50 protein-coding genes and 1 pseudogene (2 of these 51 cut by a window edge) are annotated in these 56,710 nt (G+C 72.7%); 27 read left to right on the forward strand and 24 right to left on the reverse strand.

Going from position 1 to position 56,710, the window contains the following annotated elements:
• The 6 genes from ACF08N_RS15425 to ACF08N_RS15450 all read left to right on the forward strand — a co-directional run.
• A protein-coding gene (locus tag ACF08N_RS15425) for a crotonase/enoyl-CoA hydratase family protein (protein WP_392325109.1) crosses the window boundary here: on the forward strand, nt 1-643 show its 3' portion. 167 nt of this gene lie to the left of the window's left edge; only the last 643 of its 810 coding nucleotides appear in the window; its start codon lies off the left edge, out of view; its stop codon occupies nt 641-643.
• Nucleotides 644-891: 248 nt separating this feature from the next.
• Nucleotides 892-1,869 carry a Zn-ribbon domain-containing OB-fold protein gene (locus tag ACF08N_RS15430; protein WP_392325110.1) on the forward strand — a complete coding sequence of 326 codons (978 nt, stop codon included), beginning with the start codon at nt 892-894 and terminating at the stop codon, nt 1,867-1,869.
• The gene (locus ACF08N_RS15435; protein WP_392325111.1) at nt 1,866-2,975 is read left to right on the forward strand and encodes a thiolase domain-containing protein; all 1,110 of its coding nucleotides are present in this window, start codon (nt 1,866-1,868) and stop codon (nt 2,973-2,975) included. The genes ACF08N_RS15430 and ACF08N_RS15435 overlap by 4 nt, the downstream gene beginning before the upstream one ends.
• A 1-nt stretch (nt 2,976) precedes the next feature.
• On the forward strand, nt 2,977-4,143 hold the full coding sequence (locus tag ACF08N_RS15440) for a thiolase domain-containing protein (RefSeq protein ID WP_392325112.1): 1,167 nt from the start codon (nt 2,977-2,979) through the stop codon (nt 4,141-4,143).
• A 90-nt stretch (nt 4,144-4,233) separates the two neighbouring features.
• Nucleotides 4,234-4,482, forward strand: coding sequence for a DUF397 domain-containing protein (locus ACF08N_RS15445; protein ID WP_392325113.1), 249 nt, complete (start codon nt 4,234-4,236; stop codon nt 4,480-4,482).
• Nucleotides 4,483-4,531: 49 nt separating this feature from the next.
• Nucleotides 4,532-5,173 carry a CGNR zinc finger domain-containing protein gene (locus tag ACF08N_RS15450; RefSeq protein WP_392325114.1) on the forward strand — a complete coding sequence of 214 codons (642 nt, stop codon included), beginning with the start codon at nt 4,532-4,534 and terminating at the stop codon, nt 5,171-5,173.
• Nucleotides 5,174-5,956: 783 nt separating this feature from the next.
• Here ACF08N_RS15450 and ACF08N_RS15455 read toward each other — a convergent pair.
• The gene (locus ACF08N_RS15455) at nt 5,957-6,310 is read right to left on the reverse strand and encodes a hypothetical protein (protein ID WP_392325115.1); all 354 of its coding nucleotides are present in this window, start codon (nt 6,308-6,310) and stop codon (nt 5,957-5,959) included.
• Nucleotides 6,311-6,543: 233 nt separating this feature from the next.
• On the opposite strand from ACF08N_RS15455, the gene ACF08N_RS15460 reads away from it, so the two are divergent.
• On the forward strand, nt 6,544-7,044 hold the full coding sequence (locus ACF08N_RS15460; RefSeq protein ID WP_177147993.1) for a hypothetical protein: 501 nt from the start codon (nt 6,544-6,546) through the stop codon (nt 7,042-7,044).
• 70 nt (nt 7,045-7,114) lie between these two features.
• Here the strand turns inward: ACF08N_RS15460 and ACF08N_RS15465 are convergent, their stop codons facing one another.
• The 4 genes from ACF08N_RS15465 to ACF08N_RS15480 form a co-directional block, all read right to left on the reverse strand.
• Nucleotides 7,115-9,313, reverse strand: a complete 2,199-nt coding sequence (locus tag ACF08N_RS15465; protein WP_392325116.1) for a germacradienol/geosmin synthase — start codon at nt 9,311-9,313, stop codon at nt 7,115-7,117.
• A 185-nt stretch (nt 9,314-9,498) separates the two neighbouring features.
• Nucleotides 9,499-11,478, reverse strand: a complete 1,980-nt coding sequence (locus ACF08N_RS15470) for an N-acetylmuramoyl-L-alanine amidase (RefSeq protein WP_392325117.1) — start codon at nt 11,476-11,478, stop codon at nt 9,499-9,501.
• A 177-nt stretch (nt 11,479-11,655) separates the two neighbouring features.
• Nucleotides 11,656-13,386: a PP2C family protein-serine/threonine phosphatase gene (locus ACF08N_RS15475; RefSeq protein ID WP_392325118.1), complete on the reverse strand. Its 1,731-nt coding sequence runs from the start codon at nt 13,384-13,386 to the stop codon at nt 11,656-11,658.
• 295 nt (nt 13,387-13,681) lie between these two features.
• Nucleotides 13,682-14,803: an aminoglycoside phosphotransferase family protein gene (locus ACF08N_RS15480; protein ID WP_392325119.1), complete on the reverse strand. Its 1,122-nt coding sequence runs from the start codon at nt 14,801-14,803 to the stop codon at nt 13,682-13,684.
• Between the two features lie 239 nt (nt 14,804-15,042).
• Between ACF08N_RS15480 and ACF08N_RS15485 the strand changes: the two genes are divergently transcribed.
• A complete protein-coding gene (locus ACF08N_RS15485; protein WP_392325120.1) occupies nt 15,043-16,536 on the forward strand; it encodes a hypothetical protein in 1,494 nt (497 codons plus the stop codon).
• A gap of 123 nt (nt 16,537-16,659) precedes the next feature.
• On the opposite strand, the gene ACF08N_RS15490 is transcribed toward ACF08N_RS15485, so the two are convergent.
• Nucleotides 16,660-18,090: a PP2C family protein-serine/threonine phosphatase gene (locus tag ACF08N_RS15490; RefSeq protein ID WP_392325386.1), complete on the reverse strand. Its 1,431-nt coding sequence runs from the start codon at nt 18,088-18,090 to the stop codon at nt 16,660-16,662.
• 341 nt (nt 18,091-18,431) lie between these two features.
• Between ACF08N_RS15490 and ACF08N_RS15495 the strand changes: the two genes are divergently transcribed.
• From ACF08N_RS15495 to ACF08N_RS15510, 4 genes are all read left to right on the forward strand, one after another.
• On the forward strand, nt 18,432-19,031 hold the full coding sequence (locus ACF08N_RS15495; protein WP_392325121.1) for a GNAT family N-acetyltransferase: 600 nt from the start codon (nt 18,432-18,434) through the stop codon (nt 19,029-19,031).
• A gap of 3 nt (nt 19,032-19,034) precedes the next feature.
• On the forward strand, nt 19,035-21,182 hold the full coding sequence (ligA, locus tag ACF08N_RS15500) for an NAD-dependent DNA ligase LigA (protein ID WP_392325122.1): 2,148 nt from the start codon (nt 19,035-19,037) through the stop codon (nt 21,180-21,182).
• Nucleotides 21,183-21,463: 281 nt separating this feature from the next.
• Nucleotides 21,464-22,189 carry a siderophore-interacting protein gene (locus ACF08N_RS15505; protein WP_392325123.1) on the forward strand — a complete coding sequence of 242 codons (726 nt, stop codon included), beginning with the start codon at nt 21,464-21,466 and terminating at the stop codon, nt 22,187-22,189.
• 576 nt (nt 22,190-22,765) lie between these two features.
• Nucleotides 22,766-23,266 (forward strand): GNAT family N-acetyltransferase, encoded by a 501-nt coding sequence (locus tag ACF08N_RS15510; RefSeq protein WP_392325124.1) that lies wholly within the window; start codon nt 22,766-22,768, stop codon nt 23,264-23,266.
• 16 nt (nt 23,267-23,282) lie between these two features.
• Here ACF08N_RS15510 and ACF08N_RS15515 read toward each other — a convergent pair whose 3' ends face one another.
• A complete protein-coding gene (locus ACF08N_RS15515; RefSeq protein WP_392325125.1) occupies nt 23,283-24,008 on the reverse strand; it encodes a tyrosine-protein phosphatase in 726 nt (241 codons plus the stop codon).
• Between the two features lie 197 nt (nt 24,009-24,205).
• On the opposite strand from ACF08N_RS15515, the gene ACF08N_RS15520 reads away from it, so the two are divergent.
• Nucleotides 24,206-25,285 (forward strand): methyltransferase domain-containing protein, encoded by a 1,080-nt coding sequence (locus tag ACF08N_RS15520; RefSeq protein ID WP_392325126.1) that lies wholly within the window; start codon nt 24,206-24,208, stop codon nt 25,283-25,285.
• Between the two features lie 68 nt (nt 25,286-25,353).
• On the opposite strand, the gene ACF08N_RS15525 is transcribed toward ACF08N_RS15520, so the two are convergent.
• Both ACF08N_RS15525 and ACF08N_RS15530 read right to left on the reverse strand, forming a co-directional pair.
• Entirely contained in the window at nt 25,354-28,068 is a 2,715-nt protein-coding gene (locus ACF08N_RS15525) for a SpoIIE family protein phosphatase (RefSeq protein ID WP_392325127.1), read from the reverse strand.
• Between the two features lie 213 nt (nt 28,069-28,281).
• Complete coding sequence (locus tag ACF08N_RS15530; RefSeq protein ID WP_392325128.1) at nt 28,282-28,836, reverse strand: TetR/AcrR family transcriptional regulator; 555 nt, start codon at nt 28,834-28,836, stop codon at nt 28,282-28,284.
• A 154-nt stretch (nt 28,837-28,990) separates the two neighbouring features.
• Between ACF08N_RS15530 and ACF08N_RS15535 the strand changes: the two are divergent.
• A pseudogene (locus ACF08N_RS15535) lies at nt 28,991-29,233 on the forward strand (DUF1348 family protein); the annotation flags it as partial.
• Between the two features lie 37 nt (nt 29,234-29,270).
• Here the strand turns inward: ACF08N_RS15535 and ACF08N_RS15540 are convergent.
• From ACF08N_RS15540 to ACF08N_RS15560, 5 genes are all read right to left on the reverse strand, one after another.
• On the reverse strand, nt 29,271-29,753 hold the full coding sequence (locus ACF08N_RS15540; protein ID WP_392325129.1) for a hypothetical protein: 483 nt from the start codon (nt 29,751-29,753) through the stop codon (nt 29,271-29,273).
• The gene (locus ACF08N_RS15545) at nt 29,750-32,224 is read right to left on the reverse strand and encodes a molybdopterin oxidoreductase family protein (protein ID WP_392325130.1); all 2,475 of its coding nucleotides are present in this window, start codon (nt 32,222-32,224) and stop codon (nt 29,750-29,752) included. Before ACF08N_RS15545 ends, ACF08N_RS15540 begins: the two co-directional genes overlap by 4 nt.
• Nucleotides 32,225-32,330: 106 nt before the next feature.
• Complete coding sequence (locus ACF08N_RS15550) at nt 32,331-33,002, reverse strand: phosphoribosyltransferase (protein ID WP_392325131.1); 672 nt, start codon at nt 33,000-33,002, stop codon at nt 32,331-32,333.
• A gap of 9 nt (nt 33,003-33,011) precedes the next feature.
• Nucleotides 33,012-33,557 (reverse strand): DUF5709 domain-containing protein, encoded by a 546-nt coding sequence (locus ACF08N_RS15555; RefSeq protein ID WP_392325132.1) that lies wholly within the window; start codon nt 33,555-33,557, stop codon nt 33,012-33,014.
• A gap of 96 nt (nt 33,558-33,653) precedes the next feature.
• Complete coding sequence (locus ACF08N_RS15560; protein WP_392325133.1) at nt 33,654-33,884, reverse strand: DUF6480 family protein; 231 nt, start codon at nt 33,882-33,884, stop codon at nt 33,654-33,656.
• A 162-nt stretch (nt 33,885-34,046) separates the two neighbouring features.
• Between ACF08N_RS15560 and ACF08N_RS15565 the strand changes: the two genes are divergently transcribed.
• Nucleotides 34,047-34,763, forward strand: coding sequence for a UdgX family uracil-DNA binding protein (locus ACF08N_RS15565; RefSeq protein WP_392325134.1), 717 nt, complete (start codon nt 34,047-34,049; stop codon nt 34,761-34,763).
• Between the two features lie 222 nt (nt 34,764-34,985).
• Entirely contained in the window at nt 34,986-35,498 is a 513-nt protein-coding gene (locus tag ACF08N_RS15570; protein ID WP_392325387.1) for a hypothetical protein, read from the forward strand.
• A gap of 45 nt (nt 35,499-35,543) precedes the next feature.
• Here ACF08N_RS15570 and ACF08N_RS15575 read toward each other — a convergent pair whose 3' ends face one another.
• Complete coding sequence (locus ACF08N_RS15575; RefSeq protein ID WP_392325135.1) at nt 35,544-37,304, reverse strand: methyltransferase domain-containing protein; 1,761 nt, start codon at nt 37,302-37,304, stop codon at nt 35,544-35,546.
• Between the two features lie 122 nt (nt 37,305-37,426).
• Nucleotides 37,427-38,890, reverse strand: coding sequence for a helix-turn-helix domain-containing protein (locus ACF08N_RS15580; RefSeq protein WP_392325136.1), 1,464 nt, complete (start codon nt 38,888-38,890; stop codon nt 37,427-37,429).
• Nucleotides 38,891-39,158: 268 nt separating this feature from the next.
• On the opposite strand from ACF08N_RS15580, the gene ACF08N_RS15585 reads away from it, so the two are divergent.
• Complete coding sequence (locus tag ACF08N_RS15585; protein ID WP_392325137.1) at nt 39,159-41,168, forward strand: GTP-binding protein; 2,010 nt, start codon at nt 39,159-39,161, stop codon at nt 41,166-41,168.
• A gap of 67 nt (nt 41,169-41,235) precedes the next feature.
• Here ACF08N_RS15585 and ACF08N_RS15590 read toward each other — a convergent pair whose 3' ends face one another.
• From ACF08N_RS15590 to ACF08N_RS15600, 3 genes are read right to left on the reverse strand one after another with little or no spacing between them, the layout of a single operon-like run.
• Nucleotides 41,236-41,538 (reverse strand): hypothetical protein, encoded by a 303-nt coding sequence (locus ACF08N_RS15590; RefSeq protein ID WP_215179887.1) that lies wholly within the window; start codon nt 41,536-41,538, stop codon nt 41,236-41,238.
• A gap of 54 nt (nt 41,539-41,592) precedes the next feature.
• Complete coding sequence (locus tag ACF08N_RS15595) at nt 41,593-42,474, reverse strand: diacylglycerol/lipid kinase family protein (protein WP_392325138.1); 882 nt, start codon at nt 42,472-42,474, stop codon at nt 41,593-41,595.
• A 29-nt stretch (nt 42,475-42,503) separates the two neighbouring features.
• Nucleotides 42,504-44,099, reverse strand: coding sequence for an FAD-binding oxidoreductase (locus ACF08N_RS15600; RefSeq protein WP_392325139.1), 1,596 nt, complete (start codon nt 44,097-44,099; stop codon nt 42,504-42,506).
• Between the two features lie 73 nt (nt 44,100-44,172).
• Between ACF08N_RS15600 and ACF08N_RS15605 the strand changes: the two genes are divergently transcribed.
• Both ACF08N_RS15605 and ACF08N_RS15610 read left to right on the forward strand, forming a co-directional pair.
• Nucleotides 44,173-44,772: a TetR/AcrR family transcriptional regulator gene (locus tag ACF08N_RS15605; protein WP_392325140.1), complete on the forward strand. Its 600-nt coding sequence runs from the start codon at nt 44,173-44,175 to the stop codon at nt 44,770-44,772.
• Nucleotides 44,769-46,337, forward strand: a complete 1,569-nt coding sequence (locus ACF08N_RS15610) for a glycerol-3-phosphate dehydrogenase/oxidase (protein WP_392325141.1) — start codon at nt 44,769-44,771, stop codon at nt 46,335-46,337. Before ACF08N_RS15605 ends, ACF08N_RS15610 begins: the two co-directional genes overlap by 4 nt.
• A gap of 232 nt (nt 46,338-46,569) precedes the next feature.
• On the opposite strand, the gene ACF08N_RS15615 is transcribed toward ACF08N_RS15610, so the two are convergent.
• Nucleotides 46,570-47,424 carry a trypsin-like serine protease gene (locus ACF08N_RS15615; protein WP_392325142.1) on the reverse strand — a complete coding sequence of 285 codons (855 nt, stop codon included), beginning with the start codon at nt 47,422-47,424 and terminating at the stop codon, nt 46,570-46,572.
• 213 nt (nt 47,425-47,637) lie between these two features.
• Between ACF08N_RS15615 and ACF08N_RS15620 the strand changes: the two genes are divergently transcribed.
• Complete coding sequence (locus tag ACF08N_RS15620) at nt 47,638-47,829, forward strand: DUF6381 family protein (protein ID WP_365993737.1); 192 nt, start codon at nt 47,638-47,640, stop codon at nt 47,827-47,829.
• A gap of 207 nt (nt 47,830-48,036) precedes the next feature.
• Nucleotides 48,037-48,411, forward strand: coding sequence for an SH3 domain-containing protein (locus ACF08N_RS15625; RefSeq protein ID WP_392325143.1), 375 nt, complete (start codon nt 48,037-48,039; stop codon nt 48,409-48,411).
• A gap of 13 nt (nt 48,412-48,424) precedes the next feature.
• On the opposite strand, the gene ACF08N_RS15630 is transcribed toward ACF08N_RS15625, so the two are convergent.
• The 3 genes from ACF08N_RS15630 to ACF08N_RS15640 all read right to left on the reverse strand — a co-directional run bounded on the left by ACF08N_RS15630 (nt 48,425) and on the right by ACF08N_RS15640 (nt 51,449).
• Complete coding sequence (locus ACF08N_RS15630) at nt 48,425-49,903, reverse strand: glutamate--cysteine ligase (RefSeq protein WP_392325144.1); 1,479 nt, start codon at nt 49,901-49,903, stop codon at nt 48,425-48,427.
• A gap of 136 nt (nt 49,904-50,039) precedes the next feature.
• On the reverse strand, nt 50,040-50,867 hold the full coding sequence (locus ACF08N_RS15635; RefSeq protein ID WP_392325145.1) for an alpha/beta fold hydrolase: 828 nt from the start codon (nt 50,865-50,867) through the stop codon (nt 50,040-50,042).
• Nucleotides 50,868-50,933: 66 nt separating this feature from the next.
• Entirely contained in the window at nt 50,934-51,449 is a 516-nt protein-coding gene (locus tag ACF08N_RS15640) for a DUF664 domain-containing protein (protein ID WP_392325146.1), read from the reverse strand.
• 124 nt (nt 51,450-51,573) lie between these two features.
• On the opposite strand from ACF08N_RS15640, the gene ACF08N_RS15645 reads away from it, so the two are divergent.
• The 4 genes from ACF08N_RS15645 to tgmB all read left to right on the forward strand — a co-directional run bounded on the left by ACF08N_RS15645 (nt 51,574) and on the right by tgmB (nt 53,810).
• Nucleotides 51,574-51,783, forward strand: a complete 210-nt coding sequence (locus ACF08N_RS15645) for a helix-turn-helix domain-containing protein (RefSeq protein ID WP_187739028.1) — start codon at nt 51,574-51,576, stop codon at nt 51,781-51,783.
• Nucleotides 51,783-52,355, forward strand: coding sequence for a Clp protease N-terminal domain-containing protein (locus ACF08N_RS15650; RefSeq protein WP_392325147.1), 573 nt, complete (start codon nt 51,783-51,785; stop codon nt 52,353-52,355). Before ACF08N_RS15645 ends, ACF08N_RS15650 begins: the two co-directional genes overlap by 1 nt.
• A gap of 318 nt (nt 52,356-52,673) precedes the next feature.
• A complete protein-coding gene (gene tgmA, locus ACF08N_RS15655) occupies nt 52,674-52,865 on the forward strand; it encodes a putative ATP-grasp-modified RiPP (protein WP_177148025.1) in 192 nt (63 codons plus the stop codon).
• Nucleotides 52,866-52,880: 15 nt separating this feature from the next.
• Nucleotides 52,881-53,810 (forward strand): ATP-grasp ribosomal peptide maturase, encoded by a 930-nt coding sequence (tgmB, locus tag ACF08N_RS15660; protein WP_392325148.1) that lies wholly within the window; start codon nt 52,881-52,883, stop codon nt 53,808-53,810.
• 47 nt (nt 53,811-53,857) lie between these two features.
• Here tgmB and ACF08N_RS15665 read toward each other — a convergent pair whose 3' ends face one another.
• Nucleotides 53,858-54,256: a DUF1992 domain-containing protein gene (locus ACF08N_RS15665; protein WP_392325149.1), complete on the reverse strand. Its 399-nt coding sequence runs from the start codon at nt 54,254-54,256 to the stop codon at nt 53,858-53,860.
• Between the two features lie 259 nt (nt 54,257-54,515).
• Between ACF08N_RS15665 and ACF08N_RS15670 the strand changes: the two genes are divergently transcribed.
• Nucleotides 54,516-56,498 carry an HSP90 family protein gene (locus tag ACF08N_RS15670; protein ID WP_392325150.1) on the forward strand — a complete coding sequence of 661 codons (1,983 nt, stop codon included), beginning with the start codon at nt 54,516-54,518 and terminating at the stop codon, nt 56,496-56,498.
• Nucleotides 56,495-56,710 carry the start of a tetratricopeptide repeat protein gene (locus tag ACF08N_RS15675; RefSeq protein ID WP_392325151.1) on the forward strand. Its footprint extends 2,793 nt past the window's final position, so the window shows 216 of its 3,009 coding nt (coding positions 1-216); the start codon lies at nt 56,495-56,497; its stop codon lies beyond the right edge, outside the window. The genes ACF08N_RS15670 and ACF08N_RS15675 overlap by 4 nt, the downstream gene beginning before the upstream one ends.

Genomic DNA, 56,710 nt, shown 5'->3' on the forward strand with positions numbered 1-56,710 from the left:
CGTCCTCACCGGAGCGGGCGGCAGTTTCTGCGCCGGCATGGACCTCAAGGCGCTCGCCGGGCAGGGCATGGAAGGGCAGCGCCACCGGGACCGGATGAAGGCCGACCCCGATCTGCACTGGAAGGCGATGCTCCGGCACCACCGGCCCCGCAAGCCCGTGATCGCCGCCGTGGAGGGCCACTGCGTGGCCGGCGGCACCGAGATCCTCCAGGGCACCGACATCCGCGTCGCGGGCGAAGGCGCGACCTTCGGGCTCTTCGAAGTACGCCGGGGACTGTTCCCGATCGGCGGCTCGACCGTACGGCTGCCGCGCCAGATCCCGCACACCCACGCCCTGGAGATGCTGCTCACCGGCCGTGCGTACAGCGCCGACGAGGCCCTGCGGATCGGGCTCGTCGGCCGCGTCGTGCCGGACGGCACCGCACTGGAGACGGCACTCGGCATCGCGGAACAGATCAACGCGTGCGGCCCGCTCGCCGTGGAGGCCGTCAAGGCGTCCGTCTACGAGACGGCCCGGATGACCGAGGCGGAGGGCCTGGCCGCCGAACTCAAGCGGGGCTGGCCGGTCTTCGACACGGCGGACGCGAAGGAGGGAGCGCGGGCCTTCGCGGAGAAGCGTGCCCCGGTGTACCGCCGGGCCTGATGTTCCCCGCCCCGCCCCTTTCCGAACCGGGTCGCGCAGCGAAATCCAGCCCGTTCAGGGGGAGATTGACGTGCGCAGCACGGTACGGAGTCCGGGGGCGGAGCCCCCGGTTACGGGATGGGGGTACCGCCCACGGCCGCCAGGCCGTAGGGGGAGGGCGGGGTGGGGGAGACGCCCCGCGCAGCGGCACGCACCCGCACCCGCATCCCCAGTCCCGCCGGCCTACGCCCCCTGCAGAAGGAGCCCCCATGACACCCGGTCCCGCCCCCCAGGCGCTCACCGCGCCGATGGTCGTCGAGTTCCCGTTCACCCGTTCCCTCGGGCCCGTCCAGAGCGCCTTCCTCACCGGCCTGCGCGAGACGACCGTCCTCGGCGTACGCACCGGCGACGGCAAGGTGCTCGTCCCGCCCGTCGAGTACGACCCCGTCACCTCCGACGAGCTGCGCGACCTCGTCGAGGTCGGGGCCACCGGCACCGTCACCACCTGGGCCTGGAACCCCGACCCCCGCCGCGGCCAGCCGCTCGCCACGCCCTTCGCCTGGGTGCTCGTCCGCCTCGACGGCGCCGACACCGCCCTGCTGCACGTCCTCGACGCGCCCGGCCCCGACGCCGTGCGCACCGGCATGCGGGTGCGCATCCGCTGGGCCGCGCAGCGCACCGGCGCCATCACGGACATCGCCTGTTTCGAGCCGTACGACGCGGATCCCCACGGCGGCCCACCGATCGCCCGCCCGCACAGCGGCGTCTTCCCCGACCCCGTCACCGGTATCGTCACGCCCGCCCGGCTCGACTACACGTACGCGCCCGGCCGGGCGCAGAGCGCCCACCTCGCTGCGCTCGCCGAGCGCAGGATCGTCGGCGAACGCTGTCCCCGGTGCCGCAAGGTCTACGTCCCTCCCCGCGGCGCCTGCCCCACCTGCGGAGTGGCGACCTCCGAACAGGTCGAGGCGGGTCCCCGCGGGACCGTGACCACCTTCTGCATCGTCAACATCAAGGCCGCTCATACCCCGAACCTCGACATCGAGGTGCCCTACGTCTACGCGCACATCGCCCTCGACGGCGCCGACCTCGCGCTGCACGGGCGCATCGGCGGCATCCCGTACGACCAGGTGCGCATGGGGCTGCGCGTCGAACCGGTGTGGCGGGACGGCGCCCGGCACCCCGACCACTACCGGCCCACCGGCGAGCCCGACGCCGACTACGACACGTACAAGGAGCTGCTGTGACGCGGTACGCCAGGGACGTGGCCATCGTCGCCTTCGCGCAGACCGACCACCGGTGCCGCACGGACGACGTCTCCGAGGTCGAGATGCTGATGCCGGTCCTCCACGACGTCCTCACCCGCACGGGCCTGACGACGGGCGACATCGGCTTCACCTGTTCCGGTTCCAGCGACTACCTCGCCGGACGTGCGTTCTCCTTCACCATGGCCCTCGACGGAGTGGGTGCCTGGCCGCCGATCAGCGAGTCGCACGTCGAGACCGACGGCGCCTGGGCCCTGTACGAGGCGTGGGTGAAGCTCCTGACGGGCCAGGCGGACACCGCGCTCGTCTACGCGTACGGCAAGTCCTCGCCCGGTGACGTACGCGCGGTGCTGAGCCGTCAGCTCGATCCGTACTACCTGGCCCCGCTCTGGCCCGACTCCGTCGCCCTCGCCGCCCTCCAGGCCCAGGCGCTCCTCGACGCGGGCATCGCCGACGAGTCCGCCTTCGCCGCGGTCGCCGCCCGCAGCCGGGCCGACGCGACCGCCAACCCCCACGCTCAGCTGAAGGCCGCCGACCCTCACCCTCAGCCGAGGGCCGCCAACCCTCACGCTCAGCTCCAGGGCGAGCGTCCGGCCGATGACCACCTCGTCCGGCCGCTGAGGGTCGCCGACTGCCCGCCAGTCGGCGACGGCGCGGCCGCGGTGATCCTCGCCGCCGGCGACACCGCCCGCCGGCTGTGCTCCCGGCCTGCGTGGATACGCGGCATCGACCACCGCGTCGAGGCCCACGCGCTCGGCGTACGGGACCTCACCGACTCGCCCTCCACGCGCCTGGCCGCCCGGCACGCCGGAGCGTTCGAGCGGCCCGTCGACACCGCCGAACTGCACGCCCCGTTCAGCTCGCAGGAGATCGTCCTGCGGCGAAGTCTCGACCTCGACGACAGCGTGAGGGTCAACCCGTCCGGCGGAGCGCTCGCCGCCAACCCGGTGATGGCCGCGGGCCTGATCAGGCTGGGCGAGGCCGCCGCCCGGATCCACCGCGGCGCGTCGGACCGGGCCCTGGCCCACGCCACGTCCGGCCCGTGCCTCCAGCAGAACCTGGTCGCCGTCCTCGAAGGAGAGACCTGACATGCCCCATGAGCCCGTGGCCGTCGTCGGCATCGGCCAGACCAAGCACGTCGCCGCCCGCCGTGACGTCTCCATCGCCGGACTCGTCCGCGAAGCCGCCCTCCGGGCCCTCGACGACGCCCAGCTCACGTGGGCCGGTATCGACGCCGTCGTCATCGGCAAGGCGCCGGACTTCTTCGAGGGCGTGATGATGCCCGAGCTCTATCTCGCCGACGCGCTCGGCGCCGTCGGCAAACCCCTGCTCCGCGTCCACACCGCCGGATCGGTCGGGGGCTCCACCGCGCTCGTCGCCGCCAACCTGGTCGCCGCGCGCGTCCACGGCACCGTCCTCACGGTCGCCTTCGAGAAGCAGTCCGAGTCCAACGCCATGTGGGGCCTCTCCCTCCCGATCCCCTTCCAGCAGCCCCTCCTGGCCGGGGCCGGCGGCTTCTTCGCCCCGCACGTACGCGCCTACATGCGGCGCACCGGCGCACCGGACACGATCGGCTCCCTCGTCGCCTACAAGGATCGCCGCAACGCGCTGAAGAACCCGTACGCCCACCTGCACGAGCACGGGATCACCCTGGAGAAGGTCCAGGCGTCGCCCATGCTCTGGGACCCGGTGCGCTACTCCGAGACCTGCCCCTCCTCCGACGGGGCCTGCGCCATGGTCCTCACCGACCGCGCGGGCGCGGCCCGTTCCCCCGCGCCGCCCGCCTGGATGCACGGGGGCGCCATGCGCAGCGAACCGACGATGTTCGCGGGCAAGGACTTCGTCTCCCCGCAGGCCGGAAAGGACTGCGCCGCCGATGTCTACCGGCAGGCCGGCATCACCGACCCGCGCCGCGAGATCGACGCGGTCGAGATGTACGTCCCGTTCTCCTGGTACGAGCCGATGTGGCTGGAGAATCTGGGCTTCGCCGCCGAGGGCGAGGGCTGGAAGCTCACCGAGTCCGGCGTGACCGAACTCGACGGCGACCTGCCCGTGAACCCCTCGGGCGGAGTGCTGTCCACCAACCCCATCGGAGCCTCCGGCATGATCCGCTTCGCCGAGGCGGCACTCCAGGTGCGCGGACAGGCCGGGGAGCACCAGGTCGACGGCGCCCGCACGGCACTCGGCCACGCCTACGGCGGCGGATCGCAGTTCTTCTCCATGTGGCTCGTGGGAGCGGAGCCGCCCACCACCTGACGCGGCAGCGCGCCGCGCGCTCCGCGCCCTGTCCGTGACCGGGCGCCCTCGCTAGTCTGGCCCCGGAATCGATGTGGGAGGAGCAGGGACGTGGCCGACAGCACCACCACCACTACCACGCAGGTGTTCTCCGGCTGGGAGAAGCCGGAGCTGGATCTCAGCGGCGCCGACTGGCAGTCGGGCAGCCAGGGAGTGGGTGACGTCCAGATCGCCTTCGTCGAGGGCTTCATCGCCATGCGCAACGCCGGCCGGCCCGGGAGCCCGTCGCTGATCTTCACCCCCGCCGAATGGCGTGCCTTCGTGCTGAACGCGCGCGACGGCGAGTTCGATCTGACCTGACCGCACGGGGCGGCGGGAGGACTCCGGCAGCAGGGTTACGGTGGTCCGCATGGCCGCGCATGCTCACTCGCTCGTACTCGACCTGGCCCTCACGATCCGCCACGACGGGCGTGGGGGCGTGGCCGACGACCTGGCGGAGACCGCGGGGCTGACCGAGTGGGTCCGCCTGCACGCGGAGGACCTCGACGGTGCGGGGACGGCCGGGACGCCGGCCCCGCAGCCGTTCGGTGCGGCGGCCTTCGTCGCCGACGAAGCGGGGCTGGCCGCCGTCCGCGACGTGCGCGCCGCCGTGCGGTCGCTCTTCGCGAGGGCCGTACGGCCCGGACCGCCCAGCCCCGCCGACGCGCGGCGGTTGCTGCCCGCAGACGAAGCCCTGGCGCGGCTCAACGGCGCCGCGGCGGCCGTGCCGGTCGTGCCGCGGCTGGAGTGGGCCGATGACGGAGCCCCCCTCGCCGTGTCCCGCGCGGCCGGGACGGTCCCCGCGTACGAGGCGCTGACCGCCACCCTCGCCCGCGCGGCGATCGCCTTTCTCGCGAGCCCCGACCGGGAGCGGCTAAGGGCCTGCCACGCGCCGCGCTGTGTGCGGTACTTCCTCAAGGAGCATCCGCGCCAGGAGTGGTGCAAGCCCTCGTGCGGCAACCGCGCGCGCGTCGCCCGCCACCAGGAACGCCACCGGACGCCCACGCCCTGACCGTCCCCGCGACGCCACCGCCGTCGACTCGCCCGCCCTGCGGACCGGCGCCGCGCCGAAGGCCGCGTTCGAGGTCGCACGTCGCCGTGCCCGACGGGGCTGGCGCTCGCCAACCCTGGCGGACCCGCGCCGCCCCGAAGGATGCGATCGACGTCCCGCGTCGCGTGCCCCACGGCATTACGTCGCCTACGTCGACGTGCCGGTCGACGACGACCGCCGGCCACTGTTGGCGGGCCCGCCCGCACCCGGTCGGTTCTGGTGCGGCCCTGGCCCGGTCTTCCGGCACGCGTGGGCGGATCAGACCCCGAACAGCCGGTCGTTCCCCTCATGCGATGCGCCCCAGCGACGTCGGGACCCCGACGGCCGTCGCCCGGCGAGGCAGGGAGCGGCCGTTCCCGATCAAGCCGACGTGATGCGGGCGGTAGGTGGTCGGCGAGCTCCCGCCGGGTCACCGGCGGCGGACGCGCCGACCGCGGAACGAACCGGGTCCGGCCCCGCCCCACGCCGCGGTTGCCTGGGAGTGCTCGTGCTGGGATCCGGCCCCGCGCCGCGTGGCGCGGCCGTGCGAAGGGCCGGCCCAGGCCCCGCTTCGGCGCCGCCCGGTCGCCGGTTCGGGGCTCCGGCCCCGGGCCGCCCAGCCGTCCGGCCGCCGGTTCCGGCTCCGGGCCGAGCGCGCCGCACGCGCTCACGCCGCCGCCGGCAGCGCGTCGGGCGCCGGGGACCTGGGCCTCCGCCACGCCACGTGCGAGGCGAGGGGCGACACCACGCCCCCGGAGCGGCGCATCACGCGGACGTCTGTGTCGCGTCGCGGGCCGGTCCCGCCGAGCCGTTGATCTTCTCGATCGCCTGGCGGGCGTGCTCGCCCGGCGTACGGGACGTCAGCGACGACACGGGCGACGCCACCGGCGGCAGGGGTGGAGCCGGATCCGGCGTGGGCTTGGCGCGGACCGCGGACCGGGTGCGCAGCCGGTGCCCCGCCGCCTCGTCGAGGCTCACGGGCCGCTGCATCCGAGCGGCGAGCCTGCCCGCCTCCTGACCGAGTGCCGCCACGTCCTCCCAGGCCAGTCGGACCACGAGACGGACCTCCGCCTCGCCGTCGGGAAGGGCTTGCAGATCGGGGCTGATGCGGTCGTTCATGGGCTGATCCTCACGTGTGGGTACGGATCCTCGTCGGCGCGCTGCTCTTCAGGACAACGGGTGCGCCCAGGGGTACGGGCGCGAGGCCGGACGCGTTCAAGGTCGTTCGAGGCCGCCGCCCCCGGGGGTGCCGCGCGCCCGAGTGCGCCCCGGGCGACAGCGTCCCCGACCACGTGCGACAGGGCCCCCGCCCCGACTCGGCCGACCCCGCGCGGACACGTACCATGGCGGTTATGTCGTTTCTCCGCCGCCGCAGCGCCGCCACACCCGCGGGTCCGGACTTCGATGTCCTGGCCATGGACCCGGGCGACTGGCCCGGAAATCTCGGCGCCGGTCTGCTGCCTGCTCCCGACGGCAGCTGTCAGGGCGTCTTCCTGCGCTACGACCTGTTCGGCGGCCGCGGCCCCGCGATGATCATCGGCAATCTCCCCGAGGGCTCGCCCGCCCGCGAGGTCGAGGAGGGCGAGATCCCCTTCGAGGTCGCCCAGCTCCTCATCGCGCTGGAGAACGACGAGCCGGTCGAGGTGGTCGACGTCGAGGACACACCGGTGATGCAGGGCGACAACCTCCTGATCGTCCGGCGCGTCAAGCTCTCCGAAAGCCGTATCTCCTGCGTGCAGTTCGACCGCAGCGACAACGTGCTCGTGACGATCGCCAGCTGGGACCGCCCGATCACCGACGACCTCTACGCGCTGCTCAAGCCGCTGCCCGCGGAGCTCTTCCAGCAGGGCTGACCACCTCGCCCCACGGCCCACTGCCCGGGGAGAACCCCGGGCAGTTCTGTTGTCCGCGCGGGCCGTCCGGCTACACGCGCACCTCCGCGTGCTGAGCGGGCAGACCCAGCCGGAACGCCGACGTGCCCAGCCCCGCGGGCGTGCCCAGCCGCCATGGTGCCGCGCCCCCGCGCAGATCCTCCTCGCGGTAACGCCGCACGTGCCGGTGCCAGTTGAGAATGCCGGCGAGCCAGTCCTCCAGCTCGCGCACATAGGCGCCGAGGGCCGCCCTCGCCTTCTCCTCCAGCGCGAAGTCCTCGCACAGCAACGGTAGTTCGTGCTCCTTCACATGCAGGAACTCGCGCAGCCGTGAGCGCATCAGCTCGTCCGTCATCGCGGCGGCCGTCGGATAGTCGCAGTCGAAGAAGGTCTGGACGACCAGGACGGCGTTGTGGATCTCGCCCTCGTACTCGATCTCCTTCTGGTATGAGAACAGGTCGTTGAGCAGGCAGGCGTAGTCCGCCGCGGAGTTCTCCAGGCTGCGCAGCGGGCCGCTCGCGTAGATCTCGGGCGGGAGCTCGCCCTCGTGGCGCAGCCGGGCCAGGCTCATGGTGAGGTCCGAGCCGAACGTCAGGCGGCGCATCTCCATGTAGTCGACCGGGTCGGGCACACGGTGCTGCGCCTGGTTGTGCAGCTCCCACAGCCAGCTGTCCAGCATGACGTCGATCGCCCGGCGCAGGGACTCCCGGGCACCGGGCGACATCGGCCCCGCCGTGCGGGCCCACAGGTCGGCGAGACTGCGCTCCATCGGGGCGACCGCGAGGGCGGCGCCCGCCTCCGGTTCGTCGACCGGCATGCACGCCTTCAGCCGCTCGTTCGACAGCCTGGCACCCGCGAGGTCGCGCGTCCGGCCGTAGACCACCGGGTAGTAGTCGTCGCCGTACGTCCCCCACGTCAGCCATTCGGCACTGAGCTCCAGCTCCTCCGGCGTGGCGTCCGGGTCGAGGCCGGCCGAGCACAGCGCGAAGTCGAAACCGGCGAGCTTCGCCTCGTCCCAGATGTCGTTCAGCAGCCCCATACGGCCCGCCCAGGCCAGTGACTTGGTGCGTGCGTCGTCCAGGTGGGGGCTGAGCGAGAGCGGGAAAGGCAGGTCGAACGCGGGCAGCCACGACGGGCCCACCGGCCGCGGCCGGTGCGTGAGCGTCCGCAGCCGCGCCGCGGCGGGGCGGCCGAACAGTGTCCTGATGTCGAGGGCCGACATCCCGAGCGCCCCGTCGAGCGGCGCGGGACCGGTGTCCACGCCCTCGTTCATGTAGCGGCTGGAGCGCATGTGCCACTCGTGGCCGCCGGACTGCCAGTCCTGGAGCCCCTTGGCATAGGCGGCGACCGCCGCGCACTCCGCCGGGCTCAGCCCCTTCTCCACGCACAGGGCGGGCACTTCGGTGAGCGCGGTGTTCTCGAACTGCTGGACGCGGGAGGTCAGCAGGTCGTTGACGGCGTCCGCAGCCTCCTGTGTCGTACAGCCCAGGAACGTCTCCAGGACCAGCACGCCGTTGCTGTTCTCGCCCTCGTCCTCGACCTCGCGCTGGTAGGAGAACAGGTCGTTGCGCAGATGCACCGCGTCCGAGAACGTGTCGCGCAGCACCCGCAGCGGACGCGAGCCGGCGACGGACTCGGGGACCTCGGCCTGCGCCGCGTACTCCACGAGCCCCGCCGACCAGGGCGCGCCGCCCACCTTGCGGCGCATCTCGATGTACTCCAGAGGGTTCGCGATGCGGCCCTCGTTGATGTTGGACAGCTCCCACATCGACTCGTTGAGCAGGTTCTCGGTGGCGAGCGCGAAGCGGGCGCGCCAGGCGGGGGACATGGCGGGCACGGTGCGCGCCCACAGATCGGCGAGGCCCGCCTCGACCGGATTCGTCGGCTCGGGCGTCCCCCGGGAAAGGTCCATCGGCATGAACGCCGGGAGCCGGTCCAGATACGCTTTGCCGCCCGCCCGGTCCTGGGTGCGCTTGAAGACCTCCAGGAAGTGGTCGTCGAAGAAGAAGACCCACACGTACCAGTCCGTGACCAGGCTCAGCGCCTCCGTGTCGCAGTCCGGATGCGTATAGGCGCAGAGCAGCGCGTAGTCGTGGGCCGCGAGGTCGCTCTCCTCCCAGATGCCGGACCCCTCCAGCATCCCCATCCGCCGTGCCCACTGCGTCGTGTGCTGCCGTGCCTCCTCCACGTGCGGGTTGAGCCGTGCCGGATGGGGCACGTAGAAATCCGGCAGTTCGAAGGGCTGTGCCATAGGAGTCAGGGGCCTTTCGGTGAGCAGCCGCGCATCCGGGCGCGCGGACCGGTCGTGGTCGGCCCAGCCCTACCCTTCGCCCAACCGGCGTACGCACTCGGGCGATTAGTCATACAACCCCTCAAGGGGGGCGGGGTGGCGCCGGACCCCACGACCGGTGCCACCCCGCAGCTCCACTGAGGCCCCTAGCGGCCCCTCACCTCCACGTCGGACGCCTTCACGAACGCCACCCGGTGCCCGAACTGGATCTCGTAGTACATCTCCTCGCCCCGCACCACCCGGTGACCTGCCGTGTCGAACGTCGTCGCGTACAGGTACTCGCCCGGAAGCCGGTCACCGACCACGTACTCCTGGCCCGCGCGCAGCTTGTACGGCAGCGGGGACACGGACTGCACCGGCACTCCCGCCGGGTACGCCGACGCCTCCGGGTACGCCCGCCCGTACACCGGCACCTCGGCCGGCCCGTCCCTCGGCGTCAGCACACTCGCCCGCGCGGGCACCGCCGTCGGCTCCGTCCGCGGATTGTGGAACCACGCCTTCTGGCCCAGGTACCAGATCGCCGTCCAGTCGCCCTCGCGGCCGGCCACCGCGTACTGCTGCCCGGTCGAGGCCCGCGCACCGGTGTCGTTCACCCCGGTCGTCGAGTCCTGACCGCCCGGTCGCAGCCCGATGTCCTTGACCAGCGGCGCGCTCTCGCTCGGCCCGGTGTGCAGCCGGACCGCGCCCGAGCCGTGCGGCGTGCACGCCTCGCCCGCCTTCGTGCAGCCCGTGTAGAGCGGCCGGTTCGCGTCGTAGTCCGGACGAATCGTGACCACCGCGCTGTCCGGACCCGCCTCGGGTGTGAACGGGCGGCCCAGCAGCGTGAAGTAGTGCGCCCAGTCCCAGTACGGCCCGGGGTCGGTGTGCATCCCCCTGATCGTGGCCGTCGTCGTCCCCGGCACGTTGTCGTGGCCGAGGATGTGCTGACGGTCCAGGGGAATGTCGAACCGGTGGGCGAGGTAGCGCACCAGCCGCGCCGAGGTGCGGTACATCGCCTCCGTGTACCAGGCGTCCGGCGACACCAGGAAACCCTCGTGCTCCAGACCCACCGACTTGGCGTTCACGAACCAGTTCCCGGCGTGCCACGCCACGTCCTTGAGCGGCACGTGCTGGGCGATGTGCCCGTCCGACGAGCGCAGCGAGTACTGCCACGACACGTACTGCGGGTTCTGCACCAGCCGCAGCGTGGTGTCCCAGGTGGCCTCGGTGTCGTGGACGACGATGTACTTCACCGACTGCGAGTGAGGCCGCTGCGCCTTGTCGTGGTTGCCGTAGTCGCCCTCCCCGAACTCCTCGTACGGCGCCGGGATCCACTCGCACGCCACCGAACGCGGGCACTCCGTCCGGGCCGCGTCGGCGGTGCGCAGACCGAGGTCCGCCACCTGCGCACGGTCCGGCGCCACCTCCGGGTCGGCCGCGAGCGTCATGCGCTGACCGCTGTCCGTCGTCCGAGCCTGGCCCGTGCGGATCACGTCGAACACATCGTCGGCGTACGTCGTCGCCGTCGCCACGTCGTCCGCACCCGAGAACCGGGCCACCGCGCCGTACCACTGCGCCGGATCGTCGCTCGGCGGACGGCCCAGCGACTTCTGTGCTTCGGCGAGCAGCGCGGCACCACCACGGACGTTCGCCGCCGTGTTGTCGCGCAGTTGCTCCGGATCGATGCCCGACACCTGTGCCGCCCGCTCCAGCGTCCGCAGCCGCGGCGGCAGCGCCGCCGGCTCCGGCAGCGGCGCGTCGGCCACCGTGCGCGCCGGCCGCGCGTCGTCGCCCCGCGCGTCCTCCGCACCATGCGAATGGTGCGGGGCCTCGGCCAGCGCGGTCCTCGCGTCGGTCAGGTGCATGGGGCCGTAGCCCCCGGTGACGCTGGCGGCACCGCCGTGCGCGTCCCAGCGGGACTGCAGGTACGACACGCCGAGCAGCACGCTCTGCGGCACATCGAACTCGTCGGCGGCCGCCGCGAATTCGCGCTGCAGCGCGGAGGGAGAAGGGCGCCCGTCGGCGGTCGCCGACGGCCCCGAGGAGAGCAGAGGCAGCAGCAGAGCGGCGGCGGCCACCGCCGCGCCCGCTGTCCCTGCCTGTCGTCGGCGAGTGCTTCTGGAACGCGCGCGGGCGAATCCTTGCAAGGCAGCCTCCCAGGACGGATGGTGCGCGGCCGGACAGCCCTAAGGGGTATCGGCTTCCGTACGATCCGTCAATCATGCTCAGCCACAAGGAATTTGCACGTCAGCACACGTGTCGGGGACTTTCGCGACGACGGCTCGCGGGCCTGCGGCGCGTCAGTGGCATGGACCAATGTCCCGTTAGCCCGGCCGGCCCACCCGAACCGCGACGAGACACGCGTCGTCGTCGTGGACCGTGCGCACGTACTCCTCCGCCAGCCGGTCCACGATCTGCTGGGGCGAACGGTTCGCGCACGCCGTCAGCGACTCGGTCAGCGCGGCGATGCCGTCCGTGATGTCCGCGTCGCGCCGCTCCACCACACCGTCCGTGTAGAGCAGCAGCACGTCGCCGTCCTCCAGCGGGAAATCCGCCGTCTCGTACGCATGTCCCGGCAGCGCCCCCAGCAGCGGCCCCCGATGGGCCGCGGACAGCGCGAAGGCATGACCGCCGCGCAGCAGCAGCGGAGCCGGATGTCCCGCACATGTCCAGCGCAGGGCCCGGCCTGCCATGATGTGGCCCACCACCATCGTCGCCGTTGACGGTGCCGGCTCGCCGCAGATCAGGTCGTTCAGCCAGGTCGCGACATCACCGGGTTCCGCACCCGTGTGTGCCAGTCCGGCCATCGCGTAACGCTGCTGGGCCATCCGTGCCACCGCGTCCAGGCCGTGACCGCTCGCGTCTCCGATGGCGATCAGCGCCCGGCCGTCGGGCAGCGGACGGCACTTGTACCAGTCGCCGCCCACCGCCGCGTCGGGCTCGGCGGGCAGATAGGCGGCGGCGACCGAAAGTCCGAGCTCCGCCAGACCCTCGGCATACGTCGGCACCAGCGCCTCCCGCAGCACCGATGCCACATGGTGCTCCGCCGCGGCCTGCTGCCGCAGCCGCTCCGCCTCCCACTGCTTCTCCACCAGACGCCGCCGGCTGCGCATCTGCGGCGTCAGATCACGGGCCACGACCTGCACCGCCCAGGGCCGCCCGTCCGTCCCGGCGACCGGCCGGCCCAGCAGGTCGACGGTCCGCACCTCGCCCAGCACTCGGAACCGGATGCGGGTCCAGGCCGGTTCCTCGCCCGCCAGCACCGACGCGATGAACTCGCCGAACGGACCCACGTCCGCCTCGACGAGAGCGTCGCACAGCTCGAGCAGCGACCACGGCAGCTGCGGGTCCGTACGGAAGATCCGCTGCAACCCCTCGGACCAGTCGACCGCACCGGACAGCAGGTCCCAGCGGCCCCAGCCCATCGAGGCCAGGTGCTGCGCGTCGATGGTCAGCAGCTCCGCCTGGCTGCGCACCGGCCGCCAGGTGGTCAGCACCTGGTCGCCGCACGAGGCCGCGTAGTGCACCAGCTGGACGCGCCGCAGCCTGCCGTGCCGCTGCTCGGTGTAGTCCACGACCAGGCCGCCCAGCGAGCGGCCCGTCGCCAGCACATCGCTCAGCGCGGGCAGCAGCCCGCTGTCCGCCGCCCCCGGGCGTGCCGCCAGGAACCGCTGGCCCACCTGCTCGTCGGGGGAGACCAGCCACTGGGCCGAACGGATGTGGTTGCCGGCCCGGATGACGAAGTCGACGATCGTACCCGCGTCGTCCCGTACCGGCGCGAGCAGCGCGGCGGACACGGGGATGGCGGGGAGCGTCGAGCAGACGCAGGTCCAGGGGTCGTGGTCGTCGCCCGCGTCCCAGCAGGAGTGGGAGGCGCCGTTGCCCTGACCGCAGGGGCACTGGACCGCTGATCCGGACGGGATCTCCCTCGCCGGTGCCTGCGCGGCGGCCGCCGCGGACTCCGTCCGGTCGCGTACCTCGTGACGGAGGGTCGCGATCTCCCGCTGGATGAACGCTTTGAGCGAGGGCACATCGGTCGGGTGCGGAAGCGTCATGAGCGGCCCACCGCACCCTCGTCGACGACCCCTGTGCCGGGAACGCCCATGGTCCGGTCTCCCTCGTCGTCGGCCCACCCCGCCACGCCGGGACACCGCCGCGCCAAGATCGTTCGACGACGAGCCTAGGGGGAGCCGCAGCGAACGTGCGACCGTGCGCCGCCATACGAGGCAGCTCCCGTACGCCGGTTCGGCAGGACGGAGCAGAGCGGTGGCCCCGACGGCCCACGACAGTGCGCTGCGCGCCCGGTGTGTCGGCACCGGGCGCGCAGCGCGCTTCCCCCTCGTCCGGCGGTCAGCGTGTGCCGACCGCCGCGCGCACGGCCCTGCGGGCCATGGCGCAGTCGTCGTGCAGCCGCCGCAGCAGCAGTCGCTGCTCCTCCCCGGCCGCGAGCCCCGCTGCCGGTGCCTGACCCCCGACCACGGGCGGCGCCTCCCGCATGGTGCGCTGCACGGCCGTCTCGTACGTCCGGATCTCCCGCGTCAGCACCAGCATCAGATTGACCAGGAACGCGTCCCGGGCGGCCGTCCCCGACTGCTGGGCCAGCTGGCTGATCTGGCGGCGTGCCACCGGAGCGTCCCCGAGCACCGCCCACAGCGTCGCCAGGTCGTACCCGGGCAGGTACCAGCCGGCGTGCTCCCAGTCCACGAGCACCGGACCGGTGGGGGAGAGCAGGATGTTCGACAGGAGCGCGTCACCGTGACAGAACTGGCCCATGCCCTGCCGGCCGCCCGCGTGGGCCAGACCGTGGAGCAGCTTCTGCAGATCGCCGAGGTCCCGGTCCGTGAACAGACCCAGCTCGTGGTAGCGCGAGATCCGCGAGCCGTAGTCCAGCGGCGCGTCGAACATCCCGGCGGGCGGCCGCCAGGAGTTGAGCCTGGCGACGGCGCCGAGCGCCGCCCGCACGTCCGCCCTCGGGGGCGCCTCGACGGGATGCCGGGCGAGAGCCGCGGGACGGCCGGGCATCCGCTCGATCACCAGCGTGCAGTTCTCCGGGTCGGCGGCGATGAGCCGGGGCACCCGGACCGGTGGCCGGTGCCGCACGAACGCACGGTAGGAAGCTATTTCGTGGCGCAGCGACTCCGCCCACGCGGGAGAGTGGTCCAGTAAGCATTTGGCGACCGCGGTGGTACGCCCCGTCGTTCCGACGATGAGTACGGAACGTCCGCTGCGGCGCAGTACCTGCACCGGATTGAACTCCGGGCAGATCCGGTGCACCGACGCGACAGCCTTGCGCAGCTGCGCGCCCTGGGGGCCGGACAAGTCGATTCTCCCGCTGAGGGGGTGGCCGACCGCACCGGCCGGCCTGTGTGACCGACCGGTGTGAGCGGGGGCGAGATACGGTCCGGAGCCGGCCGGGACAGCCGGACGCTGCGGCCGGGGCGGGGCGGACACGGAGGACGATGCTGTGTACATGGGAGATACAGATCCCTTCGTGTGCCGACAAGTTGCGTGCGCTGCCCCGCTCCGGACGTACCGGAGGCAACACCCTGGGGAATGTGCCCCTGGCAGCCGGAGCGAGGTGGCGCGTTCCTACCTGACACCGGGCCGCGGGTGGCACACCATCTGGCGGACCCTGGCGAACCCTGGCGAATAGTCGCCAGCCCTATGACAGGGGGTTACTGTCAACTCAGCCGAGAACCTGGGGGCTTGACGTGAGCGGAGAACCCAACTCCCGCCTGAGTGACCTGTTCGGCCTGGCCGGCTGGTCCAAGGGCGAACTCGCGAGACTCGTGAACCGGCAGGCGGCGGCCATGGGCCACCCCCAACTGGCGACCGACACCTCGCGCGTACGGCGCTGGATCGACATGGGCGAGTCCCCGCGCGATCCCGTGCCGAAGGTGCTGGCGGCCCTGTTCACCGAGCGACTCGGTCGTGTCGTGACCATCGAGGACCTCGGGTTCGCACGGAGCGGGCGAGCGGGGAAGCGGCGGGACGTCCAGGGCACTGACAACCCTGACGGTCTGCCGTGGGCGCCCGACCGTACGGCTGCGGTCCTCACCGAATTCACGGGAATGGACCTCATGCTCAACCGACGCGGCCTGGTGGGCGCCGGCGCGGCACTCGCCGCGGGCTCCGCACTCAGCAGTGCCATGCACGACTGGCTCAAGACCGAACCCGGCACCTCCCAGGACCCCGCCCTCACCGCCGATCCGCTGCACGCCGACCCCGCTGGGTACGACCGCTACGAGGCCGCCCCCATCGGGTCGCAGGAGATCGAGGCGCTGGAGCGCTCCGTCGAGGTGTTCCGTGCCTGGGACGCCGCCCGCGGCGGCGGACTGCAGCGCAAGGCGGTCGTGGGCCAGTTGAACGAGGTGGGCGGCATGCTCGCCTACCGTCACCCCGACCACCTCCAGCGGCGCCTGTGGGGCGTCGCCGCCAATCTCGCCGTCCTCGCGGGCTGGATGTCCCACGACGTCGGCCTGGAACCCACCGCCCAGAAGTACTTCGTCATCGCCGCGCACGCGGCGCGCGAGGGCGGCGACCGCCCCCGCGCCGGAGAGGCGCTGTCCCGGGCCGCGCGCCAGATGGTGCATCTGGGCCGCCCCGACGACGCCCTGGACCTGATGAAGCTCGCCAAGGCGGGCTCGGGGGAGCAGACGCTGCCCCGCACCCAGGCCATGCTGCACACCATCGAGGCCTGGGCACAGGCGTCCATGGGCCGCGGACAGGCCATGCGGCGCACGCTCGGCGAGGCCGAGGAGCTGTTCGTCTCCGACAAGGGCGATGTACCGCCGCCGAGTTGGATGCAGATGTTCGACGAGGCGGACATGCACGGCATGCAGGCGCTCGCGTACCGCACGCTGGCCGATCACGACCCTTCGGCCGCGAGCATCGCCCAGCGGCATGCCAAGCAGGCGCTTCAGCTGCGCGAGGGCGGGCGTCAGCGTTCCAAGATCTTCGACTACATCTCGCTGGCATCGGCGTGCTTCATCGCCGACGACCCGGAGCAGGCCGACCGGTACGCCAGGCTCGCGCTGGTGTCGATGGGCGAGACCTCCTCGCACCGGACCTGGGACCGGCTGCGCGAGATGTACCGGCTCACCGGCCAGTACGCGGGTTACGCGAAGATCGAGGACCTGCGCGAGGAGATCCAGGTGGCGCTGCCCACCGGCCCGTCGACGAAGCGCAGAAGCACCCGGATCTGACAGGGTGGACCGGGCGGCATCCGCCTCGGCCGTCGTCCGCGCCGGCGCCCGTCCGCCGGGCCCGTCCGTCGGCGTCTGTCCTACGCGCCGGCGCCTGTCCTTCGGCGTCTGTCCTACGTGTTCCTACGCGTTCACCTTCGCGACCAGCACACAGGCGTCGCCCTCGCGCTCGCCGAACTCCTCCACCACGAGCCTGACGCACTCCTGTGCGTCACGAGCCTCGGCGAGCCGTGCCGCCAGTGCCGTCAGCCGGTCCGCCGCACCCTCGGTGTCCTGCGCATCCGCAGTTGTACGGGTCAGACCGTCGGTGTGCAGGACCAGCACGTCGCCCGGCTGCAGGGTCAGTTCGCCCTGCTCGTACGATGCGCCGCTGGTGGCTCCCAGCAGGACCCCGTCGAGCATCGACAGCGCGCGTCCCGTCCCGCGGCGGAAGAGCAGCGGGGCGGGGTGCCCCGCCTGTGCCCAGGTCAGGACGCGGCTTGCGGGGTCGTAACGGCAGCACACCGCGGTGCCGAGGGCAGGCTGTGCGGAGGTGTCCAGCAACTGGTTCAGATGGGCCATGAGCTGCCCCGGACGGATGCCCGCCACCGCCATGCCCCGCAGGGCGCCCAGCAGCATGGCCATCGACGAGGTCGCCGTCACGCCGTGCCCCGCGAGGTCGCCGACGCTCAACAGTGAGGCACCACCGGGCAGTTGCAGGGCGTCGTACCAGTCGCCGCCGATGAGGGCGCCGTCGGCCGCCGGAAGATAGTGCGCCGCGATGTCCAACGAGGTGGGGCTGCCGGGCGGGAACTGGAGCGAGCCGCGCCACGGCGGCAGCACGGCCTCCTGCATCTCGACGGCGAGCCGGCGCTCGGTCCGCTCGATGTGCTGGTGCCGCTGCAGCGAGTCCCGGCTCTCGCGCACCGCCCGCTGGCTGCGCCGCAGTTCGCTGACGTCACGGAGGACGGCCCACATCGAGGCCGTCGAGCCGTCGGAGTCGAGAACCGGCTCGCCCATCATGTGCACCGTGCGCACGCGGCCGTCGGGCCGCACCATGCGGAACTCGCCGTCGATCGGCCGGCCGTCGACCAGACAGTCCGTCACCATCGCGGTGAGCAGGGACTGGTCCTCGGCGAACACGACCGAGGGCAGCTCGTCCAGGGACATCGGTCCGGCCGCCGGATCGCGGCCGAGGATCTGGTAGAGCTCGTCGGACCAGCTCACCTCGTCGGTCAGCAGGTTCCACTCCGCGCTGCCGACCCGGCTGAGCAGCGAACCGGTGCCGGCCGCGCTGTCCGCCTCGTACTCGGCGAGCTCGTCGGCGAACGCGTCCGCGGTCGCGGGCGGCAGCCCTTCCTTGAGCTGGTCCAGGTGCGCACCGAGGTCGTCCAGGTGGTGGACGGCGAGGTCGTAGAGCGCGCGCTGCCATCGCCCCTGCGGGTCGTCGTCGGCGCTCACCGTGTCCTGGCGCACCGCGTCCACGTCTCCGCGCAGCCTGCGGGTGCGGGTGATCAGGGCGTCGACGGCGCCGCGCTCGGGCGGCTGACGGTCCGCGAACACATGGGACGGCATGTCGTACTCCGATACAGGCGCGGCCACGGCCAGGACTGATACAGGGACCGGTTACGACTGTTGCACAGGCGGCGAGGGGCCGTAAGCCATTTGGCAACACTCGATCCGGTGGTGCCTTTGACATATGCCATAGGCTCTCCGGCCCTTCGTCCGCCTGTTCGGGCCGTGTCTCACGCACGGTACCCGCCAAGGGCCTCGGGTTCCGTGACTGATGTGATGGGTGTGGTGAAAGCGGCCGCGTGAGGCTGCGGCATATGTCATCACCGGACGGATGTCCGCCGGACAGGAGCGCGAGTGGGTGCCTTGGACGACCGTCCGGTCCCGGGTGGGGAAGGGGCACGATGAGCGTGATTCTGCGGGCCGAAGCCACAGCGACGGCTCCCCCGCTCGTGCTGCGGCCGTGGCGCGAAGAAGACGTCACCGCCCTCGTGGAGGTGTACCGGGGGGACGAACCGCTGCGCCGCTGGACCCGGGCTCCGGTGAACGGCATCGACGACGGGCTCCGATGGCTCGACGTGCGACGGCGCGGTTGGCGGGCCGGCACCTATTTCGGCTTCGCCGCCTTCGAGGAGCTGCCCGGCGGCGTCGAGGGGCGGCTGGTGGCCAACGTCGCGCTCAAGCGCCCGGGCGGTGCTGCTCCCGTCGCCGAGGTGGGGTACTGGACCGCGCCCGCCGCCCGCGGGCGGGGCGTCGCCCCCAGGGCGCTGGAGGCCCTGACCGACTGGGCGTTCCGCACCTACGGACCCGATGGCCTGCACCGCCTGGACCTGCTCCACCAGGTCGACAACACCGCGTCGTGCCGGGTGGCGGAGAAATGCCGATTCCTCTACGAGTCGACTCTTCCGGCCCGGCCGCCCTTTCCCAACGACGGTCACCTGCACGTCCGCAGGGCCCCCGACGCCGCTCCGGGGCCGTTGTCAGTGGTGGGCGGCAGTATGTGAGGCATGACGACATCACCTGCCGTTTCCGCTGCTCCTGCCGCTGTTGCCGCGCCCGCCGCGCCCATCGCCGACGCCGCGGCGTACGCCGAAGCGGTCGAGACCGCGTCTGAGGCCGCCGCCGCGTACTACGCGACAGGGGAGAGCGTCCTCGACGACGACACGTACGACCGCCTGGTGCGAGGCATCGCGGCCTGGGAGGCCGACCACCCCGACGCGATCGCGGCCGCCTCGCCCACCGGCAAGGTCGCCGGCGGAGCGGTCACGGGCGATGTGCCGCACACGGTCCCCATGCTGTCGCTGGACAACGTGTTCTCGGCCGAGCAGCTCGTCGCATGGACCGCATCGGTCGAGCGGCGGGTCGGCAGGGTCGTCGAGGAGTGGAGCGTCGAGCCGAAGCTCGACGGCCTCGCCATAGCCGCGAGGTACGAGGAGGGCAGGCTCACCCGGCTCGTCACCCGCGGGGACGGCAGCGCCGGTGAGGACGTCTCGCACGCGATCGGCACCGTCGTCGGTCTCCCCGACCGGCTCACCGAAGCCGTGACGCTGGAGGTCCGCGGCGAAGTCCTCATGACGAACGAGCAGTTCGAGCAGGCCAACACGGCGCGCACGGAGCACGGCGGAGCCCCCTTCGCCAACCCGCGCAACGGCGCGGCGGGCACACTGCGCGCCAAGGACCGTCAGTACACGGTGGAGATGACCTTCTTCGGCTACGGGGCCCTGGCACTGCCCGCCACCGGCCAGGAGACCGCCGGCCGCCTGACGGAGTGGCCGCACAGCCGGATCATGGAGTACGTGGCGGAGCTCGGCGTGCACACCGCCGCCGGCACCGCCGTCGCGCCGCGCATGCTGATGACGACCGAGGAGATCCAGGCCCGTATCGAGGAGATCGCCGCGGCCCGTCCGGACCTGCCCTTCGGTATCGACGGCATCGTCGTCAAGGCGGACCGCGCGGCCGACCAGGCCGCCGCGGGCGCCGGATCGCGGGCGCCCCGCTGGGCCATCGCGTACAAGCTGCCCGCGGTGGAGAAGGTGACCACCCTGCTCGGCGTCGAGTGGAACGTCGGCCGCACCGGCATCGTCGCGCCCCGCGCCGTGCTGGAGCCGGTGGAGATCGACGGCTCCACCGTCACGTACGCGACCCTGCACAACCCCGCCGACATCACCCGGCGCGATCTGCGCATCGGCGACCGCGTGATGGTCTACAAGGCGGGCGACATCATCCCGCGCATCGAGGCGCCCGTGGCCCATCTGCGCACGGGGGACGAGAAGGCCGTCGAGTTCCCTGAGGTCTGCCCGCAGTGCGGATCGGACATCGACACCTCCGAGCAGCGCTGGCGATGCGTGCGCGGCAGGAACTGCCGAGTCGTCGCCTCCGTCTCCTACGCCGCCGGGCGCGACCAGCTCGACATCGAGGGCCTCGGTGTTACCCGTGTCGTGCAGCTCGTCGACGCCGGGCTCGTCACCGACTTCGCGGACCTGTTCTCGCTCACCCGCGAGCAGTTGCTGGGCCTGGACCGCATGGGCGAGACGAGCACTGACAATCTGCTCGCGGCGATCGCCACGGCCAAGACGCGCCCCCTGTCACGGGTGTTCTGCGCCCTGGGCGTGCGCGGCACGGGCCGCTCCATGTCCCGCCGCATCGCCCGCCACTTCGCGACGATGGAGCACATACGGGCGGCCGATGCCGACGCCCTGCAGCAGGTGGACGGCATCGGCGTGGAGAAGGCGCGGACCGTCGTCGCCGAACTCGCCGAGCTGGCCCCGCTGATCGACCGGCTCACCGCCGCCGGCGTCACCATGACGGAGCCCGGTGCGACCCCGCCTCCCGAGCGTGCGGAGGCGGACGCGCCGAGCGGCGAGAGCGACGGCCCCGACGAGGGCGGCGTCGCGCCGGCGGGGCCGCTGGCGGGGATGACCGTCGTCGTCACCGGCGCGATGACGGGCCCCCTGGAGAAGCTGTCCCGCAACCAGATGAACGAGCTCGTGGAGCGCGCCGGAGGCAAGTCCTCCTCCAGCGTCTCCCGGCGCACCTCACTCCTGGTCGCCGGGGCGGGCGCGGGCTCCAAGCGGGACAAGGCAGAGCAGTTCGGCACGCGGATCGCCACGCCGGACGAGTTCGCCGCGATGGTCGCGGACTTCCTCGACGCGTGAGCCCCGGGCGCGGGCGTCAGCCATGCCGGGCCCGGTCGAGAGCGGCGTTGGAGCCCCGGACGTAAGCGGGTTGCAGCGGGCTGTCCGCCTGGGGCCAGGGGGCCGGACAGATGGCTCCGCTCACACTGCTTCCCCACCCATTGGGTTAGGGTGACCTAACTTGGGGCGCGGTTGTTCGGGAGTCACCTCCCGCCGGGTGTTTCCCGCGCCGGAATCCGGCCGGGGGCCGGGGCCCGCGGCAGGGGGACCGGGCCCGAACCCGGTCGGGAGAGGAGAGCGCAGTGGGGCATGGCTGGGAGGGCGTCGTCCTCAAACTGATGCGCGGCAAGGACTTCGCGTTCACCGTCACCGGCACGGAAGACGTCACCGACCGCTTCCGGAGGGTCCACTTCACCGACGGCGGCATGCTCGCGCAGACCGGGGTTCACCCCACCATGTGGGTCCGCATCTGGTTCAGCAACGCGGGCAAGCCGCACCAGCGCGCGTACACCCTGGTCGACGCGGACCCTGCGGAGGGAACGTTCAGCCTCGAGTTCGCCCTGCACGACGGGTGCGCCAGCGACTGGGCACGTGCGGCACGGCCGGGCGACACCGTCGAGGCCACGCTCCAGGGCACCGGCTTCACGGCGCCCGCGCCCGAGCCGTCCCGCCTGTTCGTCGTCGGCGACCCCGCCTCGCTGCCGGCGATCAACTCCCTGCTCGACGCGCTCCCGCACGTGCCCGCCACGCTCTGGTTCGAGACGAGCCACGCGTCCGACGCGGACCTGCCGCTGCGCGTTCACCCCGACCACCACGACGTGCGGCGCGTCCTGCGCCGCGACGACGGCGCCCACCTCGTCGCACAGGTGACGAAGGAGCTGCCGGACCTGCTCGACGACCCGGCCGGCGCGTACGTCTGGATCGCCTGCGACACCGCGACGACCCGCACCCTCAGCGCCTACGTCCGCAAGGAACTGGCCCTGCCCAAGGACCGGGTGAACGCCCTGGGCTACTGGCGCGCCGGTTGACCGCCCGGGGCGCGCGGACTGCTGCGTACGCTCCGTGGTGACCATCGCCGACCTGCTCCGACGCGCCCCGACCGAGGACGCCGAACCGCCCCCGCGCCCGCTGCACGACGGCGGGGTGGCGTGACGGCCGGCTCGGCGTTCCCGGCGGCCCAGTAGGGGCCGGCCTCGATGATCGTGGCGACCTTGAGCACCGCGGATGTCCACGTCCTGGAACACCGCGTCCGCGCGGGAGAAGCGGGGCTTCGTGCGCTGGTCCACCACCCGCAGCTCCGGCCGCTGCGGCCCGTCGGACCGGGTGGCGGCCGACCCGGGCACGGCCGCCACCATTACCACTGCGAGCACGGCCGCACTCGGGCGGCGCAGAGGGCGGGGTCCGCGCGGCGTCCGGCTTCCGGTGGATTGCGCGCCATCGTGCCTCCAGGGCTGCGGAGGACGGGAACTGACGGTCACGCAGAAGATGTTCGCACCTCCCACCGTGACCTCCGAGCCCGGCACCAGCGGGCACCACCCGCCGCGCAGGGCGGACATGGGACCGGCCGGGGGATCGCCCCGCCACGGTTCTGTCATACTCGTTCCATGAAAGAGCCCCTTACGGTCACGGCTCCCGGTGCGGGCGGCGGACGGCGTCGCCAGGCCGTACGGATCATGCGCGCGACCGCGCGGGACGCCAAGCGGCTCACCCGCATGGTGCGGGACTCCCGTGCCTACGAGGGGCACTACGCGGCCATGGTGGCCGGGTACCGCGTCGGCCCCGACTACATCGAGACGCACGAGGTGTACCTCGCGGCCGGCGACGACGGCCGGCTGCTCGGCTTCTACGCCCTCGTCCTGTCCCCGCCCGAGCTCGACCTGATGTTCGTCGCCGACGACGCCCAGGGCCTCGGCATCGGGCGGCACCTCATCGCCCACATGAAGGAACGGGCCCGCGAGGCCGGCGTCCGGTCCGTCCGCGTGGTGTCCCATCCGCCCGCCGAGGGCTTCTACCTGAGCGTGGGTGCCCGCCGGACGGGCACGGTCAGGGCCGCGCCGCCGGCGGTGCAGTGGGACCGCCCGGAGCTGCTGATCGACGTGGAGTGACCGAGCGGCGGCGGGGTCATTCCAGGAGCCGCTCGCGCAGCCGCGTGATCACCTTCTCGTCGAGACCGACGTGTCCGGTGACGTAGGAGTGCAGTGAGCCGTACGTCCCCGACAGATCCGCGAGGAACAGCCGGATGATGTCCTCGGGAGCCCGGCCGTAGCCCGGCCACCGCAGCTCCCGTCCGGGATGGGCGGCCCGCCAGTCCTCGATCAGCCGCTCGCTGGCCAGCTCGGTGAGCGCGAAGTCCGCTGCGATGTCGTCGTCGCCGACACCGAGCAGTCCCAGCAGCACCGCGGCGAGCAGCCCCGTACGGTCCTTGCCCGAGGCGCAGTGAAAGACGAGCGGGCCCTCGTCGTCGGCGATGACCTCCAGTGCCCGGCGCAGTTCCTCCGTGCCGTCGAGAGCGACTTCGGCGAACCGGTCGGCCAGGTAACGCCACGGGTCCAGCTCGGGCGAGATGTCCGCCTGGTCGTAAGGACGGTGCTCCACGCTGAGGTTGTGGTAGGAGACGACGTCCCGTTCCGGGACGCGGCCCTTGGCGTCGATCTCCCACGGGTAGCGCAGGTCGATCACGGTCCGTATGCCGAGGGAGCGGAAGCGTTCCCGGTCCGCGCCCGCCAACTTGCCCAGCGAGTCGGACCGGTAGAGCAGGCGCCACCTGACGGTTCGTCCGTCGGCGGTCCGATAGCCGCCCAGGTCACGGAAGTTGTGCAGCCGTTCGAAAGCCACGTGTCTGTCCACGCCGTCACTCTATGATCACCGGCCGCCGGTGGAGCGGGGACTGAGTGATGAGGGTGGGCCCGTCGGCAGGAGAGGCGGAGAGGGTGTGGCCGCTGTTCCCACTCCGTAAGGTGCCGCGTCACAAATCGGGCGTAAGGTGTCAAAAGCGGGCCGGTCCCGCCGGCGCGCAACAAGCAAGCCCGGTGGAAGGAGCGGCCATGTCGAGCAGCGAGACGCAGCCGGTGACGGACCCGGCGAAGCAGGAGGCGTTTGCCGCGGAAGTGGTCGACGTACTGAACAAGGGCGCCCTCGCGCTCCTGACCAGCGTCGGTCACCAGACCGGGCTGTTCGACACCCTCGCGGAGCTGCCGCCCTCGACGAGCGACGAGATCGCCAAGGCGGCGGGCCTCGACGAGCGCTACGTACGCGAATGGCTCGGCGGCATGGTCGTCGGAGGCTTCGTCGAGTACGAGCCCGAGGGCCGGACCTACCGCCTGCCGCCGGAGCACGCGGCCTCGCTGATCCGCGCGGCCGGACCGGACAACCTCGCGGGGATGATGCCGTACATCGCCCTGATGGGCGAGGTCGAGCAGCAGGTCGTGCGGTCCTTCCGGGAAGGCGGCGGCGTCCCGTACTCGGCCTACCCGCGCTTCCAGGCCCTTCAGGCGGAGGAGACCGCCCGCGTCTACGACCATGCCCTTGTCGACATCATCATCCCGCTGGTGCCCGGTGTCATCGACCGGCTGCGCTCCGGGATCGACGTGCTCGACGTGGGGACGGGGCAGGGGCACGCGCCGATCGTGCTGGCCCGGGCGTTCCCCGCGAGCAGGTTCCACGGCATCGACCAGTCCGAGACCGGTGTCGCCGCCGGCCGTGCGCAGGCCGCGGAGCTGGGACTGGAGAACGTGGAGTTCCACCTCGGCGACTCGACGGACGTCACCGGGAAGTACGACCTGATCACCGCGTTCGACGTGATCCACGACCTGGCGAAGCCCGCCCGCACCCTCGCGGTGATCGCGAAGTCGCTGCGCGAGGGCGGCACGTTCCTGATGGCGGACATCGCCGCCTCCAGCAAGCTGGAGGAGAACATCGGACACCCCTTCGGGCCCACGCTCTTCGGCTTCTCGGTCTTCTACTGCATGACGACGTCGCTCAGCACCGGCGGCGCGGGGCTGGGCACGGTCTGGGGCCAGGAGACCGCCGAGCGCATGCTGGCCGAGGCCGGTTTCCGCTCCGTCGACGTCCGCTCCATCGCGGGCGACCCGCTGAACGTGTACTACATCGCCTCCACGAGCTGAACGGGCCGCACCGTATGCAGAGTTGAAGGTCCGGCCGCGGTCGGGCGCGCGCCGGACCGGCCCGCTGGTCAGTCGCCGTCGAAGAGGTCGCCGTCGAAGAGTGCGGGCACGCCCGCCGTCAGGGGCTGCTCCGTCCAGATCACCTTGCCGTCCGCGGTGTACCGGGTGCCCCAGCGCTCCGCGAACTGGGACACGAGAAAGAGCCCCCGGCCCCCCTCGTCCGTGATCGCCGCCTGCCGCAGATGCGGTGAGGTGCTGCTGCGGTCCGCCACCTCGCAGATGAGGCTGCGGTCGCGGATCAGGCGCACCCGGATCGGCCCGTCGGCGTAGCGGATCGCGTTGGTCACCAGCTCACTGAGAATCAGTTCCGTGGTGAACGCCTCGTCGCCGAGGTCCCATTCGGCGAGCTTCCGCGACACGGCGGCCCGGACCTCCCGCACGGCGGCCGGGTCAGGCGGCACGTTCCACTCGGCCACCCGGTCCGACGTCAGGACACGGGTACGTCCCACGAGCAGCGCGATGTCGTCGCGGGGGCTTTCGGGCAGCAGCGCCCCGAGGATCGCCTCACAGGTCTCCTCGGGAGTCCGGCCGCCGTCGTGCTCCAGGGTGCGGCGCAGCAGCTCCAGGCCCTCGTCGATCTCGCGCTCGCGGTCCTCGACGAGCCCGTCGGTGTACAGGACAAGCCGGCTGCCCTCGGGCAGCTGCACGTCCAGGGTCTCGAACGGCATGCCGCCGAGTCCCAGCGGCGGACCGCCCGGTACGTCGGCGAACTCGGCCGTCCCGTCCGGGTGGACGATCGCGGGCTGGAGGTGGCCGGCCCGCGCGATGCTGCAGTGTCCGGTGACGGGATCGTAGATCGCGTATATGCAGGTGGCGCCGGTGACGGAGGCGTCCACGCGCTCGTCCGTCTCGTCCTGGTCGATACGGGCCACCAGTTCGTCGAGGTGCCACAGCAGTTCGTCCGGCGGCAGGTCCAGGCTGGAGAAGTTGTGCACCGCGGTGCGCAACCGCCCCATGGTCGCCGCGGCGTGCAGTCCGTGCCCGACCACGTCGCCGACCACCAGCGCCACGCGCGCTCCCGGCAGCGGGATGATGTCGAACCAGTCGCCGCCCACTCCGCCGAGGCCGCCGAGGCCGGCCTGTGCCGGGCGGTAGCGGTAGGCCATGTCCAGCGCGGTCTGCTCGGGCAGGACCCGGGGGAGCAGGCTGCGCTGGAGGGTCACCGCCATGGTGTGTTCGCGGGTGTAGCGGCGTGCGTTGTCGACGCTCACCGCGGCACGGGCCACCAGTTCCTCCGCGAGCGACAGGTCCTCCGCCTCGAACGGCTCCGGTGTGCCGGCCCGCCAGAACATGGCGACGCCCAGCACTACCCCCCTCGCCCGCAGCGGCACCGCGATCATCGAGTGCATTCCGTAGTCGACCAGCTGCGGCGCCCGCACCGGGTCCTGGCGCTGCCAGCCGGAGAAGGTGGTCAGATCCGCCTCCAGGACCGCGTCGCCCTTGCTGAGTCCCGAACCCAGCGGCGTCGTGGGCAGGAAGCGGATCGCGTGGCCGAGCGGGTACAGCGCCGTGCCGTCGGGGCCGCTGAACGCCGTGCGCCGCATGTCGACGTCCACACCGGTGGCGGTCGGCTCCTCGCCGCGCAGCACGGCCTCAGCCAGGTCGACGGTGGCGAAGTCGGCGAACCGGGCCGCGGCGAACTCGCACAACTCCTCGCAGGTACGCACCACGTCGAGCGTCGTCCCGATCTCCGTGCCCGCGTCGTACAGCAGCTTCAGTCGCCCCCGGGCCACGTCGACGCGTCCGGTCAGAGCCTGGAGCTCCGTGGTGTCCCTGAACGTCGCGACCGTGCCCGGCGGACCGCCGGCCTGGTCCGTCGACCGCTGGTTGACGGCGAGCAGCCGGTCACCGACCGGGACGACCTCGTCGGTGGCGATGCGGCCGGACGCCAGGAGACGTGCGGTGCGCGGATCGAGACCGAGGTCGCCCACCGGGGTGCCGTCCACGTCGGCCGGCAGGCCCAGCAGCCGGCGTGCCTCGTCGTTGGCCAGCAGGAGCCGGCCGTCCCCGCCGACGATGACCACGCCCTCGCGGACCGCGTGCAGGACCGCGTCGTGATGTTCGTACATCCGGGTCATCTCGGCGGGACCCAGGCCGTGCGTCTGGCGGCGCAACCTGCGGGTGACCAGGGCGGTGCCGCCGGTCGTGAGCAGCAGGACCCCCGCCGCCGAGCCGAACAGCAGGGGGAACTGGTCCTCCACGACGCCCCTGACGTGTGCGATGGTGATCCCCGCGGACACCAGGCCGACGACCTTGCCGTCATTCGCCCTGACCGGGACGACGGCCTGGACAAGTGGGCCGATGGTCCCGTCGATCCTCTCGGTGACGACACCGCCGGCCAGGGCGGGCTGGTAGTTGCCGACGAATCTCTTGCCGATGCGGTCGGTGAAGGGGTGCGTGTAGCGGATGCCGTCGGTGTTGAGGACGACGATGAAGTCGACCTCGGAACGCCTGCGGGCCTCCTCGGCCCGCGGCTGGAGTACGGCGGTCGGGTCAGGACCGGTGAGGGCCTCGGCCATTCCGGGTGCGTTCGCGAAGGTTTCGGCCACGGCGACGGACCGGTTGCGGGCCTCCCGTTCGCTGTCGGCGCGGGACTGGAGCACGAGCGCCGCCATGGCAGCGGCGACGAGCAACACCACGATCGCCACCTGCAGGAGAAAGACCTGACCTGCGACAGTTCGCATCCGCAGAACCGAGCGCGGGCGGCCGTAGCGTCCGGCCATATGCTCTTTCTACACCTCCCGCACAAGGTGGGCGAACCGCGCAGAGCGGAGCGAAGCACCCGCGGTCACCGGCCTCGGCCGCGGGTCGCTCAAGCATGCCAACCCGGCCGGTTCCGACCAAGGTCTTTGCACAACTCCGTGTCCGCAGGCCGCCGCAGGGCCTGTTGGGGCCGCGTCGTTGTGGGTGGCCGTGTCATGGTACGGAGTGTTTCCTCATGCCGCATCGCCGACGAGGCGGGCCGCGGCGTCCCGGGCGTGCAGCGCGGCTCGCGGGTCGCCGAGGATTCCGGCGGTCGCCATCGCGCCCTCGGCGAGCAGCCGCAGATGCTCCGCGGTGTCGGCGGGCAGACCGGCGTCGCCCACCAGTCCCGTCAGGTAGTCCTTGAACGCCTGCTTGTGCGCCTTGGCGCGGGCGGCGACCGCGGGTGAGGTCGCGCCGAGTTCTCCGTAGCCGTTGATCCAGGCACAGCCGCGGAAGCCGGGCTCGCGGAACCAGGTGTACAGCCAGTCGAAGACCGCCAGGATCCGCTCCCGGGGCTCCGCCGAGCGCTCGACGTGGGCGGCCAGCCGTTCCCGCCAGCGGATGTCGCGCCGCTCCAGGTAGGCGTCGACGAGCTGTTCCTTGTTGGGGAAGAGCTGGTAGAGGCGCTTGAGGGAGACGCCTGACGCGGTGCGGATCGCGTCCATGCCGACCGCCTGTATGCCCCGGGAGTAGAACAGCTCCTCGGCCGTGTCGAGTGCCTGCTGCCTGGCGGTCGCGCTGTCCATGCCGACTGCCCCTCCTTGAAGCGAGAACCATCGTTCTCGACATTAGCCCCACCAGCGGAGAGCGATCGTTCTCCGCTGGTGGGGCGCCCTGTCCGCAAGACGCCGCGCACCCCGATGGAGGAGCCATCACCACCGCCCCCGCTGCCGCCCTTCACCGCGCCGCGTCGCGCTCGCCTGCACACAGGACTCGGTCTGGCGCAACCGGGATGTCTTCGTCACCGGACGGGCTGCGATCGTCACCGACGGCCAGTGGTGGCGGTCCTACGGCAACGAACTGTGGGAGTTCGACGCGGCGGGCCTGATGTCGCGCCGGGAGGCGAGCATCAACGACGTCGCCATCACCGAGGAGGAGCGCCGCATCTTCGGGCCGCGGCCGGCCGCCGACCACGGCGTGCCCTTCGCCCTCGCCCGAGGAGCCGGCCGGACGCGCGGGCCTACGCCAGCAGGATCTGCGGACTCGCCTCCTTCAGCTTCGCCTGCGCCCAGCGCGCCTGGCGCAGCGTGTCCGGCCGGCAGGTGGTGGCGAGCCGCAGCAGGTCCTGGTCGTCGAGTGCCTGCGCCGCCTGCGCGAGCATCTCCCAGTCGGCGGCCACCCCCGTCGCCTCCGTGCACACCTGCCGCAGATCACGCAGCATCAGCAGCTCGGCCTGCCCGTGGCGGCCCGCCAGTTCGCTCGCACGCTCGCGCATCCTCGCCACCGGCGAGATCTCGCCCCGTCCGACGGGGTCCAGGTCGGCACCGTACGCCGGTGCCGCCTCGGCCAGCGCCCGTACGTGCCGTTGCGACCAGCCCGCCAGGTCCCGGGCCAGGTGATACACCTCGTGGTCCGCGCGGTGGCGTTCGGAGACCAGCATCAGATGGTGTGCCAGGGCGTTCTCGTCGTGGTGCAGTTCGCGCAGCAGCAGGCCGATCCTCATGGTGTGCCCTCCTGGTCGTCGTCACCGGCGGGAGGGCTGGCCTCCTCAGCCTCGGCCGCCGGTCCGCCGCGGGTCGGTGCGATGCCCGCGGTCACCGGGGCGGAGGCGGTGTTCGTCGGAACCGTCTGCGCGCCGCTGCCCGCGCCGATGCGCCGGATCCGGGCGGCGGCCGTCTTGAACAGCGGCTGCTTGGACACCGGATCCCAGTCGGTCAGAGTGAGCTCGTTCGCCGCCCGCGGCGGCCGGCCGGCGCCGTGCCCGTCGCCGTCGTCCCAGTAGCCGTAGTGGAACGGCAGGAAGAGCACACCCTCGCGGATCGCGGTGATCCGCGCCGTGGCCCGCACACTGCCGCGCGGGGTCGTCGCCTCCACCAGATCGCCCTCGGCGATACCGGCGGCCTCCGCGTCGCTCCGGGACAGCTCGATCCACATGTGCGGTGCCGCCGCCTGCAGTTGGGGGGTGCGCGCCGTCTTGGTGCGGGTGTGGAAGTGGTACAGCGTCCGGCCCGTCGTCAGGACGAACGGGTACCGCTCCGAGGTCTGCTCGTGCGGCGGCAGGTACTCCACCGCCTTGACCATGGCCTTGCCGTCCGGATTGAGCGCGCGGTACTCGGCTTCCTCCAGCGGGGCGCCCGTGACGAGATCCCGGCCGTAGCTCTCGCAGGACGCCGGGTCGCTGAAGAACCGGCCGTCGGCGTAGAGGCGTTCGGTGCCGTCGGGGTGCTCGTCCTCGCACGGCCACTGGACGCCGCCGTGCTCGCGCAGCCGGTCGTAGGTGATGCCCGTGTAGTCGCACGGCCGCCCCCGGCTGCACTCCTGCCATGCCGCGAACGCCGACTCGGGCCCGTCCCACGGGACCAGGGGCCCGCCGTCCTTGTCCCGCAGGTCCAGGCGGGCGGCGTAGTCGAGGAAGATGTCCAGGTCGGGGCGCGCGTCACCGGGCGGGTCCACCGCCTTCTCGGACAGATGCACCGTACGGTCGGCATTGGTGAACGTGCCCGTCTTCTCGCCCCACGCGGCGGCGGGCAGGACGACGTCCGCCAGTTGGGCCGTCTCGGTCAGGAAGATGTCCTGCACCACGAGGAACAGCCGCTTCTGGCCCAGCACCCCGCGCATGCGGTGGAGTTCGGGCAGGGACACCGCCGGATTGGTGCCCGACACCCACAGCATGCGGATCGACCCGTCCTCCACGTACCGCATCATCTGCAGGGCGTGCGTGGGCGGGCCGTAGTGCGGAATGCGCTCCGATGCGACGTTCCAGAGGCGGGCCAGCTCGGCGACGTGCGCGTCGTTGTTCCAGTTGCGGAAGCCCGGCAGGTCGCCGTCGGCGCCGCACTCACGGGTGTTCTGGGCCGTCGGCTGGCCGTTCATCTGAAGGACCCCGCAGCCGGGACGTCCGATCATGCCGCGGATCAGATGCAGATTGTTCACCTGGATCGCGGCGGCCGTCGCCTGATGCGACTGGTAGAAGCCCTGCAGCACGGTGGACAGCAGTCGCTCGGCACTGCCCAGCAGTTGGGCGGCACGCCGGATGTCGTCGGCCGGCACCTCGCAGATTCCGGCCGCCCGCTCGGGCGGGTACTCGGCGACACACCGCTCGAGTTCGTCGAAGCCGACCACATGCGCGTCGATGTAGTCGCGGTCGATCCGGCCGGTCCGCACGATCACGTGGAGCAGTGCGTTCATCAGGGCGACGTTGGTGCCCGGTTTCGGCGCCAGATGGACGGTCGCCGCCCGCGCGACCGGGGTCGGCCGGGGATCGACGCAGATCAGCGCGGGCGGATGCGGCCCGGCCAGCCGGTCGAGCACCCGGCTCCACAGGACGGCCTGGCTCTCGGCCATGTTGTGCCCGAACAGCGCGATGACATCCGCGTGGTCGACGTCCGTGTACGAGCCGGGCTGGCCGTCGCAGCCGAACGACGCCTTCAGCGCCTCGGCCGCCGTCGCCGTGCACAACCGGGTGTTGCCGTCGAGGTGGTTGGTGCCGATCCCGCCGTGGGCGATCAGGGAGAGCGCGTAGTACTCCTCCAGGAAGAGCTGCCCGCTGGTGTAGAAGCCGATGGCGGAGGCGCCCTGTTCGTCCAGGAGCCGGCGGGTGTGCGCGACGACCCGGGACATCGCCGTGTCCCAGTCGCTCTCCACCAGCTCGCCGCCCTCCCGGACCAGCGGGCGTGTCAGCCGGTCCCGGGAGGCGTTCGCCTGCCAGCCGAACAGGTCCTTCGGATCGAGCCGCCCGTGGTTGACCCGGTCGTCGGGCCGGCCCCGCACGCCCACGATCCGGCCGTCCCGGACTGCGAGATACAGGGCGTCGCCGTTGGAGTGCAGCACGGACGCGCTGGGCACCCAGCGCTCCACGTCGTCGGCGGCGACCCCTTCGGCGAGATGCGAGTCGACCCGCACCGGCCAGGTCCCGTCGCGGTCGTAGGGCGTGCGGGTGCCCCAGGGCTCGGCGATGCGGTCCGTTCGCTTCATGCGGGCCTCCTCGGGCTCACGCCGCGGAAAAATCCTGTCCCCGACCTGTCCGTCTGCGCACGATCCGATGGCAGGCGGGTCCCCCGGCCTCGGGCGTACACGCCCGTCACCTCGCGGAAGCCCGCGGCGTCGCCGACGCCGCGGCCCGCAGGATGCCGATCACTTCCTCGTCGCGGACCTGGCCGAAGTCCTCGTACCACTGGCCGACCGAGTGGAACGACTCCGGTGTGTACAGGCACACCAGGTCGTCGACCTCGGCCCTGAGCACGGCGGCCGGCTCCTTCGCGGAGACCGGCACCGCGACCACGATCTCCGCGGGGTCCATGCCCCGCACCGCGCGCACCGCGGCGCGCGCGGTCACCCCCGTGGCCAGCCCGTCGTCGACGACGACTGCCGTGCGGTTGTGCAGCGCGGGCGCGGGCCGCTTCCCCCGGTACAGTGCCTCCCGCCGGTGGAGCTCGGTACGTTCCGCGGCGACCTGCGCGCCGAGACGGTCGGCGGTCAGATCGAGCATGGCCATGGTCTGCGCGTCGTACAACGGAGGGTCCTCACCCGCCAGGGCCCCGACTCCCAGCTCCGGATTGAACGGGGCACCGATCTTGCGGGCCACGACGACGTCGAGCGGCGCGCCGAGTGCCCGGGCGACCTCGTCGGCCACCGGTACCCCGCCGCGCGGCAGTGCCAGGACGAAGGGGGCGCGCAGCCGCTCCTGCTTCAGTCTGTCGACGAGCACCGCCGCCAGTTCCCGTCCGGCCGCCCTGCGATCACGGAAACGCATGACTGTGCCTCACTCCCGGCCTGCTTCCCGCTCCTCACCGGCTCCCGGCTCCTCGTCGGCACCCAGCCGGTCGTCGCGGGTGATGTGCATGGCCGCCTCCTCGGCGGAGGCCGCACCGCCGTCGATGCCGACGTCACGGGCGACCACATGGCTGGGCCTGCGCGGTGCGGGATCCTCGGCGGCGGCCAGCCGGCCGGCTCGTTCGTCACCCGCCAGTTCGTCGACCGGTTCGCCGTTGCCGTTCACCTGGTCGCCGATGCCGTTGCCCTCGGGCGGAGCCACATCCGGTGTCTCCTGGGCGAGCCGCTGGTCCAGCGTCTCACCGGCCTGCTGCTCCTCGCCGGTGGTGCCGTACCGGCCGACGGCGAAGGGGCGCTCCGGTGGCGAGTAGCCCTCTGCCATCATGTCGTCCAGGTCGCGCTCGCCGAGCACGTTCTGCATGTCGAGCTCGTCGCTCGGGCGGTTCTGCGCGTCCGAGTGCGTGGGCTGGTACACGTCGTCGCCGCGGGCCTCGTCGTCCCTGGGCCGGTCGCCCTGCTCCGTGCCTTCGGACATGGTGCACTCCCTTCTCGGACGGTCCCGGGGGTCCTCCGGACGCCCGGGGTTCTCGGACGGATGCGGGCCCTCGGGCCCCCGCTGCCGGTCATGTGCTCACAGCGCCACGATGAGCGCGTACGCGAGGAAGAACGCCGCGCACAGGACCACCACGATGCCGATGATGAACAGTGGTCCCTTGGTCCAGCCGCGTGTGAGGTCGTCCCGTGGTCCGGCGCCGGAACCGGCGCTCGACTCGGCGGGCGGTGTCTCGCCCGGCGGCACGCCGCCTCCCGGTTCGAGACCTGGGGTGATGCGTGGATCGGGATCGGGGTCGTTGCTCTTCATATGGGGCGAGTGCCCGGAATCGCCCGGATCAACAGCCCCGATCCCGATCGTTCGCCGGATGTCCGCGGCCCGCCCCGGCGAGGCGTCCGCGCGAGTACGGCGGGCCCGCAGGGGTAACCGGCCGACAAGGACACGAACCCCGCACGGCGGGAGGCGAGAGCGGTGAGCACCAGTGAAGAGCTCCGGCTCGGGGAGGGCTACGACGCCGGTCCGTTCGTGCCGCGGCGCGGCGGGCTGCCGACGCTGCGGCGCGCCGCCGCCGGCTGCGAGGGCTGCCCCCTGTTCCGCAACGCGACCGGGACCGTGTTCGGCGCGGGGACCTCGTCGGCCCGGGTCGTGATCGTCGGCGAGCAGCCGGGGGACCAGGAGGACCGGCTCGGGGAGCCGTTCGTCGGCCCCGCGGGCAGGCTGCTGCGCAAGGCCCTGCGGGAAGTGGGCATCGACGAGAGGTCGGCGTACTTCACGAACGCCGTCAAACACTTCAAGTTCGAACCCGCGCAGCGCGGCAAACGCCGGATCCACAAGGCGCCCAGCCTGCGGGAGATGACCGCCTGCCGCCCCTGGCTCGCGGCCGAACTGCGCGTGGTGGACCCCGACCTGGTGATGGCTCTCGGCGCGACCGCGGGGAAGGCGCTGCTCGGCGGCACCTTCCGGGTGAGCGAGCAGCGCGGCCTGCTGCTGCCCCTGCCGCCCTGGGACGAGCTGGGGAAGATCGACGTGTCCGGTGAGAAGAAGGGGATGCCGCCCGAGCGCGCCGCCGACGAGGGCTGCGTCATCGCCACCGTCCACCCCTCATCGGTCCTGCGCGCCGACGACCGGGAGGCGGCGTACAGCGGGCTGATCGCCGACCTGCGGGTGGCCGCCGACGTACTGGCCTGAGCGGCCGGTCGGCGGGCCCGGCGCCCGCGCCCCTGCGGGCGGGGCTTACGATCACGCGGTCAGCCGTGCGGCCTGTCCCCCTGCCGTCTGCCGTACGGGACAGCCGCACGCCGCCCCGATCCCGGAGAGGGACCCGTGTACGCCGGCGCCCCGCAGAACACGACCGACGTGGCCCGCCACGTCACGAACGTCCTCCAGCCCCGCAACGTCCTGCTCGCCGGCATGACCGGCATTGGTCTGGCCGCCGCGGGCGGCCACTGGACCGGTGTCCTGTGGGGCCTTCTCGGGGCACTGTGCGCGGGGGTCGTCCCCGCCGCGTACATCGAATGGGAACGCAGGCGCGGCACCTGGGGCGACCGGCACGTCGTGGACCGCACCCAGCGGGCGCCCATCTTCCTGGTCATCCTCGGTTCGATCGGGACCGGTTCCCTGGTGATGGTCCTGGGCGGTGCACCCAGAGGGGTCCTCGTGGCCATGATCGCCCTGTGGGCCATGACCGTCGTCCTGCTGACCGTGAACTCCGTCTGGAAGATCAGCGTGGACTCGGCCGTCGCCTCCGCGGCCGTGGCACTGGCCGCCGCCGTCCACTCGCCGTGGTGGCTGGCCGCGTACCCGATGGCCGTCGCCGTGTGCTGGTCGCGCGTCGCCCTCGGCTACCACACGGCCGCCCAGACCGCGGCCGGGGCGGCTCTCGGCGCCGCCACAGGGGCCGCGTTCCTGCTCGGCCAGGCATGACCGGGCCCCGACCGGGCGGTCGGGGCCCCCGTGACCAGCCAGGGTTCAGACGGGCAGGCGCCGGACCCTCAGCACGTTGTCGGTCCGCGTGCCGGGCCGCCCCTCCGGGTCGTTCTGCTTGCGCTCGAACTCCTCGCAGCGCTGCACCTCCCAGCCCTCCTCGGGCAGGTCCAGCGAGTCCAGGACCTCCTGCGGCGTCGGGAGCGGCACGCCCTCGTGCGTGGTGGTCTCCCACGGGGCGGGCCCGCTGTGACCGACGATCAGCAGGACGCCGCCGGGTGCGACCGCCGCGGCCGCCCTGCGCAGGATGTCCTCGCGCGGCAGGTCGCCCGGGGAGTGCAGGTAGTGCGCGGAGACCAGGTCGAACTCGCCGGCCGGGAACGACACGGCGAGGTCCGACTGCCGCCAGTCGACGGCGTCGGCGACCCCCGCCTCCTCGGCATGACGGGCCGCGCGTTCCAGGGCCACCGCGGAGATGTCGGTCGCGGTCACGCGCCAGCCGCGCTGCGCGAGCCAGATCGTGTCGGCGCCCTCCCCGCAGCCCAGGTCGAGCGCCGTACCGGGCCGCAGGCCGGTGGCTTCGCGGACGAGTGCGGTGTTCGGATTGCCGCTCCAGATCCGCTCGCTCTCGCTGTAGCGGGCGTCCCAGAACTCGGCGCCCGTCGCATTGCTGTCGGTCATCTGCGGGTGCTCCTCGGTCTGCGGGCAGGACGGGGACCGGTGGGCAGCCTCCGGCCCGGTCGGCTCGGCAAGCGGGGACCGGCGGTCGGCTTTCCGCCCGGTCGGCCGGTTGAGCGGGGACCGGCGGTCGGCCACCGCCCGGCGGGTTTCATCGGAGATCAGATCGGCGTTGATCGCCACCGCGGCGCGCACCCCGGCGGCCGCAGCGCCGGCGACCTTGTCCGCCGGAGCAGTGGCGTTGCCCGCCACCCACACGCCGGGGACGGCGGTCGCGCCGTTCTCGTCGGCGGGAAGGCGGGTGCCCACCACGGCGCCGTTCCGGTGGTGCTCGACCGCCTCCAGGCCCAGCCCGGCGAACGCGCCGACCCGTGCGGTGGACAGCGGCGCGACGACCAGGGCATCGCATCCCACGACGCGCCCGCCCTCCAGACGGACACCCCGCAACGCGCCGCCCTCGGCACCGGCCCCGACATCGAGACCGGTGACCCGCCCGTCCACCACCGTGATCTCGCGCGCCGCCAACTGCTCGTACTCCTCGTCGTCCGGGTCGGGCCCGGTGTGCAGGAAGAGCGTCACGTCCTTGGACCACTGCCGCCACATCAGCGCCTGCTGCGCCGCGAGCGGGCCGGTCGCGAGGATGCCGATCGCCCGGTCGCGCACCTCCCAGCCGTGGCAGTACGGGCAGTGCAGCACATCGCGCCCCCACCGCTCGGCGAGGCCCGGCACGTCGGGCAGTTCGTCGACGACGCCGGTGGCCACCAGCAGCCGGGCCGCGACGACGGAGGACCCGTCGTCGAGCACGACGCGGAAGCCGCCGTCCGCCAGGCGCTCGGCCGAGGCCACCCGGCCCTCGGCGAACTCGCCGCCGTAGCCGGCCACCTCATCACGCCCGGACGCGAGCAGTTGCGCCGGCGGCGTGCCGTCCCGGGTCAGAAAGGCGTGGACGTGTCCCGCGGGTGCGTTGCGCGGGCGGCCCGAATCGATCACGAGCACCGAGCGCCGCGCGCGGACCAGCGCCAGCGCCCCGCTCAGTCCCGCCGCGCCACCGCCGACGACCACCACGTCGTAGTGCGGCTCCGTGTCCCCGGACCCTGTGGTCCCTGTCTCTGCTGCGAAAGCCCTCATGCCTCGTACCTCCGTTTCACGGCGATACTCCGCCCACGCCTCAGTCGCTGGCAAAGAAACTTGCCGACTCCGCAAAAATCACGGCCGGCGGGCCCGCCGCCGGCGCGTCGGGCCGCTCGATGTCAGCCGGAGCCGTCCCCGGACGCCGCCACCCACCGGCCCAGGCCGTAGTCGTAGTCGTGGACGGGCCGCCCCCGCACGCCGCTGGTACGGAACGGTCTGCCGTCGTCGTCGATCCGCACGCTGCCGCCGCGCTCGCCGCTGCTCCAGCGCAGTTCCAGGTACCAGTCGCAGTCGCACGCGACCGTGCGGCCGCTCACCAGCAGCGACTCCGGATCGGATGCGGAGACCGTGTACGGGAAGGACACGGCGGGGAGCGGCGTCCCGGAGTCGTTGCCCGGCTGTGGACGGGCCACGGGACGGGACGCGTCGAGGTCTACGTCGAACAGACGCGGCGTCAGCGCTCCTCCGCATCCGGAGCTCGTGCGGTACACGGCCTGCTCGGGCGGAGTCCGGCGCTCCACCACGCGGACGTGCAGCGACTCCAGCACGACGGCCTCGGGTCCCTTGCCCCGCACCGTGATGCGCACCTGGGTCTCGCCTGCGTGAAGGGCCCCCAGGGAGGCGGCCCATGACGCCGCGTCGGCCTGTGCGGGCGGTGGCGGCACGGCGGCGGGGTCGCGGTCCAGCAGATACGCGTGATCGCAGCCGTTGCGCCAGATGTGGTCGTCGACGGTCCAGGCGAACGGTGTGCCGGTGCCCTGCGTTCCGCCGGTGTGCCCGGGAGCCGTCGTGCCGGATCCGGTCCGCTCGTCGGAGCGCGGCCGCGGACCGGCGGTCGCGGACCCCGCGGCCGCGGGCGGACCGGGCGGGGAGGTACGGGGACGCGTCGGCGGCACGGAGACGGCCGGATCCCGGTCCTGCCCGCCGCGGCCCACGGAGATGTCACCGCCGGGGCCGAGCTCGCGGAAGCCGGCCAGTACGGCGAGCAGGGCGAGCAGGGAGAGCGCGGCGGCCGAGGAGGCGACGAGAGCGGGGCGACGGGAGCGCAGGGGCACGCGCGTGGGCCGGGCTGCCCCCGCGCCCGCGACGGCAACGGCGCTCGTCACGGCCTCGAGGGCCGCGTCGAGGGCGGGCGCGGCCTCCGGATCCCGGTGGGCGGCGGAAAGGGCTTCCGGGAACGCGTCGGCGGCAGGCGGCGTCCCCGCATCCCGGTCAGCGGCAGCGGCGGCGCCCGTCACGGCCTCCGAGGACGAGTCGGCCTCGGCAGCGGTTTCCGCGGTGGCGGCCGCCGTCGCCTCCGCCGTGCCGGTCTCCCGCCGTACGCCGCGGTCCGCGTCCGCCAGGACCCACAGCCGGTGCAGCTCCACCAGTTCGTCGCTCCCGCAGCCGCACAGCCGCGCCAGCCGCTCCACCGGTGCGAAGTCCATCGGGACCGTCTGCCCCGAGCAGTAGCGGTGCAGCGTTGCCGCACCGACCCCCATGCGCCGCGCCAACGCCCCGTAGGTGCGACCCGATCGGCCGCGCAGGTCGTGCAGCCGCCGTGCGAAGGCCTCGGTCGATGCCCCTCTCGGTGTGTCCGTCACTGCCGGTCCTCCACTCGGTCCCGCCCGGGAGTTGTTTCACCCCACTACCGAAACCCCACGTCAGCACCGGTGGAACGGTTCCACCGCCGGCGCAGGGGAGGTGATGCCGGCACTTATTCGGTTGTCCGGTCCGACGCGTGTCTGCTGCACTGCACGGGCCCGAGCGACGGGCCTCACGACCGACCCGACCCAGGAGCACTGATCATGCGCGGAACTCTCATGTCCCTCCCGGAAGGAAACGCCCCCCATCTCAAGGACATGACACTTCGTGCATACGCTGAACCTCGGAATCCTGGCGCATGTTGACGCCGGCAAGACAAGCCTGACCGAGCGGCTGCTCCACGCCACGCACGTCATCGACGAGCTCGGCAGCGTCGACGACGGAAGCACGCGGACCGACTCGCTGGACCTGGAGCGGCTGCGCGGCATCACCATCAAGGCGGCCGTGGCCTCCTTCGACGTCGACGACATCACCGTCAATCTGATCGACACACCGGGCCATCCCGACTTCATCGCCGAGGTCGAGCGAGCCCTCGGCGTTCTCGACGGCGCGGTGCTCGTGGTCTCCGCCGTCGAGGGCGTCCAGGCGCAGACCCGCCTCCTGATGCGCACGTTGCAGCGGCTGCGCATCCCCACGCTGATCTTCGTCAACAAGATCGACCGCCGCGGTGCCCGGTACGAGAGCCTGCTGCGCGCGATCGGCGAGAAGCTGACGCCGGCGCACATCGCGATGAGTGCCACCGGCGGGCTCGGCACCCAGGGCGCGGTCAGCCGCCCCCGCACCGGCCCCGCCTTCCGCTCCGAGCTGACCGCGCTCCTCGCCGAGCACGACGACGCCCTCCTCGCCGCCTACGTCGACGGCGACGCCGACGCCGTTCCCGGCGCCCGGCTGCACAGCGAGCTCGCCGCGCAGACCCGCCGCGGGCTCGTGCACCCCGTGCTCTTCGGCTCCGCGATCACGGGAGCCGGGACCGACGCGCTGATCGGCGCGATCACCGAACTGCTCCCGACCGCGCCCGCGGACGCCGACGGCCAGGTCTCGGGCACCGTGTTCAAGGTCGAGCGCGGCCCCGCGGGGGAGAAGACGGCGTACGTCCGCATGTTCTCCGGCACCGTACGGGTCCGGGACACGCTGCCCTTCGGCAGCGGCGGAACAACGGGCAAGGTCACCGGGATCAGCGTGTTCGAGCACGGTGCGGCCGTACCCCGTGACGCCGTCTCGGCAGGGCAGATCGCCATGCTGCGGGGGCTCGGGGCGATCCGCGTCGGAGACGCGATCGGCGCACCGGGACCGGCGCGGGCGGCCGGCCGCCATTTCGCGCCACCCACGCTGGAGACGATCGTCGTCGCCCAACAGCCCGGCGACCGGGGAGCCCTGCACACCGCCCTCACTCAACTCGCCGAGCAGGACCCGCTGATCGGCCTGCACCGGGACGAACTGCGGCAGGAGATCTCGGTCTCGCTCTACGGCGAGGTGCAGAAGGAGGTTGTTCAGGCCACCTTGGCCGACGTCTTCGGCATCGACGTGGCCTTCCGCGAGACGACGACGATCCATGTGGAACGCCTCGTGGGGACCGGCGCCGCCGCGGAATTCCTGGACGTCGATCCGAACCCGTTCCTCGCCACGGTCGGTCTGCGGGCCGAGCCGGCGCCCGCGGGCTCGGGTGTGGAGTTCCGGCTGGAGGTCGAACTGGGCTCCATGCCCTACGCGTTCATCAAGGCAGTCGAGGAGACCGTCCGGGAGACGCTGCGCCAGGGGCTCAACGGCTGGGAGATCCCGGACTGCGTCGTCACCCTGACGCACTCCGGCTACGCACCTCGTCAGAGCCATGCCCATGCCGTCTTCGACAAGAGCATGTCCAGCACGGCCGGTGACTTCCGCAACCTCACCCCGCTCGTCCTGATGAGCGCGCTCCGGCAGGCGGGCACCGAGGTCCACGAGCCGATGCACGACTTCCGTCTGGAGGTCCCCTCGGACGTGTACGGCGCGGTGCTCCCCATGCTGACGCGCCTGCGGGCCCTCCCGCGGACGTCGTCCGTCAAGGGCTCCTCGTACGTGATCGAGGGCGAGCTGCCCGCCGCGTCCGTGCACGCGGTGGAGCGCCAACTGCCCGCGCTGACCAGCGGCGAGGGCATGCTGGAGAGCTCCTTCGCCCGCTATCGGCCGCTCCAGGGCCCGCCGCCCAGCCGGCCCCGCTCGGACCACGACCCCCTGGACCGCCGCAAGTACCTCCTGCGGGTCGTGCGGCGTACCGGAGCCCGGGACGAGCACCGTTGACGGCGGCCCGCCGCGCGTATCGCCTCGGCGACGCCGCCCGCCGTCGAGGCGGCACCCGGCGGGGGTGTCAGCCGCCGACGCCGGGGGATGCCTGCGGCAGGGCGGGCACTGTCGCCGTCGTGGGTCCGCGCACCGCCGCGATCACCGCGTCGTGCAGGTCGCGGCTCGCGGCCTCCGACGGGCACGGCGCCGGACTTCCCGACACCGTGAACCAGTCGGCCGCGCCCGTGTACTGCACCGTCACGGACGCCTCGCCGTCCACCCAGGTGGTGTGCACGGTGAGGTCGCCCGTGACGACACCGACCTCCTCGGTGAGCACGCCGCCACGGCCCGAATACACGCCAGGAGTAGTCCAGGATGCCCAGCTCATGCATCCAACGTCACACTGTTCCCGCTTGATCGCTACTGGCGCGGCAGGACGGTTTCAGCACAGGACACCGAGCGCCCCAGGCTGCACCCTCGCCGTCACCGGCAGCACCGCGTCGACCTCCCCGTCCGCGCCGTACGGAATAGGGCGGTCCGCTTCGATGCGGACCTCCTCGCCCCGCAGGATCTCCACCTGCGGTCGCGTCACGTGGGCGCCGGTCTTCAGCTCGTTCATCATCGTGAAGAACAGCCGCTTGGGGGCGTCCTGGATCACGACCACGTCCAGCACCCCGTCGTCGAGCCGCGCCCCCGGGGCGATCTGCCGGCCGAAGCCGTAGAAGCCGGAGTTGGCCGCCACCACCGTGTAGCCGCGGCGCTCGTGCACCACTCCGTCGACCGTGATCCGGTACGAGGCGGGCCGCCACGCCATGACCGCCCGCAGCCCACCGGCGTAGTACGACGCGGCTCCCCGCAGCAGCCGGGAGGTGTTGGCGTGCCGGTTGGCGACCGCGTCGACCCCGGCGTACACGCTTCCGAGGACGGAGACCCCGGCGTGCGCCGACGAGGTGACCTCGATGGTGTCCACGGCCCTCGGCGTGCCCCGCAGCAGCACCTCCGCCAGCCGCGGGGCGTCGGTGGGCAGGCCGAGGGCGCGGGCGAAGTCGTTGCCCCGGCCGGCCGGGACCAGGCCCAACACGGTGTCCGTGCCGCTGAGCGCCCCGCCGACGCAGCCCGCCATCCCGTCGCCGCCCACGGCCAGGACGACATGGCCCCGCTCACCGGCCTGCCGGGCGAGCTCCCGGGCGTGCTCCAGGCTGCGGCTGTAGACGGTATCGAGCCGCGCCCCCGCCTCCCGCAGGAGCCGGGCCACGGGGAGCAGGGCGGCCGTACCGCTGGAACCGCCCGCGGTCGGGTTGACGACGGCGGTGAACTCTCGCATGGGATGCGCCTCCGGACGGCGGGAACAGGTCAGCGGACGGGAAGGAGGACGCCGGGGCTGAGGACCCCGGCCGGGTCGATCTCGGCCTTGACGGCCTGCAGCATGCGGATGCCCACCGGCCCGATCTCCGCTGTGTACCAGTCGCGGTGGTCGGTGCCCACCCCGTGGTGGTGACTGATGGTGCCGCCCGCCGCCAGGATCGCGTCGCACGCCGCCCGCTTCGCCGGCTCCCAGTGCGCGACCGGGTCGTCCCCCTGGGCGGAGACGACGGTGAAGTACAGGGAGGCGCCGTTCTCGTACACGTGCGAGATGTGGCACATGACCAGTGGCGGGGTGCCCGCCTCGGTCAGCGTGGCGGTGAGGGCCTGGCGCACCGCCGCGTACAGTCCGGGCAGGGCGGACCAGAAGGCGGCCGTCTCCAGCGTCTCGGCGAACGCGCCCGCGTCCAGCAGCGCGTCGCGCAGGTACGGGGCGTTGTACCGGCCGTGCTCCCAGCGGTCGCCCGGCTCCTCGCCGACGAACTCGCCGCCGCAGGCGAGCAGGACCTCCCGGGCCGCCGCGCGCCGGGTCGCCGTGTCCTCCTCGGTGCCCTCGTAGCCCGCGATGGCCATGCAGCCCGCTCCCTGCGGGGCCTCGGCGCTGCCGATGGCGTCCGGCTGGGCCAGGCCGATGAACGTCTCCGTCTCGTCCGACAGGCGCAGCACCGTGGGCCGCGGCCCGTCCTGCGCGAGCCGGCGCAGGGCGGCCGCCCCCGCCTCGAACGTGGCGAAGCGCCAGCCCTCGTAGACGCGCCTTTGCGGCAGGGGGCGGATCCGCACCGTCACCGCGGTGATCACGCCGAACGCGCCCTCGGAACCGAGGACCAGCTGCCGCAGGTCCGGGCCCGCCGCCGAGCGGGGCGCACGGCCGGTCTCCAGCGTGCCCTCGGGGGTGGCGAGCGTGAGGCCGAGGACCATCTCGTCGAAGCGGCCGTAGCCGGCCGACGCCTGGCCGCTGGAGCGCGCCGCGGCGAATCCGCCGACGGTGGCCCACTCGAACGACTGCGGGAAGTGGCCGAGCGTCCAGCCCCGATCGTTCAGCAGCGCCTCGCACTGCGGGCCGCGCAGGCCCGGTTGGACGGTGGCGGTGCGGGAGACCTCGTCGAGGGCGAGGAGCCCGTCGAGCCGGCGCAGATCGAGCGCGACGAACGGTCGCTTCGCCTCCGGCGCGAGTCCGCCGACGACGGAGGTGCCGCCGCCGAACGGCACGGCGCACAGGCCGTGTTCGGCGCAGGCGCGCAGTACGGCGAGCACCTCGTCGTGGCTGCCGGGCAGCAGGACCGCGGCCGGTATGTCGTCGACCTCGCCGGCGCGGATGCGCAGCAGGTCGGGGGTGGACTTGCCGCGGGTGTGCCGGATGCGGCTCTCGGCGTCCAGGCGCACGTGCGCGGTGCCGCCCACGCAGGCGGCCAGGGCCTCGCGCGCACTGTCCGGGAGCGGGGAGGCGGGCGCCTCGACGGCGTCGAGCGAGGCGGGTCCGCTCTCGCGGGGGGTGACGCCGAGCAGATCGCGCAGCAGGCCGATCACCGTGCCGGGCAGGGGGGCCGCCTTGGCCGGGTCGCCCCAGCCGCTCCACAACATGTCCACTTCGACTCTTCCTCACCGTCGGTTTCGCGGGGGTGCACTGCCGCGCGGCCGGCACTGCATTACACTGTGACAGATGACGCCCATTCGTCACAACCATGCGGACGCGGATGCCGTGCTGGACGCCGCACGCGACTGCGTCCTCGCCGTCGGCGTACGCCGCACGACCCTGACCGACGTGGCCCGGCGCGCCGGGGTGTCCCGGATGACGCTCTACCGCCGCTGGCCCGACGTGCGCACACTCGTCGGCGACCTGATGACCCGTGAGTGGATCGCCCTCGCCGTCGGCGCCATGCCCGACCCCGCACCGGACACCCCCGTGCGGGCACGCATCGTCGACGGACTCGTCGCCGGGGTCACCGCGTTCCGCGCGCACCCCCTGTTCCACAAGATCCTCGACGTGGACCCCGAGCTGCTGCTGCCCTACGTCATCGACCGCCGCGGAGCCAGCCAGGACGCCCTCCTCGGCCTCATCACGCAGGCGCTCGACGAGGGCCACGAGGACGGCTCCGTCCGCCGCGTGCACACCGGCCGGCAGGCCCGCTCACTGCTGCTCGTCGTCCAGTCCTTCACGCTCTCGCTGCGCACGATGACCGAAGAGGCCGACCCCGAACTGAGCGACACCGCCTTCCTCGACGAGCTGCGGACCGTACTGGAGAGGACCCTGACCCCATGACCCGCCCGAGCAGCCCCGCCCTGCCCGCCTCGTCCCTCAACGCCGCACGGCGCCGCCGGGAACTCGCGGAACTCGCCGACGGCACCGAGGGCAGCGTCGTCGATGTACTCGTCGTCGGACTCGGCGCCACCGGAGCCGGAGCCGCGCTCGACGCCGCCTCCCGCGGCCTCACCGTCGCCGCCGTCGACGCGCACGACCTCGCCTTCGGCACCTCCCGCTGGAGCTCGAAGCTCATCCACGGCGGGCTGCGCTACCTCGCCACCGGCCAGCTCGACGTCGCCCACGAAAGCGCCGTCGAACGCGGTGTCCTCATGGAACGCACCGCCCCCCACCTGGTCCGCGCCCAGCCCTTCGTCCTGCCGCTGACCCCCCTCGTCAGCCGCGGCCAGGCCGCGCTCGCCCGGGCCGGCTTCCGGGCCGGCGACCTGCTGCGCGCGGCCGCCCGCACCTCACGCGCCACCCTGCCCGCACCGCGCGCCCTGTCGGCCGTGGAGACCCGCCACCTGGCACCCGCCCTGCGCGCCACCGGCCTGCGCGGCGGGCTGCTGTCCTGGGACGGCCAACTCACCGACGACGCCCGCCTGGTGACCGCGATCGCCCGCACCGCCGCCGCCCACGGCGCCCGCGTCCTCACCCGCGTCCGCGCCCTCGCGCTCACCGGCACCGGCGCCGTCGTCCGCGACGAGACCACCGGCGAGGAACTGCGCATCCGCGCCCGCACCGTCGTCAACGCCGCCGGGGTCTGGGCCGGGGGACTCGTCGAGGACATCCGGCTGCGCCCCTCGCGCGGCACCCACCTCGTGCTGCGCTCCGACGACCTGGACAGCCTCTCCGCGGGCCTGCACATCCCGATCCCCGGCGAGACCAACCGCTTCGTACTCGTCCTGCCGCAGGGCGACGGGCGGGTGTACGTCGGCCTGACCGACGAACCGGTGGAGGGCAGCGTCCCCGACGTGCCCGAGGTGCCCGAGACGGACATCGGCTTCCTCCTCGACGTCCTCGGCTCCGCCCTCGATGTCCGCCTCGGCCGCGCCGACGTCGTCGGGGCCTTCGCCGGACTGCGCCCCCTGCTCGACACGGGCGGCGGACCGGGCCGCACCGCCGACATCTCCCGCAGGCACGCGGTCCTCACCTCGCCCGACGGTGTCGTCACGGTCGTCGGCGGCAAGCTCACCACGTACCGGCGCATGGCGCAGGACGCCGTCGACGCCGCCGTACTCGCCCGCGGCCTCCGCTGCGGCCCCTGCCGCACCGCCGCCCTCCCGCTCGTCGGCGCCGACCACCCCCGCGCCCTCGCGCAGCTGGACGTCCCCCGCCGCCTCGTCCGCCGGTACGGCTCCGAGGCGCCGGCCGTCCACGCCCTCGGCCTGGCGGACCCGTCCCTGGCGCGCCCGGTGATTTCCGGCCACCCCGTCACCGGCGCCGAGCTCGTCTGGGCGGTCCGCCACGAAGGGGCCCTCGACGCGTCGGATCTCCTCGACCGCCGCACCCGTATCGGCCTCGTGACCGACGACCGGCACGCGGCTCACGGCGCCGCCCGCGACGCGCTGGCCTACAGCTCCTGACACGTGTGGTGGGGCGCCCTAGGGGCTGTCCGGCGGATCTTGGCCGGGGCCACGACGCCTGGCACGGCACCTCGCTGCGTTGCCGAAATGCCCGGATAGCTCCGCTATCAGGGCACTCCGGCGCCTTGCGATGCACCGCACCAGACGCCGCGTCCTATCCGACCCTGATCCGCCGGACAGCCCCTAGGGGCGCCCCACCACGGTCACGCCCCGCCTTCGGGGCCTGCGGCTGCTACGGGAGCTGGACGAACGGGGCCAGGAACGCCCGGGCCCCCGGGGTGTCCAGACGGTACGTCACGTTCGTCGCGTAGCACGGCGAGTCGCCCGTGATCGTCGTGGAGACGAGGGTCGGCTTCCCGCCCAGCGTGGCGAAGTTCGGCCCGCCCGAATCGCCGTAGCACGCACCGCCGTTGCCCTGCGGTGCGGTCATGGCCAGGCGTACCCAGGAGTTGTTCAGCGCGTCGAAGGTGACCGGGGCCTTCATCCGGACGCCTCCGCCCGGGTGGGTGTGGCCGCCGGGGCCGCGGTGGGACTCCTCGGTGCCGTAGCCGGCGACGAGGAACGACGTGTCGTTCAGCCCCTGCGGCCCGGCCGCGTCGAGGGCACCGGCCTTGGGCAGCGTCGCCGGGGTGAACGACCAGCGCGCCTTGACCTGGGCGGCGGACAGCTCGATCACCGAGATGTCGCGCGTGTCGGAGGCCGGACCCGGGTACTCCGGGTGATTGTGGGCGGTGCCCTGGACGCCGACGGCACGCGCCACGGCCGCGGGGTCGCCCGGGTGCTGGGCGGCGGCCTTGTCGAGACCGGCCTGCACGTCCTGGTCGAGGGAGACGTAGAACTTCACGTTCTCCGGCCAGTCCGTGGTGCAGTGTGCGGCGGTGAGGAACGTGTCCTTGTCGATCATGGTGCCGGAGCAGACCCAGTCGACGCGGTCCGGGGTCGCCGGATCGTCGTCGGCGTCCCAGGTGGCGACCAGAGCGCCGACTTCGGTGCGCTCGGGCGCGGGCGTCGCGTTGTACGAGTTGATCGCCGACGACGGCAGAGCCGCGGCGAGCACGACGGCGCAGGCCGCAGCGGTGACGGCCATCGGACGTAGGGGCAGGGCAGTCAAGTCGGACCCTTCGATGTGGGCGGACGGGAATCTCCTGTGGGGTGATCGACAGTGAAGCGTGCCCGCAGGTGCTGCGGCAAGAGGCCGTCACCACCGGAAAAACGGGCGTCCGGGACCCTTCGAGATGCGCGCGTCCCCGAGCGCTGATTCGCTGAGGACACCCGCTCAGACGGAACACAAGGAGTGATCATGAGCGTTTCGGACGAGTCCCGCGGCCGGGTCCGGCAGATGCGGGAGAAGGCCAAGGAACTGAACGAGGCCGCGGAGCGCAGCAGCGACCCCAAGGAGCGCCAGCGGCTGAAGGAGAAGGCCCAGAGGCTGCAGGCCCAGTCGGAGCAGGAGTCCGGCATGAGCACCGGGGACATCTACCCCGACGTGTGACGGAGCCGCCGCCGCGCCAGGAGTGGCGCGGCGGCCGGCACGAGGGGCCGGGCCGCCCACGGTGCCCCGGCCACTCGGTATGCCCGGGATTGGCCTCTCGGAGCGAAACGCCGGTGTACCGCCCGCATTTCTGCGCGGTCCGGCGCCGCGATGCCCCTAGGGTGCGGGGCGGACAGAGGGGGGACCGCGTCCGATGGGAGACCTTCGATGTCCTCGACCACCGTCCGTTCCCGCCGACTCCTCGGGCGTGCGGCCACCGCCCTCGCCGCAGGTGCGCTCCTGTGCACGGCGGCTCCCGCACAGGCGGCGGTGCCCACCAAGCCGTACGGGACCGTGACCGCCAAGGCCGGGCTCAACGAGCGCGCCTACCCGAGCACCGACTCCTCGGTGAAGGGCATCCTGCCCCACGGCGCCCGGATCGGCCTGGTGTGCAAGGTGCGCGCCATGAACATCGCGGGCAACGACCTGTGGTACCTCGTCCGGGACAGCCGCCAGGTGTGGGTGCCCGCCAGGTATGTGGCTGCCACCGGCTCGGTGCGGTACTGCAAGGACGTCGAGCAGGTGCTGACCCGCCCCTCCTGAGCCGCGCCCGGAGTCAGTCGACCGGCCACGTGTGGGCCGGGGCGTTGAGGTGCATGTAGTCGATGTACTGCCGGGTCATCAGCCGCAGCGCCTCGTGATGGTCGACCCTGCTGGTCCGGTCGATGTGGTGGAACGTCTCGGCCTGCCACACGGCACCGTTGCGCCCCGTCACACAGCGCTGCTCGATGATGCCGAGCAGCGGCTCCCGCCACGGCGCGTCCATTCCCGAAGCCTCCAGGCCGCGGTGCGCGAGCGGCAGCAGCCGGCGCAACACCAGCTCGGCGACCGGCACTTCACCCATACCCGGCCAGTACAGGCGGGCGTCGATCCCGTGCCGCGCCGCGGCGTGCAGGTTCTCCTCCGCGGCCTGGAACGACATCCGCGACCACACCGGCCGCTCCTCGTCCACCAGTGCGCGCGTCAGACCGTAGTAGAAGGCGCCGTTGGCGAGGATGTCGGCCACGGTGGGTCCCGCGGGCAGCACCCGGTTCTCGATGCGCAGGTGCGGCTTGCCGTGGTCGACGGCGTAGATGGGGCGGTTCCACCGGTAGATCGTGCCGTTGTGCAGGGTCAGCTCCGGCAGCTCCGGCACGTCGCCGCCGTCGAGCGTCTCCTGCGGGTCCTCCTCGTCGCACACGGGCAGCAGGGCGGGGAAGTAGCGCACGTTCTCCTCGAAGAGATCGAAGACGCTGTTGATCCAGCGCTCGCCGAACCACACCCGGGGCCGTACGCCCTGCACCTTGATCTCCTCCGGGCGGGTGTCCGTCGCCTGCTCGAAGAGCGGGATGCGGGTCTCGCGCCAGAGCTCCTTGCCGAACAGGAACGGAGAGTTCGCGGCCAGTCCCACCTGCACACCGGCGATCGCCTGCGCCGCGTTCCAGTAGGCCGGGAACTCCTCCGGCGCGACCTGCAGATGGAACTGGGTGCTCGTGCACGCCGCCTCCGGGGTGATCGTGTCCGCGTACGTGCGCAGCCGCTCGATCCCGTCGATCTCGATGCGCAGGTCCTCACCGCGCGCGGCGAACACCTGCTCGTTGAGCAGCCGGTAGCGGGGATTCTCCGAGAGGGATGCCTCGTCGACGTCCTTGCGGCGCAGTGTCGGCAGGATGCCGATCATGGCGAGATGCGCCCCGACCTGCGACGCGCGCCGCTCCGCATGGTTGAGGGCGTCCCGGATCTCCTCCTCCCAGGAGTCGGGCCCGCCGGCCGTCAGCCTGCGCGGCGAGATGTTGATCTCCAGATTGAAGCGGCCCAGCTCGCTGGACCAGGCGGGATCCGCGATGGCCTCCAGGACGTCGGTGCTGCGCATCGCCGGTTCGCCGGTGTCGTCCACCAGGTTCAGCTCGATCTCCAGACCCACCTGCGGCCGCTCGAACTCGAACTTCGCCCCGCGCAGCATCTGCGCGAACGTGTCCAGACACGCCTGCATCTTGTTCCGGTAGCGGCGGCGGTCCTCGCGGGTGAAGACCAGCGCCGGGACGTCACGCCCCATCGGCCCTCCCGAATCGTCGGGCACAGACCCCTGTCCCAGCGTGACACCTGTGGGCGGCGGGGACCAGCGAGGAAGCCGCCGCCCACGGTGCCATGACGGCAGTGGCACGGACCGTGACGGGCCGGGGCCGGTCGGGTCAGTCCAGGAAGCCCAGCAGTGCCGACGTGAGCTCGGCCGGGGCGTCCTCCTGCACCAGGTGGCCCGCTCCCGCGATCGGATGGAGGCGGGCGCCGGGGATGCGGTCGGCCAGGTCCTTGCCCCGGGTCGCCGGGATCCAGGTGTCGTCCTCGCCCCAGCACACGAGGACCGGCATGTCGACGGAGCCGTAGCGGTCCTCGATCTCGTCGGTGTGGCGCTGATCGGCCTGGGCGATCTGGCGGTAGAACGCCGCCTGGCCCACGTCTCCGGTCCACGGCTCGACCAGGCGGTCGAGGGTGGCCGGATGCAGCCCCGGAGAGCTCGCGGACGCCACGTACTCGCGGACCAGGGCCCGGTGCAGCGCGGGCGGCAGCTGCTCGAAGACGCTCGCGTGCTCGCCGACCAGGCGGAAGAACGGCGATCCCCACGGAGCCAGGGCCACCGGGTCGACGAGGACGAGGCGGCGGTAGCGCCTGCCGTGCAGGATGTGGGCGCGCAGCGCGACCGCGCCGCCGAAATCGTGCGCCACGACCTGCGGTTCGTCCAGTTTCCAGTGGTCGAGCAGCTCGGTGAGGACACGCCCCTGAGCGGCGAGCGAGACGTCCTGCCCGGCGAACTTCGCCGAGGCGCCGTAGCCCGGCATGTCCCACACGAGGACCTGACGGCCCGCGGCGGCGAGCGCACGTGCCACGGCGCGCCAGACGAAGGACGAGAAAGGTGTGCCGTGCAGCAGCACCACGGGCGGGGCGACGGGGTCGCCGAGCCGGTCCCAGCGGACCTCGCCCGCCGAGCTGTCGAAGGTCCGTGCCACGTGCCAGTCGGACAAGGTGGACCCCTCACGGTGTCAGTGGCCAACAGGTCATCGCACCTTACGCCGCACCGGGCGTCGCGGTCAGGAACTCTGCCGGCCGAGGCTGCCGCGGACGAACGCCGCCTGCCCGGCGTGCTGGAGGTCGTCGGAGATCACGCTGACGAGGCGTACGCCCAGGGTGACGGGCGGGGACCAGGACGTGTCGACGACCCGGTCGAGCGCCGCGTCGTCGAGGGTGCGCACGAACCGCAGGGTCTCGTCGTGGACGGCGTCGTAGTAGCCCAGCAGCAGGTCGGCCGAGTCGGGGCGCACGGCGCGGACGTCGTCGGGCGTGTGCCCGTAGCCCGTGTCGGCATCGGGGAACGGCAGCGCGAACCTGCCGGACCAGTCCTGCGCGGTCCACACCTGCTCCCGGTCCGCGACATCGGCCACGTGGTCGTCCTGGATACGGGTCAGATGCCAGACGAGCCAGGCGACGGAGTTGCCCCCCTCGTCCAGGCGGGCCGAGAGATCTTCGCTCTTGAGACCCTCCACGGCCTCGTGGACCACCTCGCGCACGCGCCCGAACGCGTCTGCCAGCAGGTCGGCGCTCTTCATCGTCTCTCTCCTCCGGTCGACGGTCCCTCAGCCCATCGTGGCGTCCGGCCGGGCGTCCGACACGTCCCCGCACCGGATGTCAATCAAGGTTGACACCTGGCGTTTGTCAACCTACGTTGACAACATGACCGAAGCAACCGATCTCGCCGAACGCGCGGGTGACCGGGACCCCCGGATCGGACTGCGAGCCGTCGCCGCGCTGCGGCGGCTGCTGGAGCAGCTCGAGGCGGTGCAGGTCCGCAGCGCCCGCAACCAGGGCTGGTCCTGGCAGGACATCGCGGCGGAACTGGGCGTCAGTCGCCAGGCCGTCCACAAGAAGCACGGGAGGCAGTGATGTTCGAACGTTTCACCGGTGATGCCCGGGCGGTGGTGACCGGTGCCGTCGTCTGCGCCGAGCGGGCGGACGCGCAGGCCGTGACCGACGAGCACCTGCTGCTCTCGCTGCTCGATCTGCCGGGCGGCCGCACGCAGTTCGCCCTCCGTTCCCTCGGTGTCCTGGACCGACGCGAGGCCCTGGAGTCCTCGCTCGCCGAGGCCCGCCGCCGCGGGGGTATGACGAAGGCCGACGCGGCCGCGCTCGCGGGCATCGGGATCGATGTCGAGCGGATCGTCGCGAGCGTGGAGGAGGTGCACGGGGCGGGTGTGCTCGCGCACGGTGGGCCGGGCAGGCGCCGGTGGTCCGGTCATCGCCCGTTCACGGCCGGCGCGAAGGAGGTGCTGGAGAAGTCGCTGCGGATCGCGCTCGGCCGCCGTGACCGCACGATCGGGCCGGATCACATCCTGCTCGCCCTGGCCGCCCGCCCGGGCGTGGTCGCGGAGGCCCTGGCGGATCACGGGGCGACGTACGCGTCCGTCGAGCACGCGATGTACGGAAAGCCGAACGGCGGTTCGGCACAGGCGGGTTGACAACGAGCCAAAAGCCCCGTTGTTGAGAGAAGGCTGCGTCGCGCCTCTCTCAACAACGGGGCTCTTACGGTACTTTGGGGCTAATGCCGTGTCATCTGCGTCACGTCATGGCCAAAACTTGAAACCCCTGAGACGCGTGGCGCGTCTGTTTGAATGGCTCCGGTGGGGCGTGTCGCTGCCGGGCCGCGTTCGGATCCGAAGGATTTTCGGTGAACGACATTCACAATGTCACTCTATGTGTTGAGACCATGACGGCTTCGCCACGTACTGTCACATGAGCAGCCCGGCGGACCGCGCGGGCAGGGGAGGAAGCAGCACATGAAACCGTTCGCGTGGAACTACGCACGTCCCGCCGAGCCGGCCCCGGCCCTGGCCGCCTACTCGTACGACTCCGCACTGCAGTTGAACGTCCTGCCCGACGGGCGTCCCGCCATCTCGGACCGGGCCCTGCTCGCCGCCGCCGGGACGACCACGTCCAAGGCCGGCTCCGCGACCCACTTCGACGACTGAGCCGGACTGCGCGCCGTGACGGTGTTGGTGCTGACGTGCGAGCAGGACGTCACCGCGGACCTGGTGGTGGCGGAACTTCATGAACAGGGCGTTCCGCTTGTCCGGTTCGACCCCGGCGATCTGCCCGGTGACGTCGCCCTGTCCGCGGAGTACGTACGGGGGGAGTTCCGCGGCTACCTGTCCACGGGCGGGCGCGTGGCGAGCGTCGACGGGCTGCGCTCGGTGTGGGTCCGCAGGCCTGGCGAACCGGCCGCGCACGCCGATGAGCCCTCGGCGTGGCTGTCCGAGGAGAGCGGCCACGCGCTGTACGGCATGCTCGACTCCACGGCCGCACGCTGGATGAACCATCCGAGCGCGGCCGCCCGGGCCCGCCGCAAGCCGTGGCAGATGCGCATCGCCCACCGCAGCGGCTTCCCCGTCCCCGCCACCCTCGTGACGACCTACCCCTCCATGGCCCGCCGGTTCGCCGAGCAGTACCGCCAGGTGGTGGTGAAATCCGTGTCCGGCAAGTCGCCGGGGGATCCGCCCATGGCGCTGCCCACGACCCTGGTGCCGCCGGACGCCGACTTCTCCGGCGTCGCCGCCGCACCCACCCTGCTCCAGCGCTACATCCCCAAGCGCGCCGACATTCGGCTGACCAGCGTGGGCGAGACGCACTTCGCCGCACGCAAGACCGCCGAGCCCGGTCAGGTCGACGGCCGGTTCGGGGAGACCGGCCACAGCTGGGAGGCCGTGGAGGTGCCCGTACCGATCGCGCGGGCCGTGGAGACGTACAAGAAGCACGCCGAACTCGCCTACGGCGCCTTCGACTTCGCGGAGGACGCGGAGGGCACCTGGTGGTTCCTGGAATGCAACCAGGGCGGACAGTTCGGCTTCGTCGAGCTGGAGACCGGGCAGCCGATCGCCCGCACCGTCGCCGCCTGGCTGGGCGCCGACCCGGTCTGACCGACGGCCGGGGGAGTGCCGTGCGGCTGTCCCGGCGGATCGGCCGGTCAGGTCCTGCCCCGCCGCCACTCCTCGACGACGGCGTCCACGTCGTACGGCTTCAGACCCAGCGGCGGTCCCGGCGGCGGACGCAACAGCATCGCCCTGATCTTCTCGTTGATCTCGGCGACGATACGCCGCACCGCCGTCTCCGACGGCGCCCGCGCGGCCTTCTCCAGCGCGTCCTCGGCCTCCTTGCGCAGGGCCAGGGAGGGCGGGAGGACGGACAGGCCCTCGCGGTGCATCTTCCGCTTGATCCACCACAGCTCGTCGTAGCCGGCGTCGCCGTCCGGCAGGGGCTTCCCGAAACCGGGCAGCTCCGAGAACTCGCCGCGCTCGGTGGCGTCGCGGATCTGCTTGTCGACGAATGACTCGAAACTCACGCCCGGTGGCTTGCGCTCCGTCATGGCACCAGCCTACGACGCCCGCCCACAGGGCAGGCGGACGGAGCGGTGGGGCGGCGAAACCCTCTGTGCATTGTCAGTGGCCGTCCCTACCATGGTCATCACTTCCGAGTCCTCCTCGACCGCGCCCACGCGTGCCCGCGTGATCCCGCGGCCGGGAGCAGGGCCGGGCCCATCGCGATTCGTGAGGGGGGGACCCCGCGATCGCCCGACCCCGCACCCACGGCGTCCGTCCGGAGCCGTGCGGTCGCTCCCGCACACCATGAACCTGCACTCGCCCGAATCCGCGGCCACCGAGCCCGGAGCGCACGCCGCACCCGGCTCCGCGCCCACCGAGCCCGGAGCGCACGCCGCACCCGGCTCCGCGCCCACCGAGCCCGGAGCGCACGCCGCACCCGGCTCCGCCGGCGTGCCCTCGGTCAACTCCTTCCAGGTCGACCTGCGCGGCCTCGTCGACCTGCTCTCCCACCACCTCTACTCCAGCCCCCGTGTCTACGTCCGCGAACTGCTGCAGAACGCCGTGGACGCCGTCACCGCCCGCCTCGCCCACGACCCCGGCGCGCCGCAGCGGATCCGGCTCACCGCCACCGGTGACGCCGTCGTGATGCAGGACTCCGGCATCGGCCTCACCTCCGACGAGGTGCACACCCTGCTCGCCACCATCGGCCGCAGCTCCAAGCGCGACGGCCTGGAGAACGCGCGGCAGGAGTTCCTCGGCCAGTTCGGCATCGGCCTCCTCGCCTGCTTCGTCGTCGCCCGGCAGATCCGCGTCGTCTCCCGCTCCGCCCGCAGGCCCGACGAGCCGCCCGTCGAATGGCTCGCCACCGACGACGGCTCCTACACCGTGCGCACCCTCCCGCACGACGCGCACCCCGAGCCCGGCACCACCGTGCGGCTGGAGCCCCGGCCGGGTGCCGAGGAGTGGGCCCGGCCCGACCGTGTGCTCGAACTGGCCAGGGACTTCGGCTCGCTGCTGCCCCACGACGTGACGTTCACCGGCCCCGACGCCACCGACCGACCCGTCACCGAACGGCCGGCCGCCTGGGACCGCCCCCACCCCACGCCGACCGCACGCCGCGTCGCGCTCGCCGGGCACTGCTCCCGCGTCTTCGGATTCAGTCCGCTCGACTCCATCGACCTCGACCTGCCGGTCGCCGGCGTCCGGGGCGTCGCCTATGTGCTGCCCGCCGCCACCAGCCCCGCGCACCGCGCCGTGCACCGCGTCTACCTCAAGGGCATGCTGCTCACCGACCGCGCGGACAACCTGCTGCCCGACTGGGCGTTCTTCGTCCGCGTCGTTCTCGACACCGACACCCTGCGCCCCACCGCCTCCCGCGAGAACCTGTACGACGACGAGACACTCGCCGCCGTGCGCGAGGCACTCGGCGTGCGCATCCGCCAGTGGCTCGCCGAGCTCGCCGCGGGCGACCCCGACCGGCTCGCGTCGTTCCTGGCCGTGCACCACCTGGGCGTCAAATCCATGGCACGCCACGACGCGGACCTGTTCGCCCTGATGCTGCCCTGGCTGCCCTTCGAGACCACCGACGGCCAGGTCACGCTCGACGAGTTCGTCCGCGCCCACCCGCACGTCCACTTCACCCGCACCGTCGAGGAGTTCCGCCAGGTCTCGCCCATCGCCGCCGCCCACGGACTCGGCGTCGTCAACGGCGGGTACACCTACGACGCCGACCTGATCGCGCTCCTGCCGCGGATCAGACAGGACGTCACCGTCAGCGAGCTCGACGCGGGCGCCGTCACCGCCCAGCTCGACCCCGTCGAGCCCCGGCAGGAGCTCGCCCTCGCCGGCTTCCTCGCCACCGCGCGGACCCGGCTGGACTCCCTCGGCTGCGACGTCGCCCTGCGCGCCTTCCAGCCCGTGACCGTGCCCGCGCTCTTCCTCGACGACCGCCAGGCCCGCCACGAGCGCGACCGCGCGGCCGCCGAAGAAGGCGCGGACAGCCTGTGGACCGACATCCTCGGCGCGCTGCGCGGCTCCGCCCCCCGCGCGCGTCTCGTCCTCAACCACAACAACCCCCTGGTCCGCCGGATCGCCGTCATCACCGACGCCGACCTCACCGGCACCGCCGTCGAGTCGCTCTACGGACAGGCCCTCCTCATGGCCCAGCGCCCGCTGCGTCCCGCCGACACCTCACTGCTCAACCGCGCCTTCCTCGGACTCCTCGAGTGGGCCACGCACCCCGTCGCCGGCCCGCGGGCCGACACGTCCGAGGAGGGCGACAAGTGACCACCCAGCCCGGCATCGACGAGATCCGCCGCGCCCTGTGCGAGAACGAGTCCGCGCCCAACGGACTCCTGCGCAACGCGCGCGCCGAGGAGCTGGTGGCGGCGGCCGAGTCCACCGGTGACCGCGACGTGCTCCGCACGGCCCTGTTCGGCCTGATCAAGGCGTACGAGTACAGCACCGAACGCGGCAAGATGATGGTCCCCTTCGCCCGC

The sequence above is a fragment of the Streptomyces sp. NPDC015127 genome (assembly GCF_043080095.1).
Taxonomy (GTDB): domain Bacteria; phylum Actinomycetota; class Actinomycetes; order Streptomycetales; family Streptomycetaceae; genus Streptomyces.

Bases quoted from the DNA above. Each gene is read 5' to 3' on its own strand.
- ACF08N_RS15430 (WP_392325110.1), top strand. From the start codon at position 892: ATGACACCCGGTCCCGCCCCCCAGGCGCTCACCGCGCCGATGGTCGTC.
- ACF08N_RS15440 (WP_392325112.1), top strand. From the start codon at position 2,977: ATGCCCCATGAGCCCGTGGCCGTCGTCGGCATCGGCCAGACCAAGCAC.
- ACF08N_RS15450 (WP_392325114.1), top strand. From the start codon at position 4,532: ATGGCCGCGCATGCTCACTCGCTCGTACTCGACCTGGCCCTCACGATC.
- ACF08N_RS15455 (WP_392325115.1), bottom strand. From the start codon at position 6,310: ATGAACGACCGCATCAGCCCCGATCTGCAAGCCCTTCCCGACGGCGAG.
- ACF08N_RS15460 (WP_177147993.1), top strand. From the start codon at position 6,544: ATGTCGTTTCTCCGCCGCCGCAGCGCCGCCACACCCGCGGGTCCGGAC.
- ACF08N_RS15465 (WP_392325116.1), bottom strand. From the start codon at position 9,313: ATGGCACAGCCCTTCGAACTGCCGGATTTCTACGTGCCCCATCCGGCA.
- ACF08N_RS15475 (WP_392325118.1), bottom strand. From the start codon at position 13,386: ATGACGCTTCCGCACCCGACCGATGTGCCCTCGCTCAAAGCGTTCATC.
- ACF08N_RS15480 (WP_392325119.1), bottom strand. From the start codon at position 14,803: ATGTACACAGCATCGTCCTCCGTGTCCGCCCCGCCCCGGCCGCAGCGT.
- ACF08N_RS15490 (WP_392325386.1), bottom strand. From the start codon at position 18,090: ATGCCGTCCCATGTGTTCGCGGACCGTCAGCCGCCCGAGCGCGGCGCC.
- ACF08N_RS15495 (WP_392325121.1), top strand. From the start codon at position 18,432: ATGAGCGTGATTCTGCGGGCCGAAGCCACAGCGACGGCTCCCCCGCTC.
- ligA (WP_392325122.1), top strand. From the start codon at position 19,035: ATGACGACATCACCTGCCGTTTCCGCTGCTCCTGCCGCTGTTGCCGCG.
- ACF08N_RS15510 (WP_392325124.1), top strand. From the start codon at position 22,766: ATGAAAGAGCCCCTTACGGTCACGGCTCCCGGTGCGGGCGGCGGACGG.
- ACF08N_RS15520 (WP_392325126.1), top strand. From the start codon at position 24,206: ATGTCGAGCAGCGAGACGCAGCCGGTGACGGACCCGGCGAAGCAGGAG.
- ACF08N_RS15525 (WP_392325127.1), bottom strand. From the start codon at position 28,068: ATGGCCGGACGCTACGGCCGCCCGCGCTCGGTTCTGCGGATGCGAACT.
- ACF08N_RS15530 (WP_392325128.1), bottom strand. From the start codon at position 28,836: ATGGACAGCGCGACCGCCAGGCAGCAGGCACTCGACACGGCCGAGGAG.
- ACF08N_RS15540 (WP_392325129.1), bottom strand. From the start codon at position 29,753: ATGAGGATCGGCCTGCTGCTGCGCGAACTGCACCACGACGAGAACGCC.
- ACF08N_RS15545 (WP_392325130.1), bottom strand. From the start codon at position 32,224: ATGAAGCGAACGGACCGCATCGCCGAGCCCTGGGGCACCCGCACGCCC.
- ACF08N_RS15550 (WP_392325131.1), bottom strand. From the start codon at position 33,002: ATGCGTTTCCGTGATCGCAGGGCGGCCGGACGGGAACTGGCGGCGGTG.
- ACF08N_RS15555 (WP_392325132.1), bottom strand. From the start codon at position 33,557: ATGTCCGAAGGCACGGAGCAGGGCGACCGGCCCAGGGACGACGAGGCC.
- ACF08N_RS15560 (WP_392325133.1), bottom strand. From the start codon at position 33,884: ATGAAGAGCAACGACCCCGATCCCGATCCACGCATCACCCCAGGTCTC.
- ACF08N_RS15570 (WP_392325387.1), top strand. From the start codon at position 34,986: ATGACCGGCATTGGTCTGGCCGCCGCGGGCGGCCACTGGACCGGTGTC.
- ACF08N_RS15575 (WP_392325135.1), bottom strand. From the start codon at position 37,304: ATGAGGGCTTTCGCAGCAGAGACAGGGACCACAGGGTCCGGGGACACG.
- ACF08N_RS15590 (WP_215179887.1), bottom strand. From the start codon at position 41,538: ATGAGCTGGGCATCCTGGACTACTCCTGGCGTGTATTCGGGCCGTGGC.
- ACF08N_RS15595 (WP_392325138.1), bottom strand. From the start codon at position 42,474: ATGCGAGAGTTCACCGCCGTCGTCAACCCGACCGCGGGCGGTTCCAGC.
- ACF08N_RS15605 (WP_392325140.1), top strand. From the start codon at position 44,173: ATGACGCCCATTCGTCACAACCATGCGGACGCGGATGCCGTGCTGGAC.
- ACF08N_RS15610 (WP_392325141.1), top strand. From the start codon at position 44,769: ATGACCCGCCCGAGCAGCCCCGCCCTGCCCGCCTCGTCCCTCAACGCC.
- ACF08N_RS15615 (WP_392325142.1), bottom strand. From the start codon at position 47,424: ATGGCCGTCACCGCTGCGGCCTGCGCCGTCGTGCTCGCCGCGGCTCTG.
- ACF08N_RS15620 (WP_365993737.1), top strand. From the start codon at position 47,638: ATGAGCGTTTCGGACGAGTCCCGCGGCCGGGTCCGGCAGATGCGGGAG.
- ACF08N_RS15625 (WP_392325143.1), top strand. From the start codon at position 48,037: ATGTCCTCGACCACCGTCCGTTCCCGCCGACTCCTCGGGCGTGCGGCC.
- ACF08N_RS15630 (WP_392325144.1), bottom strand. From the start codon at position 49,903: ATGGGGCGTGACGTCCCGGCGCTGGTCTTCACCCGCGAGGACCGCCGC.
- ACF08N_RS15640 (WP_392325146.1), bottom strand. From the start codon at position 51,449: ATGAAGAGCGCCGACCTGCTGGCAGACGCGTTCGGGCGCGTGCGCGAG.
- ACF08N_RS15645 (WP_187739028.1), top strand. From the start codon at position 51,574: ATGACCGAAGCAACCGATCTCGCCGAACGCGCGGGTGACCGGGACCCC.
- ACF08N_RS15650 (WP_392325147.1), top strand. From the start codon at position 51,783: ATGTTCGAACGTTTCACCGGTGATGCCCGGGCGGTGGTGACCGGTGCC.
- tgmA (WP_177148025.1), top strand. From the start codon at position 52,674: ATGAAACCGTTCGCGTGGAACTACGCACGTCCCGCCGAGCCGGCCCCG.
- ACF08N_RS15665 (WP_392325149.1), bottom strand. From the start codon at position 54,256: ATGACGGAGCGCAAGCCACCGGGCGTGAGTTTCGAGTCATTCGTCGAC.
- ACF08N_RS15670 (WP_392325150.1), top strand. From the start codon at position 54,516: ATGAACCTGCACTCGCCCGAATCCGCGGCCACCGAGCCCGGAGCGCAC.